The following is a 57,671-nucleotide window of genomic DNA, read 5'->3' as shown; positions in this document are numbered from 1 at the left end:
GACCTGCGTGACGAGAAGGTAGGTCGCAAGATCAGGGATGCAGAATTAAAAAAAATCCCATACATGCTCATTGTTGGTGAAAAAGAAGCTGAAAACGGCACGGTTTCTGTTCGTAAACACGGCCAAGGCGACCTTGGAACGATGAGCGTAAATGAATTTAGCGAACAGTTAATAAAAGAGATAACCGTTTAATTATTTTAGACATTTGGCATTAAATAGACCAGGATTCAGAGGCCCGAGACCTCCGTTTAAGAAAAAGGAGCCAGAACATCGTATTAATGAAAACATCCGAGTACCGGAAGTGCGATTGGTGGGCGAAAATGTAGAACAAGGGATATTCCCAACGCGTAAGGCATTGGAGTTGGCCGACGAATTGGAACTGGATTTAGTAGAGATTTCGCCAAATGCTACCCCCCCGGTTTGCCGGATCATCGACTACAGCAAGTTCATCTACGAACAGAAGAAAAAGCAGAAGGAGATCAAGGCGAACGCCAAACAAACGGTGATCAAGGAAATTCGCTTTGGACCCAATACGAATGATCACGACTTCGAGTTTAAGCTCAAGCATGCGATCAAATTTCTGGAAGCAGGCGAAAAAGTACGCGCTTATGTACATTTTAAAGGTCGGGCAATTGTATATAAAGAGCAGGGGGAGATTCTATTGCTGCGTTTTGCTCAAGCGCTGGAAGAATATGGTAAAGTGGAACTGCTTCCAAAATTGGAAGGAAAGCGGATGTTTCTAACAGTAGCACCCAAAGTGAGTGCTAAGAAATAAGAACTTAATAAATCGATATATAATTTTAATAAATCATGCCAAAAGTAAAAACCAATTCCAGTGCAAAAAAGCGTTTCAAGCTTACTGGAACAGGTAAGATTGCGCGCAAACATGCCTTCAAAAGTCACATCCTGACCAAGAAAAGCACTAAGCGGAAACGCAATCTAACGCAGACCGGTTTAGTGTCTGAAGCGGATATGGGCAACGTGAAACGTATGCTCGCTATCGGCAAATAACTGAAAAGTTAAAAGTAAAAAGTTAAAAATTAGTAACCGGGTACTGGGTTGTAAGACCGTTGCAAAACACGGCGCCTGCTACCAAAAAACAAAAAAATATGCCACGTTCGGTTAATGCAGTAGCGTCCAGAAGAAGACGCAAAAAGATCCTCAAATTGGCCAAGGGCTATTATGGGGCACGCAGCAAAGTATATACCGTTGCAAAAAATACAGTAGAAAAAGGATTGCAGTACGCTTACCGCGACCGCAAAACCAAAAAGAGGGAATTCAGGGCTTTATGGATACAGCGTATCAACGCCGGCGCCCGTGAACACGGAATTTCGTATTCACAACTGATCGGTAAGCTGAATGCCAAAAACATTGGGTTGAACCGCAAGGTATTGGCAGACTTGGCCATGAACAACCCCGAGGCATTCAAAGCCGTAGTTGATGCAGTGAAATAAAGTTTTAACCCGATATCGATTTTGTTAAGAAAAAGGGAAGCCATCGGCTTCCTTTTTTATTTTTCGATTTTAGCTAATAAATCGACCAAGCGATTCGAATAGCCGTATTCATTGTCGTACCATCCCACTACTTTTGCCAGTCCTCCAACGACGGATGTTAGCTGTGCATCAAAAATACACGAATAGGGACTGTTAATAATATCGACCGATACAATGGGATCTTCAGTGTATTGGAGAATGTTTTTCAAGGTTTGTTCCGCAGCTTTTTTAAAGGTGCTGTTGATCTCGTCGACTGTGGGTTGATTGCGCAAGATACAGGTGAAGTCGGTAAGCGATCCATTCAATACAGGCACCCGTATACCTGCACCTCCCAACTTTCCTTCAAGATGCGGAAACACGTTGGTTACCGCCTTGGCAGCACCGGTTGTTGTGGGAATGATTGATGCCGGGGCAGCTCGTGCCCTACGGAGATCGCGATGCGGAGCATCATGTAAATTCTGGTCGCCGGTCATGCTATGTACAGTGGTAATATAACCGTCAACAATCCCCCAATTATCATCAAGCACCTTTATTAGAGGAGCGACGTTGTTGGTGGTACAGGAAGCATTTGACAATAGGGAAGCGCGCAGGTCCAAGGAAGTATCGTTCACGCCCAAAACCACCGTTGGGATCTCTTTATCCGGCGAAGGGGCCGATAGGATCACTTGGCGGGCACCTGCAGCTAAGTGACCGGATGCCGCCTCCCGCGTGACGTGCTTTCCAGTCGATTCAACCACTGCATCGATGTCCATCACTTTCCATGGAAGCAGATGCGGTGCACGTTCGTTGAGTACGGTAATTGGCTGACCGTCGATGACCAATGCATTGTTAGCTACCTCTACTGTGCCCGGATAGCGGCCGTGCACGGAATCATATTTAAATAGATGTGCTAGTGTCTGGGAGTCTGCTAAATCATTGATGGCGGTGACGCGGATTCCCGTGTGTTTTCTCAATAGTAGGTTACGGAGCGTATTTCGGCCGATACGGCCAAATCCATTGATGGCAATAGTTAGCATATTAATTGGATTAACGTGGCTTAGCCACAGTCAAAGTTACACATTTAGATCCGATCGAATGAAACAAAATATCGGAGCTATGGGTTATACAGACATGAGCAAGAACGAAAAGTTTGAACCAAAGGATTCCGAACAACGGCGTCCAAAAGCCGATCGGACAGTTAAACATGCCAAGGATCGCGATTATCAGGAGGAAGAGCCGACGATAATAGCTCCGGCGCTGAAACGAAAATACAGTGAACAACCACCTACCAAGCACAATTCAAAAACATGAGTTGCCTGCAGGAATCAATTGAGCTTAGTTGCGAATGGCTGCCACCACGTCTTTGATGTTCCGCTCGCCATCCCAGTATTCTTTTAATTGGCCATTGTTGCCATAGATATATACTGCGGGATATTGGGACGGGATATGGAATTTATTGATGAAGTCAGCATTTTTATCATACAATAGTTCAACATTATCTTTTCCGACTAGTGGTTTTGCATGGGTCTCCAAAAAAGTACTCATCAATGCGGGATCGTTCATTGATACAAAATAAAAATTAGCGTCCTGCACTTCGCTATAGTGTTCGCCTAAGTGGCTAGCTTCGTGCTGACAGTGGCCACAGGTAGGGTCAAACAGGATAAAAACCAGGTTTCCTTTTTTGGCGAGATCTGCTTTGGTAAATTGTATGCCGCTTCGCAATATATAAAAAGTAAAATCTGGGATGACTGGTGTCGGCTGCGAAGACGGTGCCGGCTGCTGGGCAGTAGCAGTTTGTGGTCTTGTTGCCGACTGTTCTTCTCCGACATCGGCCGATTGGGCTTCTGCAGCCGAATTAGTGGATTTTACGTTGTTATCGCAGGAAATTGCCGCTACCGATAAGAAAATGCCGGCTGCCGTCAATATAGATGTTGTACGTACTGTCATGGACACAAAGATAGGAGATTATGTGGAGAGTTTGCGAACTAAAAGTTGGCAGGTGTAGCTATCCTTCAACTCCAAGATGATTGCCTTTCCAACCAAAACCCGATCTATCGTCTGCTGGTTATAATGACGGATGGTTATGAGTTCCAGTCCTTTCTGATGTTGCACTTCGTACCGCGTAGCCAGATCATTGAGTAATGCCGTTACATTTTCGCCAGTATCATCTATGCTGACGGAGAAATTTACCGCACTGTTATGCATCATATTTACTTTAATATGATGTCGGTGGAATTTGGCAAAAATATCACTCAAATTGTCTTCCACAATAAATGAAAAATCTTTGGGGAGTACAGAAATTAAAATCTGATTGATTTTAAAGATAAAGGAAGGCACCGGTAACGACTCATTTGATTTCCGTATCTGGGTGCCTTTGCCATCGGTATCCACAAATGATTTAACGTAGAGTGTAATATTTTGGTTTTGTAAAGGCTTAATGGTTTTGGGGTGGATGACTGTGGCCCCATAGTAGGTGAGTTCAATCGCCTCCAGGTAAGACAATTCAGGGATCAGTTCCGTTTGGTCAAACCATTTGGGGTCGGCATTCAATACACCGGGCACATCCTTCCAAATGGTCACGCTTTCGGCATGGAGGCTGGCGGCAAAGATTGCCGCGGAATAATCCGATCCTTCCCGACCCAATGTCGTTGTAAAGTTTTCGGAGGTGGAGCCGATGAACCCTTGCGTAATTACCCGTTGATTTTTCAGTAGGGGGGGCAATCCCCGCTGAATGCGTTCGGTGGTGGTTTTCCAGTCGACATGTCCTTCTCGGTGGGTGTTGTCCGTAAGAATATAATCCCTAGCATCCACCCATTTGCTTTTCAGTCCGACGTCATTTAAATAGTGGCATACAATGGTGGTGGAGATGAGTTCGCCTACGGCGACAATTTGGTCGTAAAGGTAATCGTAAGGATCTGCCGGGAGCTCTTCCAGTATCCATTCGATTTCGACAAAGCGGTTGGCAACTTCATGGTATACCGGATGGTTACTGTCGGGAAACAGGCTTCGCATGATGGTATCGTGATATTGCTTGACCTGTTGCAGGAGTTCAAAAACATCGCCCTGCTGCCTGAAATAGCTCGACGTAAGTTCTTCCAATAGATTTGTGGTTTTACCCATGGCGGAAACTACGACAAGCAGTTGATCTTGTTGATGAGCCGATACAATACGGCTTAGGTTAATTACCCCTTCGGCGTCTTTGACAGACGCGCCTCCGAATTTGAATACTTGCATTAAATAAAGATGAACTATTTGTTAGTTAATTCAGCGACGATGTGTTTTGCCCGATCTGTGAGTAACCGATCGATTTCGGTATAAGGTACACGCAGCTCGGTTTGTCCGTCTACATACGGTTTGATTTCATAAATGTTATACAGAAAAAGCAAGCTGTCTTGTTCGAGTGCAAAATTTTCGGGAATATGGAAATGTCCCTGATCGAAAAAATAGCGATCATCCAGGGGTTGATCAACAGCCAGGTTTTCCTGTTTCCGGAAATAACGTTCAGCGACGGCAGTCAGCTCATTTTGGAAGGGTTTCATAACGATGTCATTGAGTGTTAACGGTGTATGGTTTGTCAGGTCATAGTGCGTAAAGACGGTAGCATAATTACCATGTGCGCCGCCAGTATACGTATAAACATCAATAACCAATCCAAGGTAGCTGGGGGTAATCCGGTGCACTTTTAGGTGCGATTCGGAAGTCCAGACGCGCGGAAATGCGTCGGACAGGAAGAATTCGTCAAACTCACCGATAAATGTTTGAGCGGTTCCCTTTACAGAGGCTGTATCACTGCCTAATAATGTTGTTAAGACAAATTGATTTACGGTAGAATCCGTGAACGAAGGATACGAAACTGTATAAAAGGCTGTATCAGTGGTTTCACTGGTTTTTACCAGATGATCGCTATAGAGGGTATAATGCTGGTATTTGTAAGTCAATGTGTCTACTGAGGTGGTCTGTTTATCCGTTTCCTTTGTTTCTTGATTGAACTGGCAGGCCGCAAAAACACACGCTATGCTTACGTACGCCCAACTCATATTAGTCATCTTTTTCCGCATAAATCTAAATTCTTATAGCTAGTGAAACGTTCACCCATTCATTATCAAAAGTTGCACCATATTTCTGATAGAAATTGATGGCAGGTTCATTCCATTCCAGTACTTGCCAAACCATGCCGCTATATTTCCGATCCTTGCATAGTTTCAGGGTTTCGTCAAACAGTAACCTGCCAATACCCTGCCCGCGCATGTTTTCTGTAACGATAATGTCTTCCAGATACAGCCTGCGGCCCTTCCAAGTCGAATACCGGATATAAAACAATGAAATACCCACGATGCGGCCATCCCACTCGGCGACGAAAGCCTCCCACACCGGCGAAGGGCCAAATCCAGCTCCGACAAATTCTTCTATACTGACGGTCACTTCATCCGGCGCACGTTCGTATGCAGCCAGTTCTTTAACCAGCTCCAGCATTTGTGGGCAATCTGTCGCTTCCGCCTTTCGTATTGCAATGCTCATCGGCTCCCAAAAATTGTGCTCCCTAGGCGTACCATCGTGCTACCTTGTTCGATAGCGATTTTATAATCCGAAGACATACCCATGGACAGCGTGTCGAAATATACTGCGTCTTTGAAGAAACTCACTTTGATACCGTCAAATAACGACTTAAGTTCACGAAATTCTTCCCTGATTTCCTTTGGATTGGAAGTATTTGTGGCGATTCCCATGAGGCCCCGGATCCGTACATTGCTTATGTGAGCAAATTCTTCCGAACGCAGTAGTTCAATGAGTTCGATGTGATCAAGTCCGAATTTTGTGTCTTCCACTGCAATATGTATCTGCAATAAACAGTCGACTATGCGATTGTTTTTTTTTGCTTGTTTGTCGATCTCCTTCAATAATTTCAGGCTATCCACCGAATGGATCAACGCAACGAACGGTGCGATGTATTTGACCTTGTTGCTTTGGAGGTGGCCAACAAGATGCCATTCGATGTCTTTGGGAAGCGCTTCCTGCTTTTCGACGAGTTCCTGAACCATATTTTCGCCGAACGCCCGTTGCCCGGCATGATAAGCTTCTAGTATTTCTTCGTTCGATTTGGTTTTTGAAACGGCAATAAGTGTTACATTCAAACGGGTAAGTTCTTCTTCAATGGTTTTAATCTGATCGGCTATATCCATAAATCCAGCGCTATTTTTGTAAGTTTCATCTATACATAACTTTTTCTCTCAGCGGCAGATGAGAGATCGACAAACTGCGAAGCATTCGTGAACGCCGCTTACTGTTGATGCGACGGTGAACAATTGCTTTTCATGTGCAATTTGTCTAAGTTTGCACAAAACTACAAAACCAGTAGGTATCCGCCAAAAGGGAGGCGGCTTATCAGGCGAATATTATTGACAACGATTGGAATTAAATTGGGCAACGTATAGCATGCAACGGGCAGTAATCGTATGGGTGGTGTTAATTTTCTGCGTTTCCTGTGGTGGCGAGAAGATACCCAAGGGAGTAATTCCACTTAAACAAATGCCTGCTGTATTGACGGATATGCACTTGGCCGACGGGCAGCTGGCTTCGTTGCCGATCGACTCGGCTCGTATGCGTCGGGATGCTTATTACAATGCTGTTTTTCAGCGGTATGGTATTGATTCTACTACATTCAGGCGAAGTGTCGAATTTTATTCCAGCAGGCCTTACCTGATGAATGAGTTTTACGGCGATATCGAAAAAAAGCTTGAAGCATTGAATCTTGCCGAGCAGCAGCGCGTTCAAAAGAAATACGAAGTGCAGCGGCGTATGGATTCCATCCGCAATGCACGGGTAACAGACAGCCTTCGACATATTGCACAAGATTCGCTTGATTTTAAGCGTAAACGTTACTTACTTTTTCTGAACGCACCAGATAGCTTGTATGGAAAGCCTGACCCTGTCACCTATAAGCTGTTACGAGAACGCATGCTGGAGAGTGTTGGATTGAAACGTGTGATTGCCAATAGTGAGCAGGGACATCCTATGCCACCACGTAATCCGTCCGTAGCTCCCAAGCCGTCTTCGACTGTGCCCCAAAAGCCACGATTGCGGCCATTTGAAAAGATAAAATAGCGATGATTTACCCGGATAACGCAGCGGAAAAGTTAGGTTTTGCGGATATTAAGGCACTGATAAAAGCAAAGTGCTTAAGTGATGCCGGAAAGGAGTTGGTGGAAAAGATACAACCGCAGACGCGGTTTGAGCAGCTAGACAAATTCCTGCGGCAGGCGCATGAATTCAAAGAGCTGCTTACCAACGATGCGCCGTTGCCGGTAGACCACCTGTATCCCATCAAACCATTGGCGGATAAGGTCAGGGTGGAAGGGGCCTTTCTTGCTGAAGCCGACTTTTTCAACATCCTGCTTTCATTGAAGACCGTCTTTGCCATTATCAGGTATTTTAATGAACGCAGTGGCACGTATCCTAGCTTGGAGATCCTTTTTGAGCACCTGCCCATCGAAAGGAACATCGTGCTTGCTATCGAGCGGGTTATTGACGAGAAAGGAAAAGTGCGTGCGAATGCATCTCCTGCATTGGCAGATATTCTGTCGGGCATTGCGAAGGCTGAACAACAGGCGCATAAGCGCATTGATCAGGTATTCCGAATGGCACAACAAAACGGGTGGACTGCCGATGGTAATTTGACGATCCGCGATGGGCGGCTGTGCATCCCAGTGCTTGCTGAGAACAAGCGTAAAATTAAGGGATGGATACACGACGAGTCGGCCACCGGGCAGACGGCTTACATCGAGCCGGAAGAAGTGTTTCATCTCAATAACCAGGTACGCAACCTCGAGTTTGAAAAAAGACGCGAAATCGTACGCATATTAACCGTACTAACGGATCAATTACGTCCACATGTACCGCTGTTGATAGATTATCACAACCTCTTAACCAAGGTTGATTTCGTGCGCGCCAAGGCACTGTTTGCGCTCGATATTGAAGGGCACATGCCTGAGCTTTCCAAGGAAGCATCGGTTTCTCTGGTCAATGCCCGCCATCCGCTTTTGTTGCTCAATTTCAAAGGAAGTGGGCAGACGGTCGTGCCGCTGAACGTAAACATTGATCAGGCGCAGCGGATCATCGTAGTGTCCGGACCCAATGCCGGGGGGAAATCCGTTTGTATGAAAACGATCGGACTGTTGCAGCTTATGGTACAGGCGGGGCTGTTGATTCCGGCGGACCCTACCTCGAAGTTGGGCGTATTCGATCGGATCTTTGCCGATATCGGTGATGATCAATCCATTGAAAGCGATCTCAGTACCTATAGTGCACATCTCTCAAAAATGAAATATTTTTCGGATCATGCCAATGCGAAAACGCTGGTGCTTATCGATGAGTTTGGCACCGGTACCGATCCGATGTTCGGCGGCCCGATCGCAGAGGCTGTACTGGAGGTGCTTAACCGCAAATCGGCACGGGGAGTGGTGACGACTCATTACTCCAATTTAAAGGTATTTGCCAGCAATACGGAGGGGGTTGAAAATGCATCCATGTTGTTCGATAATGTCGCGATGCGTCCGCTGTATATCTTGCAAACGGGTAAGCCGGGCAGTTCGTATGCGTTCGAAATTGCACAGAAAATCGGTCTTAATACAGCTATTCTGCAAGCAGCGAAACAAAAGATCGGGGCACAGCAGAAACGGGTGGATACCCTTTTAGTAGACCTCGAACGGGATAAAAAGGAAGTGTACGATACAAAGGTTGCCATTGCCCAAAAGGAGCGGCAACTGGCGCGGTTAAAAGCCGACAATGAACAGTTGCAGGCCTATCTGGAGGAGAATAAGAAAACGATTCTTAATAAGGCGAAGGAAGAGGCACGCGAAATTATCCGGAATGCAAACAAGCTTGTCGAAAATACGATTTCGGGAATCAAAGCGAGCCAGGCAGATAAGCAGAAGACTAAAATGCTACGTCAGCAGCTCAATGTGGAATTAGACAAACATACCGATCGTCCTGCGGCACTCCCTTCATCCAAGGATGCCAAACAAATTGCCGCTCAAGAGGTTTCTATACGGGTGGGTGACTGGGTGAAGATCCCAGGTACGGGAAATGAAGCCGAGGTAATTGGCGTGTCGAAGAATAATTTAGTGCTGGCTATGGGCGAATTGCGCATGGTCAAGAAGCGAAGCGAAGTGGAACCCATTGCAAAAAAGAGTGGCTCTCGGGCGTCGCGAAAGACATATCACGCCAGCATATCGGAGAATGCCGCCAATTTCAGCCCCGAAGTGGATGTACGTGGTATGCGCACGGAAGCGGCGTTGTATGAAATTGAGAAACATCTTGATAAAGCGGTGATGATGGGGTTTCCAAGTTTGAAAATCATTCACGGAAAAGGAGACGGAATTTTGCGTAAGTTCATCCGAGATTACTTGCGCAAATACGGAGAAGTTACGCGGATGGAAGACGAACATGCGGACCGGGGAGGGGAGGGGATCACGTATGCATATCTTGATTAATTGTCAATAAATATGGATTTTTTTCCCGAAAACGAAGACTTAATTTCCATCGCCGTCTCGATCATCGCAGGCAGTCTGGTAGGATTGGAACGTGAGTATAAAAACAAATCTGCCGGTTTTCGTACCATTGTGCTGATCTGTTTGGGCGCTACAGCTTTCACGATTGTTTCCCGTTATGGCGTGGGCAGTGATGACCGGATTGCCGCGAATATCATCACCGGTATCGGTTTTATCGGGGCTGGTGTTATATTTAAGGATAAGTTTTCGGTGATGGGGTTGACGACGGCCGCGGTCATCTGGATTGTAGCGGGAATCGGTATGGCTGCCGGAATCGGATACTATGGATTGTCGTTATCGCTTTCAGTGATTACCGTGGTGATTTTATCCGTCTTCAATAAGGTTGAAAGCGCTATGGAACGGGTTTTTCTGACCCGAACGATTTTTGTTGTCTTCCAGGATATGGATATCACGAATATGGAGTCGTTGAAGCATGTGATGGACAAGCACCGGATTAACCATCGCCGTAAAACTGTCAGTAAACGCAACAGAAGGTTGTCAGTGGTCTTTGAGATGTCAGCTGACCGAAAAAATCTCCAGGCATTCAATAATGAAATGATCAGTCTTACCTATGTAGAGGAATTTTATTATAATTCGTGAAAAGAAAAAAGCGGCCATCCCAAGAAAAATTCAGCCGCTTTGTTCTCGAATATTTGTGGATTAAAAGCTATAGGTCAATCCTGCGTTCCAAGTTGTACCCAGCCCGTAATAGTATCCAAAGCCATCCTTTCTGCCGAAGTATTTCGTGTTGAATAAATTCAAGACATTTCCACGGAACTTTATCGGCTGATTGCCTATCCGGAATGTATAGGTGAGACCTGCATCGAAGACACCGAATGAATCCAGTCGTTCCGGTGCATAGATTTCGCCTTCTAAAGCCGCCCCGACTACGTCCTCAGCTTCCACCTGAGCATACAGGCGATCGTAGAAGTTGTAGTTTGCATCGACGGATAGGTTTTCCAGGATGTCATATTCCGTCCCGAATCCAAAAGACGTTTGTGCAGCGTTACCTACTTTAACACCTGAAAGACCCAAATTACCACTATCAATGATTTGCGAGTCTTCGTCGTTTCTCAATCTGTAAGGTGAATCTCCATCGTATTGCCAGTCACCGAGAGAACCGTATCCGCGCAACATCCATTGTGGGGTGATCTGCGCTTGGAAGTCGAGTTCCAAACCTTTATGCAATTGGGTCACTCCCGTCAGCAGGTAGGTAACATTTGTATAAACCGTACCATTGACTTCACGGTTACCGGCGTCATAAGCCAAGAACCTATTTTTCCACGCGGTATAATAACCATTGAGATTTATGGTGAAGTTTGGGATAACAAAACGATACCCGGCTTCCAATCCAAATATTTCTTCGTTATCCACCACTGGATCGGTGAAATCAATGGTGCCCTGTTGAAATACATTGTCTAAAAATGGTTGCCGCGAGTATTGGCCGATATTGACAAATAACGTGTTTTCTTCGTTGATAGTATAGGAAGCACCTCCTTTGATGTTATAACCGAATTTGGTTTCCATGTCAGACTTCGCTTCTCCTCCTTCATAATTCCAACGGTTAAGTTTGACATAAGATTGGTTGGACACAGAGCCTTGCACAAATATAGAAAAATCCTCGCTGCTGTATTCCACCTGTCCGAAAAGGCCTTGGTAGTTGATATCTTCTGAATCGTCGTAGCCCACACGCTGGTCTACCGGAGCATAGTTAAATAAAGATGCCCAAGGGTCCGCTTTAAAGGTCTCCGTAATTTCAAATTCACCGCCATGTGCAGGACTGTTTTCGATACGACTATCCAATCCCAATTTATTGATTATTTGACGGAAGTGGTCACCATGGTAAAAGCGAAGGTCTGCACCCACATTGAATGTGAGGCCAACGTCGGTTTCATGATTAAAGTTGGACACCAGACCATACCAAAAGTGGTTATTCATCGACGCACGCAACATGGTGCCGTTGAAGCCGGAACTTATACCGTCTGCAATGTCCGCATTGTATTCCGCGATGTTATCCCATAGCAATTGTCCTTGTGGGCCATAAGCTGACCCGTACATGCTCGGCAAGCGGTTTTGACCATTGCCTAGGGAACCTGTACTACCACCCCGACCTAAGGAAGCATATAATACAGTAGAGAGTGACGATTTTTCGTCAATGTCAAAATCCCAGTTAAGGTTGGCAACAGGTTTGTGGTAAAAGTTGGTTACCAACGAGAGCCCTTCGCCATTGTAGTGGCCATAGTTATGATTACCCTTAATTCCCGTCAAATCATAACCGGGGGTGTTAATCTGACCTGCAATTCCACCACTGGCATCATCGGGCCAATATGTCGTCTCTAACGCTTTGGAATAATTTTGACCGTGTTTCTGAGGAGCACCAAATACCATGAAGTTGAAATTATGACGGTCATTTGGTTTATATCCAACGGAGAAGAAATAGCTTTGACCTTCTCCCTGCGTCCCCACTGCATATTTACGGTCGGCTCTCCAATAGTCTATCATCATTGAAAAGCCCCACTTGTTTTGAAGTCCAGTGTTGTAACCTACAGTTCCTTTCAAGTAACCGTCATTACCAGTCATAAAACGTACGGATCCTCCCTTTTTCAAGTCTGTGGCTTTTGTGACGATATTTACGGTGCCGCCAACCGAGGAAATGGCCAATTTGGAAGAACCCAGCCCCCTTTGAACTTGGATGGCATTAGCAACGTCGGCGATTGAACTCCAGTTTGACCAATACATATTTCCGTCCTCCATGCCATTGATGGGTTGGCCATTCAACAAGTAAGCGGTATTCGATTGATCAAACCCACGAAGGAAATTCTGACCATCCCCGAAGCCGCTGGCTTGATTGGCTACAAACACCGACGGCGTGTTTTTCATGATTTCTGGAAATTCAACGTTTCCGACACCCTTGTTTTGTATTTCAGTACGGGATATGGTAGAAACCGCTATTGGTGTTTTCCGATCCTCGGCTATATCGATAATCCCTCGGCCTACAACAACCACCTCTTCAAGTGACTGTGAATCGGAGACTGTTAAAACGATGGTGCCTAAATTGGATTCAGCGGAAAAAGGCACTGTACGGGAAGAGAAACCAAGAATACGGATAACCAGTTCACCGGATGTAACATCCGTAGATAGACTGAAGTTACCTTCACTATCGGTAGATGTACCTCCCAAGGAGCCCCGTACCGTAACAGTTGCACCTACAATCGGGTCGATACCGTCTGTTACTTTACCTGTAAGTACGCGCTGTGCCCATGAATAGTTGCTAAGCACTACGAAAAGTGCAACTAATGTAACCCATTTGGTAGTTTTTGTTGCCATATTTGAAAATGATAAGTGAGGTGTGCCGAATGCAAATTTTCTCAGTAAACTTGAGGGAAGTTGTATTTCATGTGCTGTGAGAAACGTTACATTCATGGTGTGAATGAATTGTTAACAATGCAAAGGTAGGTATCTTGTGTAAAATTACCGTTAATAAATTGTTGTATAACAATATTGAAAACGCGGCATGTCGGTCGGGTATTTTTCGATTTGAAAACAACGGGTTTTTCTTTTTTTCTATTTTTGGGGGGTGAAGAGCGCGATATGCAGTCTACTTATAATCTTTGTCGTCATTACCTGCGACGATAAAAAAAACAATCCGAGTCCCCTTATCTACCAAGTAATGGAGGATTTTGAGGGTGCTCGGAAGGATGCTTACGCAATCGGTGATCTCCAGTTGCATACGGGAATCTGGACATTGGACGATGCCCTGATCTGGGGTGGAGCAGTACAGGGAGATGCATGTAACGGCGAACGCTCGTTACGTATTCGCAACAAAGGCCAGGTAACTACAACGTTCGAAATCAATAACGTTACCATGGTCTACCTCAAACATGCACTATTCGGCAAGGATGCCCCGGCGTACTGGAAAATCCAGATAGCTTCCAGCGAATCGGATTTTAAAGACCTGAGTGGCGAAATCACGACATCGACTTATTCGTTGAAGCTTGATTCGTTTGCGGTTTCGGACACCGGAAAAGTACGCATACGAATTGTCAAACTGGGCGGAGGACGGCTAAACATCGATGATGTGGTATTCAAAGGGAGCGGTGATCCCGGAATCGTCGTTGGAGCCCGCGGTACGCCGGAAAGCCACCCGGAACCTCAACAAGCGTCGCCCCGCAATGCCATGCGCGGCAATGATGCGCCTCCAATATCCGGTGACAACAGCAATTTGCTTCTCGGCAATCCATCCAACGCAACCATCGATGTGATCAATTACACCAATTACCTGATCGATCACCACTATTTCGTATTATCATATAATCGTGACCGTGGTACGCCGAACTGGGTAAGCTGGCACCTGGATGAAACGAATATCACCGGCGCAGTCGGCAGGCAAGATAACTTTGCACCTTACATTGGCATTCCGGACAGCTGGTATGCCGTATCCGATATTAGCTATGCCGGATCTGGCTTCGATCGCGGTCACAACTGCCCTTCAGGCGATCGCACAAGTTCCCACACTGCTAATTCAGCCACGTTCCTCATGACGAACATGATTCCTCAAGCTCCCCAACATAATGGAGGGCCCTGGGCAGATCTGGAAAACTATGTCCGTGATCTCGTCCGTTCGGGACGAGAAGCCTATATCGTCATGGGTTCATACGGCCGCGGTGGCATAGGGAATAAGGGGCGCATAGAAACAATTGACGATGGGAAGGTTACCGTGCCCGAGCGTGTTTGGAAAGTCGTTTTGCTACTGTCAAGCGGTGAAGATGACCTTGCCCGTATCGATAAAAATACGGACATCATTGCCGTTGACATGCCCAATAGTAATGACGTCAACAGCCATTGGAAAAGTTACCGCGTTAGTGTAGATTATATCGAACAGCAAACAGGATATGATCTACTCGCTAACCTTCCCAAAAAAGTTCAGCAGACGTTGGAAGAATCCATCGTTGTTCACTTTTGAAACTTGACAACTTTAGCCTTTTGGCAGCTTTGACGCATGTGCAGTTCGGATTTTACTATGTCTTTTTCCATAGGCAAAATAGATAACGATGCCCAAGATCATCCAAATGGCCAATCGCTCCCAGCTTTCGATGGGTAATGACGCCATCATGGCTACACAGACAACGATGCCAAGTATCGGTACTACCGGTACCAGCGGCGTACGGAATGGCCGTTGAATATCCGGATTGGTTTTACGCAGTACCATGATCCCTATGCACACCAGTACGAAGGCGAACAGCGTGCCAATACTGACCATGTGCCCCAGATCGGATACCGGAACAAAGCCTGCGAAAATACTGACGAAAAACATGAAGATTACATTGGTTTTCCAGGGAGTTTGGAATTTGGATAGGTCCGAAAAGAGTTTGGGAAGTAAACCATCTTTGCTCATTGTATAGAAGACGCGGCTTTGCCCGAGCAACATTACCAGCATTACCGAAGTATATCCGGTAAGGATGGCAATGATCATTGCAGTGTTGAGAAAGGTATAACCTGTTTGTGCAAATGCTGTGGCTACGGGTTTTGCATCACCGGCAAATTTGGTGTAGTTTTCCAGTCCGGTCATCACGTAAGAGAAGAGCACATATAAAAGGGTACAGACCAGTAGCGACCCGATGATGCCAATGGGCATTCCTTTCTGGGGATTTTTCGCTTCCTGTGCGGCAGTACTTACGGCATCAAAACCGATGAAGGCAAAAAATACGACACCGGCACCGCGCATGATTCCGCTGATGCCAAAATGCCCAAAATAGTCACTTTTGAAGAATTCAAAAAAACCTAGCTGCCCCGACTTAACCAGCTGCTCGCCTTCGTTTGCCGGAATAAAAGGCTCGTGGTTTAGCGGATTAATGAAACTCCAACCCAAAGCTATGAAAATCAATACAACGGCGACTTTAACGACTACCAGAATATTATTGACTATCGATGACTCGTGCGTACCCCTCATCAGGAGAAGCGAAAGCAGGCAGACAATAACGATTGCCGGAATATTGACGATACCACCTTCCCAAGGACCATGAAGCAGGCTTTCGGGGAGATTTATGCCGAATACAAGAAGCAACTCGTTGAAATATTGTGACCAACTGGATGCCACCGTCGCAGCGCCCAACGCATATTCCAATACAAGATCCCAACCGATAATCCAGGCAACAAACTCACCCAGCGTGGCGTATGAATAAGTGTACGCACTTCCGGCCACGGGAATCATTGCAGCAAATTCCGCATAACAGAGGCCCGCGAATGCGCATCCTATGGCAGCAACAATAAACGAAAGAGTTACCGCTGGTCCCGCATTTTCTGCAGCGGCTATCCCTGTTAGCGAGAACAATCCCGCTCCGATAATGGCTCCAACGCCCAACGCTACGAGGCCACTGCTTGTTAACGTCCGTTTAAGTGTGCCTTCTCCGCTCTCCGCAGCTTCAGCAATTAATGTAGGGATTGATTTTTTAAATAACATGCAATTTTTCTTTTCAATCTAGGCCCATTCATGCATGGCCGAGCCAAACCTACAAAATTTTATTTTTAAATAGATGATTTTTTTGCCATGGTTCGCTTAACAGGGAATGGTCGGCGAAGCTCAATCAATAAAACAAAACAGGGGTTTGTTACCGTAACAAACCCCCGTTTTGTTTGCTCAACCACATCGATGCTTTATTCCGATTGATTGGTTTGTACCATAACCGCTGTGTTTTCGGATTGTTTGGCCATCGAAATTTCTTTATTTATATCGTTTGTTTCAAGTTTTGCCTGGCTGTTGGTGTGGCCACCCAAAATTGGGGCAATGACCAACCCTACTAAGCAGGTTAATTTGATCAAGATGTTCATGGACGGACCAGAGGTATCCTTGAACGGGTCACCTACCGTATCTCCAGTAACGGCTGCTTTGTGCGCATCGGAACCTTTATAGGTCATTTCACCATTGATTTCCACGCCCGCTTCGAACGACTTTTTCGCATTATCCCACGCACCACCCGCATTGTTTTGGAAAATTGCCCAAAGTACACCTGAAACCGCAACACCTGCCATATAGGCGCCCAATGCCTCTGCACCCATCACAAAACCGACAATAATCGGGGTAACGATGGTGAGCGCACCGGGAAGCATCATTTCACGTAGTGCTGCTTTGGTAGAGATGTCAACACATTTACCATATTCGGGTTTGCCCGTTCCTTCCATGATCCCCGGTATTTCGCGAAACTGGCGACGTACTTCATTCACCATATCCATCGCGGCTTTCCCGACGGACTGCATAGCTAACGCCGAGAACACCACCGGAATCATTCCGCCAATAAACAGCGCGGCCAAAACGTCTGCTTTGAAAATATTGATGCCATCGATCCCGGTAAACGTTACGTAAGCTGCAAAGAGAGCCAAAGCGGTCAATGCCGCCGAAGCAATCGCAAATCCTTTTCCCACCGCTGCAGTTGTATTTCCTACGGAATCGAGGATGTCGGTACGTTGGCGCACTTCCTTGGGCAACTCGCTCATCTCTGCGATACCTCCGGCGTTGTCAGCAATCGGTCCGAATGCATCAATGGCCAGCTGCATGGCGGTGGTTGCCATCATGGCAGACGCGGCAATGGCCACGCCGTAAAACCCTGCCAATTCATATGAACCCCAAATAGCTAACGCAAAAAGCAGCACCGAAGAAAATGTCGATTTCATACCGGTTGCTAGCCCGGCGATGATATTAGTGGCCGCTCCGGTAGAAGAATTCCGGACAATATTCAATACAGGCTTTTTACCCAGTCCGGTATAAAATTCTGTGAATGACGAAATCAATCCGCCTACCGCCAAACCTACAATAGTCGCATAAAACACATTCATCCGGGACACATCCTTAAAGCCTTCGCCGAAAAACTTCATGTTAATTGTCTCGGGCAACATAAAGCGGATCAGAAAGAAACAAGCGATAACCGTCAAGATGATAGCAACCCAGTTTCCTAAATTCAGTGCGCCTTGTACTTGGTTTTCTTTCGCATCATTGGAAGAAATCTTGACGAAGAACGTACCAATAATGGAAGCAATAATACCCACACCGGCAATCACCATCGGTAGTAGAATGGGACCATATCCGTTGAATGCATCGGTATATGTTGTGCCCGAAACTTCGGTCATGTCTTTAATGATGTAATTTCCGAGCACCATCGAGGCAAGCACCGTGGCAACGTACGAACCAAAGAGGTCAGCGCCCATTCCGGCTACGTCCCCTACGTTATCACCCACGTTATCTGCAATAGTAGCCGGATTTCTCGGATCATCTTCTGGAATTCCGGCTTCTACTTTCCCAACGAGGTCAGCACCGACGTCAGCGGCCTTGGTGTAAATGCCGCCACCCACGCGAGCGAAAAGCGCAATGGACTCGGCTCCCAGGGAGAACCCTGCCAGTGCTTCTAGCACGACGGTCATCTCCCGATAGAGGTTGCCGCCATCGGTAACAAACATATTCAGAAAGATTAGAAAGAAAATGCTTAGACCAAGTACGGCCAGTCCGGCTACTCCCAATCCCATCACCGTACCGCCAGAGAACGAAACTTTCAATGCATTAGGTAAGCTCGTTCTTGCCGCCTGTGTGGTACGCACATTGGATTGGGTTGCGATGCGCATGCCGATATTTCCTGCTAAGGCCGAAAAGAAGGCGCCGAAAACAAATGCAACGACAATAATCCAATGGGTGGTTTCGACCACGGTAGATACGGCAAAAAGCGCGATGGATGCGATGATCACAAAAATAAGAAGAATCCGGTATTCCGCTCTCAGGAATGCCAAGGCCCCCTCCTGGATATTTTTTGCAATACCTTTCATCCGCTCGTCACCAGCGTCCTGTTTCCTTACCCACGCTGATTTTACAATCATCACCACGATGCCGATTAGGGCAAGCACAGGTACTAAATAAATCAAATTTTCTTGTAAAAATCCCATTATTACCGATTCAATTGTTTACAAAATGCTACATTGTCAAAATAGGTCTCAACAAAGAGTCGCCAAAAATAAGATGCTTATTGCAATAAACAAATTAATTTGTATTAATTCAATAATATTTACCTACTTTCAACGGTACGAATCTTAATCTAAAGTTCATAATGCATACAGATCCTAAACAAAACGAAGACATGAAACGAGAGTTGGGGTTACTTGACGCGACCATGCTGGTGGCAGGATCCATGATCGGCTCCGGAATTTTTATCGTCAGCTCCGACATTGTTCGCAATGTAGGCAGTGCCGGTTGGCTTATCTTTATCTGGCTGGTCACCGGTTTGATTACCATCATCGCCGCGACGAGTTATGGAGAACTGTCGGCCATGTTTCCGAAAGCCGGCGGGCAATATGTGTACCTGAGGGAAGCTTATAATCGTATGGTTGCTTTTCTCTATGGCTGGTCACTGTTTATGGTTATCCAGGCGGGGACAATAGCCGCCGTTGGCGTCGCGTTTGCGAAATTTACTGCCTACATCTTTCCAACGCTGGGTGATGATCATATCCTTTGGGACCTGGGCCTCGTGGAAATCAATGCAGCTCAATTGGTGGCCATTGTTACCATTGTTATCCTGACTTGGGTGAATTCCCGCGGTGTGAAAAATGGGAAGATTATTCAAACAGTATTTACAGTTGTTAAAATCCTTTCCCTGGGCGGGCTGATCGTGATGGGCCTTTTTGGTGCATTTAACGCCGAAATATGGAGTGCCAATTGGTCTACGGCATGGGATACCGTCCGTTGGGATACCAGCGGCGTAGTTGTGTCAATAGGAGGGGCGGCCGTATTTGCAGGAATTGTATCCGCGATGGTAGGCTCCATTTTCTCCAGCGATGCCTGGAATAACGTGACATTTATTGCCGGGGAGATCCGCAATCCAAAACGGAATATCGGCATGAGCCTTTTTTTAGGAACACTCATCGTGACCATCATCTATGTGTCGGCCAACCTGATGTATTTAGCTACCCTGTCGATGGAACAGATCGCGCATGCCCCGGCAGATCGCGTCGCGGTAGCGGCAGCACAAGCTATTTTCGGTCAGGTAGGAACATTGGTTATCGCCGTTATGATTATGATTTCTACGTTCGGCTGCAATAACGGATTGATATTAGCCGGTGCGCGGGTATACTATACCATGGCACAAGACGGACTATTTTTCAAAAAGGCAGGCGAGCTCAATAAATTCGAAGTGCCCGGCTGGGGGTTGTGGGCGCAATGCATCTGGACATCGGTACTATGCCTTACCGGCCGCTATGGTGATTTACTCAATTACGTTGTTTTCGTAGTGCTGATTTTCTATGCGTTGACAATTATTGGGGTGTTTACCCTACGTCGGAAAAGACCCGATATCGAACGGCCGTATAAAGCATTTGGTTATCCGGTACTACCTATCGTATATGTATTGGCGGCATTTACTATTTGTATTGGCTTGTTGATTTATCAACCGACATTTACCTGGCCGGGGCTGGTTATAGTATTATTGGGCATTCCGGTATTTTTTATGTGGAATAAGCGATATGAAACTGCGTAATTTAATTTTTTGAGTCTCAAGTCAATATAACCAAAAAGATCAGGCGGATTCTTAGGGACTCGCCTGATCTTTGTTCTGTTATCTTCTGCGAATGGATCAATCGATCGTCCACAAATAAATCGTATCATTACCTACCTCAACGGTTTTCTTGGCTTCCCAGTCACCCATATCGAAATCATGGGATACGATACGGCTTCCAGGTTTTAGTTCCTTCTGCAGCTTCGGGCGCAGCTTCAAGTTAACCGATGGCAGCAGGTACATGGTTACTACATTTGCTTCACTGAAATCAAAGTCAAATAGATCGCCTTTTACGAACTTTACTTTGTCTGTTACTCCAGCAGCCTGTGCATTTTCATTGGCCTCTTTCAGCCGTTGTGGGTTGAGATCTACGCCCACTCCCGTTGCGCCGAACTTCTTTGCTGCCGTGATGACGATACGTCCATCTCCACATCCTAGATCATAAACGACATCACCGGGTTTCACACCGGCGAGTTTCAGCATTTCCTCGACCGTTTCCTGATTAGTGGGCACGTATGGAACATCCAAAGCGAGGTTCTCCTGGGCATACGCACCCGTGCATATGCCGACAAATAAGGCGATCAGCCAATTTTTAACATTGCTCATCATTTTCATTTTTAATGGTTGTACATTCTATTAATTATAACCGATGGTATATGTTTATTTTAATCAATACTATTCCCCAAAGTCACCGCACGGCAAAGAAAAATAGGGTTCCCAAGGCCAGAACCGCTACGCCCACGAACGCGCCGATACCCGTATACGCTAGACTGGAATACAGTAGATAAGCACAGGATCCACAAAAGATAATCGGCGTAACAGGATATAGCGGTACCCTGAATGGCCGTGCGGCCCCCGGTTCTTTTTTACGCAAAACAAACAAAGAGATTCCCGTAGCAAGGAAAAAGAACCAGAATACGGGTGCTGTAAAGTCGACCATAGATTGGAAACCGTCGCGTGTAATCGCGCCCAGGCCAATCAACACTAAAGCGATGATGCCCTGTACCATCAATGCGTTGATGGGAGCAGAAACTTTTGTGTTCCATTTGCCCAGTCCGGCAAATACCTTGAAATCGCGGCCTAAGGCATAATTAGTACGAGCACCCGTGAAAATGGTCGCATTGATTGACGTCAGGGTAGCCATCACAACCAATATGCCGATCAGGTATACACCCGGTTCGCCAAGTGTGGCCTGCATTAAGTCGATGCCTACTGCTTCAGATGTAGCCATCCGCTCTATACCCAACGCACGTAAAAACGCCCAATTGACGAGCAGGTAAAGCACCGTGGTAACCAGAATACTAACCACCAATACCCACACCATCTTCCGGCTGCCTGCTTTCAGTTCGGCCGAAATGTAACCCGCTTCGTTCCAACCGCCGAATGTGAGCAATACAAACACCAAGGCAAGTCCGATCGAAGTGGAATTTTCGGATGCCACTGGAAGGGCCGACAGATGTTCGGGCGATGGATGAATGAAGAGACCAACTACTACCACACACAAGGTCCCCAAAAATTCAACGGCGAACAGCAGATTCTGTGTGCCCGTGCCAAAATGTACGCCTAATATATTAATCACCGTAAGCGTAACTACCACCAGCGCGGCAAATAATGCAGAAGAATGGAGGCCTATTGGGTACAATTGTGAAACATAGTCGCCAACAATGTAAGCCAGCAGGGCGATGGATCCCGTTTGAATAATGCTCAATCTGGCCCATGCAAAGAGAAAAGCGAAGCGGTTGCCAAAAGCCCGCATCAGGAAATGATAGTCACCTCCCGTATTCGGAAATGAGGTACTTAGTTCCGCATAGCACAATGCACCAACCAGCGAAATTGCACCGCCCAGGAGCCATACTAAAAGAAATAATTCTGAACTGCCGGTGTTAGCTGCGACAATAGAAGGTGTGCGGAAAATCCCTGCGCCTACAATGATCCCAATGACAAGAGCTACTGCGTCGGTGGTCCGGATCAGGGGTCGCGGAGATATTCCTTGCTTTCCTCTTTCCATGCCTTACGGTTTTTAATGTGGGTGTACGGATAATAATACAATCTGTGAGAGGCTTTGTTTCTGTCGGTGTGTAATAATTTTATTGATAGTCCGAAAGACTGAAAGTCGAGGCTATAAAAAAAAATTGTCGCTGAAGTTTACCAGAAATAATTCTTTGGTTGCCCGGGTGCAGGCGGTGTATAACCAGCGTAAGAATTCGACGTCGAGCATCTCATCGGTGAGATACCCTTGGTCTACAAATACGGATTGCCATTGGCCGCCCTGTGCTTTGTGACAGGTAATAGCCATGGCAAACTTTAGCTGCAGGGCGTTATAATAGGGGTCGGCTTTGAGTGCCGCTAAGCGTGCCCGTCTGTCTGGAATGTCAGCATAATCGATCATGATAGCATCAAAAAGACGCTGCTGGTCGGCCTGAGAAAGACTGGGGGAATCGCTGTGGAGCGTGTCCAGCATGACGCGACAATCGATCGGTTCGATTTCGTCGGAATCCATGAATTCCAAGCTGACATCCGCAAAACGGAATCCGTGTTGTTCGTGCACATTGCGCACCCGGCGTACCCGCGCCATATCGCCATTGGCGATGAAACCTGTACGGTTGGAATCGGCAGAAAGCCAATAATAATTGTTGCGCACAACCATAATGTAATCGCCACCGGTTAACTCTTCCTCCCGAAATAAAATGCGGTTACGTATGTGCTGGTTATACAAATTGGCATTTTTATTCGAACGGCATATCACCAACGTGTTTTCCATGCCGTATTTGTCATAGGCATAGTGCAATCCCTCCATGAGTCGTTCACCTGTCATCCGATAGATATCCGGGAATCCCTTGGTCTGGAACTGCGGAAATGGTACCGATTCGTCCCGTTCGGAGTACGAATGTATCTGCTCTCGTATTACGGTAGCATTATAAAGGATACCGGAGTGCTTTTCCTGGCGTACAACTTCCGTGAGTTCTTGTACGAATACACACATTCCGAATATTCGTTCAAGCCATTGAGGGTCCAGTGCCGGACTTTGCAGGAGCCCGATGGGGGGCAGCTGTGCAACGTCACCAACAAACATCAACCGACAATTTTTGCCGTTCGCTACGTATTCAACCAGGTCTTCTAATAGGCTTTTTCCGTTAAACGAAAACCGTTCATTCGAGATCATGGAAGCTTCATCGACAATGAAGAGGGTGTCAGTATGCAGATTTTCAGCCAGGCCAAATGCCATGTCTGGAGAAACAGCGACCTTTTTACGATATATCTTTTTGTGCAGCGTCATGGCCTGTTTGCCGGAATAGCTGGCCATCACCTTGGCGGCCCTGCCAGTAGGGGCGAGTAGCACTGAGCGCATATGCAATGCAGGCAGCACCTGTACCAATGTGCTGATCAGGGTGGTCTTACCTGTACCTGCAAAGCCTTTGAGCACGAAGCAGGTTTTGTCGTCTGCATAGCTTAGAAAATCGGCGAGTCGCAGAAATGCTTCCTGCTGTTGACGGGTGGGCGGCAATGGAAAACGACTGGAAAGTAATTCTGCAATCTGCACGGTCAAAGGTACCCAAAAGTTTGGTACAAATGATTTATCTAAGTAAGTTTGTTGCCGGTAAACGGATGGTGATGATATATATTTCAACAGATTTCAATAGGGAACAGTCGGCTATTTACACCTTGCTCGTCCGGGTGGGATCCCACGAAAACGCATTGGCCATCGTGGGGGATGATGGGCAGTTGAAGCTGATTACCACGTACGATCCGATGACCATAGAGCAGGAAGTGGCGGATTTATTGGATCTCGATTTTGCCGCTGTGAAACTTTCCCTTTCAGGCAGCCGTTATGTGTTTATTCCCGAGGAGGTGTTCGATGAGACAGTCGTTCAACTATACCTACGCCACCTGCCAGATGACGGTCTTGCAAGTACAGTCGTATCGGATATTGCACCCCTCGGCTTGAAGATACTTCACCAAACCGATCGTTTACAGGCGGAACCTTTTGCAAAACGGTTTCCAGGTGTCCTCACCTATGCCAGCACTCAGGTATTGTTGCAGAGTATTGCCGGTCATGGCTTGAAAACAAATGCTCCTGCGCTGGTCATTGACAAACAAGCATCAACGCTTACCATCTGTTTCTTTGAGGGGAATCGGTTCGTGTATGCCAACGATTTTGATGTGACGGGTTCGGAAGATTGTGCCTATTACCTGGTTTCTGTTTCGAAACATCTAGGGCTGGAGGATAAACGCCCGGGAATTTGCCTATCGGGAAACATCTTGGCAGATGATGAAATTCACCAATGGTCTATGGCGAATGGCGATGGGGTAGTCTTTGCAGACAGCAGTGCGCTGGTGCATATGGCTATACCGGAACAGTTGACGTCGCAGCAGCATCGATTCCTGACACTTTTAGGACTTCATTTATGCGGATAATAGGAGGGAGCCGCGCTGGATTGCGTTTGCATCCGCCTTCCGTATTGCCGGTGCGGCCCACGACAGATATGGCTAAGGAGGCCCTGTTTAATGTACTGCAACACCGGATGGACTTCGCGCAAATACGAGCACTTGATTTGTTTTCCGGTACCGGGGGGATTGCTTTCGAGCTGGCATCCCGCGGTGCGTCGTCGGTTGTGGCGGTGGATATTCATTTTAAGTGCGTACAATATATTAATGCCACTGCAAAGAAGCTTGATTTGACAGCAATCAAGGCCGTCAAAGCAGATGTGCTTAAATTTATTACGACCTGTAAAGAGGAATTTGATTTTATATTTATCGATCCCCCGTATGAATTGCCACAGCTTCCGCAGCTTCCCGAACAAGTGATTACCAAGAAGATGCTGAAGCCGGGTGCAATATTGGTTTTGGAACATTCTTCTACCCGGGGTATTGGGACACATCCCAATCTCATCGAAACCCGTAAATACGGATATTCGTCGTTTTCATTTTATCAGGTTTAAAGGTTCGTTAATAACAACCACATCAACTTGCCATTCCCACGGCAATCTCTTATTTTTGAAAAAACGCGCTATGAGAACTGCAGTATTTCCCGGCTCATTCGATCCCATTACCAGGGCCCACATTGATATCGTGGAAAGGGCGAAGGAACTTTTCGATAAAATCTATATTGCCGTTGGAACCAATACCACAAAAAAGGGCTTTTTTAGTCACGATGAAAGGCTAGCGATCATCAAAGAGACATTTGCATTACAGACAGATAGCATAGAAGCCGTTCTTTTTGAGGGACTCACCGTCGATTTCTGCAAAAAAGTGAAGGCCCGTTACATTCTCCGGGGTATGCGCAATGCTGCAGATTTTGAGTTTGAAAAAGCCATTGCCTTAAATAATGCGGTTTTGGCGTCCGATATTGAGACGGTATTTTTGGTGAGCAGCAGTGGGTTATCCCATATTTCGTCCACGATTGTCCGCGAGATCATCAGCAACAACGGCGATGTAAGCCAACTTGTACCGGATGCAGTCGTGAACATGGTTCGCCGTAAGTGAGAGGCCGGTAGCCTGCGTGTTCATTTTGGCGCGATCGTATCCAGGATGTCTGCAATTAATGGATACGTGTTTTTGCGAATGCTGTCAAATTTATCTTCGCCCAACCAAACGGCTTCCGTGATATCTTCTTCAAGCTGAGGCTTCAATTTCGGAACCTTGTTGACCCCCATCTCATACCAGTTGGTTTTCTTTAAAACCAATTCACCCTTCATAAAATACATGTGGTATGTGGTGGCAATTTTCTGGCCGAGATAGTCAACCCTGATCCCGCATTCCTCCTGTACTTCGCGCACGGCCGTCTTCCGCATAGACTCCCCTTCATCTACTTTGCCTTTCGGTAGATCCCACTTTTCAAGCCGATGAATAAAGAGAAATTTTCCTTTTCCATTTTTTACTAAACCGCCTGCTGCTTTAATTAGTTTGATTCTTTTTTTAATGACATTAAAAAAATCGCCCGGTTTTTTTATTAGTATGAAATATGTGACGGGAATTTTATTTTCCTTCGATTGCCCGAAAAGTTTTTCCAAGTCAAGATATTGATGGTCAATTGGTTGAATATTGGTGAAGCTTTCGGGTATAAAATCTGCCACAACGAGGGCAGATTGGTTCATATAAATTTTATAGATTTGCGCCATGAATAATATGAATGAGGTTGCACAAAAAGTTGCCGAATCATTGTTGCAAATTAAAGCAATTAAATTACAACCCAAAAAACCTTTTACATGGGCGTCGGGATGGAAGTCTCCCATTTACTGCGATAACCGTGTAGCTTTGTCTCATCCCCCCATCCGAACGTACATTCGCCAAAAGCTTTCGGAGTTGATACAGGAAGAGTTCGGGTCGGTTGAAATGATTTCGGGGGTAGCTACTGCGGGCATCCCCCAAGGTGTACTGGTCGCCCAGGATTTGGGTCTTCCTTTTACCTACGTGCGTGGTAACTCCAAGGATCACGGGCGGGAAAACCAAATTGAGGGTGAAGTTGTCAGCGGCCAACGTGCTGTCGTAGTTGAAGATTTGATTTCGACAGGAAAAAGCAGCTTAAAAGCCGTTCATGCACTACGTGCAGCTGATTGCAATGTCGTGGGGCTTGTATCCATTTTTACATATGGGTTTGCTGAAGCAGAAGCGAATTTTACAGAAGCTAAATGCAGGCACCTCAGTCTGTGTAACTACGATGACCTGTTGGAAGTGGCGGCCAAACACAATTACATACTGAACAGCGATATCGAAGTGCTTGAGCAATGGCGTGCCAACCCTTCGGAATGGTCGCCCGAATAGGTTTCGGGATTCTCTATCTATTTTTATGACCGTTATTCAAAATCAAGCGATTATTGACAAATCTGTCGGCCACGTGTATGGGTTTTTAGCCGATTGTAACAACCATGAGCAATTGATGCCCGATACCATCTATAATTGGTCATCTACACGAGATGAAGCACGTTTCACGGTTCAAAACATGGCGAAACTTGCACTCAGAATAGACCGTCGGATCGAAAATAGTGAAGTGAGACTTATACCATTGGAAAAGGCGCCTTTTGACGTGATCCTTCGGTGGGAGTTGTCTACACAGGGCGATAATCAAACCGTTGCTCGATTGATCATCGAGGCAGATCTCAATATGATGATGAAAATGGTGGCTGTCAAACCCTTGCAGCAGCTGGTGGATCATCAGGTAGATCGTTTGAGATTATTAATGGCTTAAGAGCGTATAAAAGAACAAACCCCCGGCAACCAATTAAGTGCCGGGGGTTTGTTCTTTTATCTGCCAATCGGGTTACGCATTCAACTGTTCCGCTACGAAATCCCAATTGACCACATTCCACCAATTAGCAATATATTCCGGTCTGCGGTTTTGGTAATGCAGGTAATATGCATGCTCCCACACATCGATCCCTAAAAGGGGGGTCCCTTTCAGCTCCGCATCATCCATCAACGGATTATCCTGATTGGGCGTAGAACCGATCTTCAATGTGCCGTTGTCGCTCACCAACCAAGCCCAGCCCGAACCAAACCTTCCTGCACCGGCTGCGGCAAATTGTTCCTTAAATTGATCAAAAGAACCAAACGCACCGTTAATGGCGTCCATCAATGCGCCGGATGGCGCGTTGCCGTCAACGGGTGCACGTAGTGATTTCCAAAAAAATGAATGGTTCCAGGCACCGCCGCCGTTGTTTCGTACGGTAGCCGATAGCTTGGATATATTGGCAAATAATTCTTCCGGTGTGGAATACGTTATTTCTTCCGCTTTGATCGCATCATTTACTTTTGAAATGTAGCCGGTATGGTGCTTGGTATAATGGATTTCCATGGTCCGTGCATCAATATTCGGTTCCAATGCGTTGTATTCGAAACCCAACGGTTCCTGTGAAAATTCGAGCGGGGCACCGCTTGATTCACCGGATGAGTCGCCAGAGGAAGTCGGAGAACTGCATCCAACCAACGTGTTCAATGGATTGACACCCAAGGCTGTAGTAGCAACAGTTGCTGCAGAAAAGCCTAGGGTTGTACGTAAAAAATTCCTTCTATTGGTCGTTGCCATAATGGTTAAAGATTTGATTTTACAGCTTTAAATACAACCAAAGTTAGTGTTTTGTTTTAAAAACCCATGGATTAATCCGGATTTATATGGATAATGTGACAAATTTCATTTACATTTCAATCACAGGTTCCATCGGGGCTGCAGGAGGGTCCTTCCGTCACGTTAATCAATGTATCCGGATTCGTGGCACGCCATTCGGCAACCGCTTTTTGCAGGGTTTGCAAAAAAACTTCGGGGGGTTGGGCTCCCGACACCGCGTATTTGCGGTTAAACACAAAAAAGGGAACTCCCCGAATTCCGATATTCCGGGCTTCCTGGATGTCTTGTGCTACCTCGTGCGCGTAGGCGTCGCTGCTAAGCATTGCAATAACCGGCGTTTCTTCCAGGCCCGCTTTCTTGCCCAGTTCTACTAGTGTATCGCGGTTGCTGATATCTTTTCCATCCGTGAAATGGGCGTTGAACAGTGCTTCTTTCACACGGGTGCCGGCTCCTTTCGATTGTGCAAGGTGAATCAGCCGATGGGCATCCCATGTGTTTGCGATTACCGCTTTTTCAAAATTCAGTGTTACACCGGCGTTTTTACCAGTTGCAGCTACACTCGATGTCATCTCCTTGGCTTGTGCAATACTCAGTCCTTTTCGCTCAGCGAGGTATTGATAGGTATCGGCATAGGTGGTGCCCTTTGGCAATTCGGGATCAAGCTGGAAGCTTTTCCATTCCAGTTCGACGAATTCCGCTTCATCAAATTGCGCCAATGCTGTTTCGAAATTGCGTTTGCCGATGTAGCAAAATGGACAGACGATATCAGACCAGATTTCAATTTTCATCACAGTACAATGTTAATTAGAGGGGTGCCAAGCGGTAATTTGACCCTTGGCATCCCAGATTTGTCCAATAATTGTTTAAGCAAATTTCAGAACTAATTCATCCTTCGGGGTACGCACCTTTTTCTGAGTTACCAACCAATCGTTTTCCTGATCCCGGTATCCCAAAGGCAGTAGGGTGACGCTCTTCAATCCTTGTTCGGGCAATCCGAGCAACGCATCGAGTGCAGCATTGTCAAACCCTTCCATGGGTGTTGCATCAACCTGAAGTTCGGCCGCCGCCGCAATAGCAAGTCCAAAAGCAATATATGCCTGACGGGCAGCATGCTCAAAATTGACTTGCGCGGGTTGACTGAGGTACATGTTCTTCAGACGCGTGGTGTAATCGTCAAATGAATTGACAGGGATACCACGCTCGGCAGCCGTGTGGGCAAATACGCTGTCGATCCGTTCTTCAGTATACTTATCCCAGGCAGCAAATATCAGCAGGTGGGAGCTATCCACAATCTGTGTTTGTCCGAACGCAACTGGCTGAATTTTTGCCTTCAACTCCGGATTGGTAATCACAAGGATCTTAAAGGGTTGCAACCCTGAGGAGGTGGGAGCCAACCGGGCAGCCTCCAGTATACTATCGATTTTCTCTTGGGGAACGGCTTGTCCGTTCATCTTTTTTGTGGCATAGCGCCACTTCAATGTTTCTAGTAATTGCATATTGAGCTATTAGATATTAGACGTTGGATTTTAGTTATTAGACATCATTTTTTTATTTTCCATTTCTCCACTTTCCATTTCTCTCTCATTCCACCAGTGCCTTGATAAATCCGGCAGTGGCATCTTCTAGGATACGCTTGGCGGTTTGCGGATCCCCCGGACCGGCGATCATCCCCATGGCTACCAGCCCATGAAGAATTGACCAAAACGTCATTGCTTTGAGATGTACATCGGCATTCGGCTGTTTGCTTTCTTGTATGGCCGCTTCGATGGTTCCGTGAAAAACAGTGCTGACCTCCATGATCTCCTGTGTCTCGCGGACCATCTCGCAGGTGGGGATGCCCAGCCCATACATAATCTGATAATGTTTGGGGTGTTCCTCCGCAAAAGCCCAATAGGCCTGAGAGAGAGCCATTAATTGATCAGTAGGCCGGTCATGTGTTCTTTTTGCTTGATGGAGTCGACTAGCCAGCAGCGCATACCCTTCCTGTGAAAAGGCGCTCCGGATGGCTTCTTTGCTTTCAAAGTGTTTATAAACAACCGGTGTGCTGTATTCGATGGCATCGGCAATCCGGCGGATCGAAAGCGCATCCCAACCTTCTTCTTCTACAATTTGCCAGGATTGTGCTAATATCGCTGAGCGAACTTGTTCCAATTGCCGTTGCTTACGTTCGGATATTCCCATTTGGTAACGCTGTATATAAAAGTTAACACTGTCAGCAAAAGTAACAACCAAAACTTATTTTACGAAAGGAATTGTAGAAAACGACAGTGGGATGACGGAAGCAGCCTATTAAGCCTTCGGACGGAACAAGAGGTGGCCGACCAGCATCAAGACCGAGAAACCGATTCCTACAGCAGATACGCCTGTCCAGCCCTTATACTGCCACGCTAAAGCCGCAATGAAAGTACCTGAAGAGCCACCGATAAAGTAGCTGGTCATATAAATGGTATTCACACGGTTCGTAGCTTCCGGATGCCGCGCAAAAATGACAGCTTGATTGGTTAGGTGAATGGCCTGCAATGCCATGTCGATAAACAATACGCCGATAATCAACGCCAGGTAGCTGCCGGCTCCAGGACCGCCCAGCAGGAGCCACGAGGCCAGTGAAACGGCGCACATAATGACAATAACCCGGTTTTTATCAAGTTGGTCAATCCGTTTGCCAAGGATGGCCGGAGCAACCGCACCGGTAACCCCTAAAATCCCAAATGCACCTGCTATTCCGCTTCCTGCGTGGAAAGGTGGCCCTTCCAGATGAAACACCAGCGTAGTCCAGAATGCAGCAAACGTAGCAAAACTGCATGCACCTCGCCAGGAAGCCAACCGCAGCTCAGGGTCCGAGCGGAAGTAGTGGACAAGCGATCGCATAAGTGCGGCGTAACCGCCATAGAAAGCGGGAGCAACCTCAGGCAATTGTCGGATAAGGATAATCCAATAAATGACCATCACGACTGCACCGCCAAAAAACATGTGGCGCCAACCCAGGTATTCGCCAACTATTCCGCTGATAATGCGTGAAGCGAGTACCCCAATTAACAGGCCGCTCATGACCAAACCGATGGAATAGCTTTTTTTATCGGGCGTAGCCAAGGTCGCAGCCATTGGAACGAACAGCTGTGGTATCACGCAACTCAGTCCGATCAAGAAACTTGCTGTTGCCAACCAGGTCAATGAGTAACTAAAAGTTGCCAGCAGCAGGGAAAGCGGGATAAACGGGAAAATAGTCAATACCACCCGCCTGCGGAAAAACATATCGGCCAGGGGGACAATAAAAAACAATCCAGCTGCATAACCGATTTGTGTTAACATAGCCACAATACCAACTTCGCTTTCTGAGACGTTAAAGTCGCGGGCAATCAAGCCCAACAATGGCTGATTATAATAATTGTTGGCCACAACGAGTCCGGCGCCGATCGTCATCAGTCCTAATGTTTGCTTACTTAAGCCACTGCCGGTCGGGGCGGGTTGCCGGTCGAAAAGCATTAAACGCGGGCCTCCTGTGTGATTTCACGCATGTTATAATAGGCCAGTAGGCCAGCAAGATAAATGCTGTGAATCAATTGTACGGACACCGCATTCCAGCTTTCAATCAGCGAACTTCCGAATATGAGGGCGGTCATGGTGGCTAATCCGGCCATCAGTGCGTAGTTAAACCAGCGCCCACTGATGAGCCATACACCGATCAGAAATTCGGCAATGACCAACAAATAACCGAATCCAAGCACCAGGCCCTGGGGAAACGGGGTTGAGGCAAATTGTTCAGCCATGCCCGAGGCAAAAGCTTCAAGTTTCGGAAGCCGGACCAAACCGTGGCCCAAAAACGACATCGCAATGGGAAGCCGAAGAAAGAACTCGGTAACATGTTTCTTTTTCATGTGGGTATTTTATTGGACGGATCAAAGATATTTAAATTTTCGTTTTTTACCTGTGCGCTTGCCCATCTACAACAACAGCTTGTGCACCTGCTGTCTGACTGCTATTAGACTGCTACCAGACTGCTACGGGTGGCTTAGGAGTGTGCGCGTTGTGCGCTCCGGCGCTCCGGATGGTGATATTTCTGTTACCGATTCGTTCATTTGTCCAAAATGCCTGAGCAGGATAAAGTTGGATTATATCGTGACATAGGGTTGTCACCGGCTGCTTCTTTCTTTGCATAAACAACAAATCATAAAAAGATGGATATCATTAAAGAACTTTCGACCGAAATGGAAAATGAAGCAGTAACTACCCGTAAAATGTTGGCACTTGTACCGGAAAGCCGGTTTGATTGGTCTCCACATCCCAAAAGCATGACGTTGAAGCAGCTGGCTACACACGTTGCAGAAATTCCTTCTTGGGTCGTCATTGCTGTTGATCAAGATGAATTGGACTTTAACGCGGGAAGTTATCAGCCGGCTCCTGTGAACAACCATGTCGATTTATTGGCGTTGTTTGATCAATCTTTCATAGCAGGACGGACCGCGCTGGACCGGCTATCAGCCTCTATGTTGGATACACCCTGGATCATGCGCGGCGGCGAAGTCGTTTACCTGGATACTACGAAATATGGCATGGTCCGCCACGCCTTTGCCCAAACCATACACCATCGGGCACAACTCGGAGTATTCCTGCGTCTGCTGGATATCGCAATCCCTGGAAGTTACGGGCCAAGTGCCGACGAAATGGGGGGATAGTTTAACAAAGCAAATATCCTACAGAACCTTGCAAAAATAGCACAGTATTGGACGCAAGAGGGGGCTAACTTTGGGACATGTACCAAATAATCAAAGTTAAGATCAAGCTTGTTCTGAAGATTAACCTCCTCTTTGTGTTATTGGGAGTTCGTATCGCCTCCGGGCAAACGGTAGCGGAAATGGATTTTTCGAATGCTAAAATTGTTAATTATACAGCCAATAGCCGACAGGATAAGGCTGCCATACAGTTATTGACCGAAGAGATAGCGAAACGGAGCGGGACGGAATTCATCGTGGAAGACCGGATGCCGCCGGATCATTCCTCCCCGCTAATCATCGTCGGGACTTCTGAATCCCTGCAACGTAATCATCCACAGGGGAATCCCATTGCTGCCAACGATGTGGGAAAACCGGATGGCTTTCAGATTCAATATCTCGCCGAGTCCCGCGCGCTATATATCATCGGCAACGATTCCCGGGGCTTGCTATTCGGCGTCGGATATTTCCTCCGGAAAGCGGAGTTACGTAAGGGTGTCATCCAGTTGCCTGCCAATATGGAGGCCTCTACCGCTCCTGTGGTAGAAATGCGTGGCCACCAGCTGGGCTACCGACCCAAAGTAAATTCGTACGATGGGTTTACGGTGGAGATGTTTGAACAATATATCCGCGACCTGATCGTATTTGGTACCAATGCCATCGAATTGATGCCTCCGAAGACCGACGATGCCTCGGACAGCCCGATGTTTCCTTTACCGCAGTTTACGATGATGGTGAAGGTCGGCGAGCTGCTAGCGAAATACGGATTGGATACCTGGATATGGTATCCCCAGATAGCAGGCGACTATGGCGAGGAGGCAAATGTCAGGGCAGCATTGGCAGAAAGTGAAGAGATTTTTAGCAAAGTCCCGAAAATCAACGCGGTGTTTGTGCCCGGAGGCGATCCTGGAGACCAAAAGCCTTCCGCCTTGTTCTCATACCTGGCGCGGATGGCCACCATTCTGCACAAATACCATCCCGATGCGGAAATTTGGGTATCCCCGCAGGGCTTCAGCGGTGAACAGATGACCGAATTCCTTGAGCTGGTTAAGCAAGAGCCTGCGTGGTTGTCAGGGATCGCCCACGGTCCCTGGATTAATGTGGATATTAACGGTTTTCGTGAACGAATCCCCCCGCGTTATCCGATACGGCGATATCCGGATATTACCCATACGCTGGATGCCCAGTATTTTATGCCCGACTGGGATTACGCCTTCGCCGCCACGCACCACCGGGAACCCATTAACCCGCGCCCGGTTGACCAAGCAGCTGTTTTCCATTCCGCAGAATTGGCCAATTACGAAGGGTTTATTACCTATAGCGAGGGCGTCAACGACGATGTAAATAAAATCATTTGGAGCAGTTTGGGCTGGAATCCCAACGCTGATATTTTGGATGTTCTCCGGGATTACAGCCGCTATTTTATCGGCGCCGATTACGCGGATGAGTTTGCACATGGACTCCTGAACTTAGAGGAGAATTGGCGGGGTCCCTTGCTTACAAACACAACGGTGCATAGTCATCATCTGATGTTTCAGCAGATGGAGTCATCGGCTTCTCCTGAGATGTTGTTGAATTGGCGTTTCCAGCAGGCACTCTATCGGTCTTACTACGATGCCTATACACGGAGCAGGCTCATCTATGAAACCCAATTGGAAGAGTCTGCCATGCAGGCGTTGCGGCGCGCACGTGAGCGAGGTGCTTTGGCCTCCATGAATCTAGCTCGATCGATCTTAGATCGTTCGAAGGAGCAACACATTTCGCCCGATTGGCGGTTGCGGATTTTCGAGTTGGCATCGGCACTATTTCAGAGTACGCGGGCGCAGCTGAGCGTTCGCAAATATTTTGCAATCGACACGATCCGGGGAGCAAATTTGGATCTGGTAGATTACCCGTTAAATGATCGTCTGTGGTTGGAGGCACAGTTTGACCGGATATCGAAGATCGACTCGGAAGAGGGAAGACTACAGGAAATCGCGGGCATCGTCAATTGGCAAAACCCCGGTCCGGGCGGATTTTATGACGATTTGGGGAATATAGCCAACCAGCCCCATCTGGTTCGCAATCTCGATTATGAGAAAGACCCTAACGGTTATTTTACGCCGTTTATTGGCCACGCGGGTGCTTATAGCATCGAATTTCCCCGCAGTTCTGATTGGCGCGTGTCGTCAAAGACCTATATGCAAACCCTTTATGGCTTTCCGCTGGAAATGCGTTATACCGGGCTTGATCCAACGGCTCGGTACCGGGTAAAAGTAACGTATGTTGAAGAGGAAAGAATCAACCTTACTGCAGACGACAACTACCCTGTCCATAATTATCTGACACCTCCGAATCGGATCGAGCCTCTGGAGTTTGATATTCCATGGGAGGCCACCCAAGATGGTACGCTTTCGTTGAAATGGCATGTTGAGTCGAAAGGGAGCGGACCGGGGAGAGGATGTTCCGTGGCTGAAGTCTGGCTGATGAAAATTTAATCCCCATTTCACTGATCTGTTCCCATAAAGAGTGTTATCTTTGAAAGATATCAATTAGCAAGGAGTAGCTTTTGAAATCGCAGCAATTCATTGAACGGGAATTAACATACAGCGCCCACAACTATCATCCGCTGCCAGTCGTGTTGGAACGCGGTGAAGGTGTTTACCTTTGGGATGTAGACGGCAAGCGTTACTACGACTTTCTTTCCGGTTATTCGGCCGTCAACCAGGGTCACTGCCACCCGGAAATCGTTCAGGCGTTGATGTCTCAAGTCCAAAAACTTACGTTAACGTCGCGTGCATTTCATAGTAATGTATTGGGCGAATATGCGGAATACATTACAACGTATTTCGGCTATGACAAGGTGTTACCGATGAACAGTGGGGTAGAGGCGGTTGAGACCGCGTTGAAACTCGCCCGCCGTTGGGGATATGACAAAAAGGGAATTCCGAATAACCAAGCCAAAATCATTACGGTAGAAGGCAACTTCCACGGCCGCACGCTGAATGTCGTGTCATTCAGTACGGATCCCTCATCGCGCGATGGATTCGGACCGTTTATGCCGGGATATCAGGTGATTCCATACAATGACCTAGAGGCGTTGGCAACCGCATTGGAAGACCCCTACGTTGCCGGTTTCCTAGTGGAGCCTATTCAGGGGGAAGCCGGGGTTAACGTGCCGGAAGAGGGTTATCTGGCTGCAGCTTATGAATTATGCCGGAAAGCCAACGTGTTATTCATTGGTGATGAAATCCAAACCGGACTGGCCCGTACGGGCAAGATGCTGGCATGCGACCATGAGGGAGTACGCCCCGATGTCCTGATCTTGGGCAAAGCGCTAAGCGGTGGTATGCTGCCTATATCGGCAGTATTGGCCGATGATGAAGTGATGCTGTGCATCAAACCGGGAGAGCATGGGTCTACCTACGGGGGGAATCCACTGGCGTGTAAAGTAGCCATCGCCGCGTTGAAAGTTATCAAAGAAGAGAAGCTCGCGGATCGTGCCGCCGACTTGGGTACCTATTTCCGTAAACGGTTACAGCAATTGAACCACCCTAGTATCAAGCAGGTAAGGGGAAAAGGATTGCTCAATGCACTCGTCATCCATCACGTAAACCCGGAGGCCGCTTGGGAACTTTGTCTCGTACTGAAAGAGAATGGATTGCTAGCGAAGCCAACACATGGCGATAAGATCCGGTTTGCTCCGCCGTTGGTGATCACCCAAGAACAGTTGGACGAGAGTATTGAAATCATTGGGCAAAGCTTAGTGCATTTATAATGTGAATTTCGTATGTTCGCGTAATTAATTTTAAACATGTGCTATCGCTTAGACCAACCACGGAAGACTTGGCCGCCATGCTGCAAGTGCTTCATTCCTTCCATCCAATAAAAAAGGTGCCGGCGATTTTTGTTGAAGAATATACTTTCCTGTTTCGCTGCAAAAGGGCGACTTCTGCTGAAAAGCGGGGAAATATGCGATCATATCTATTTCATAAAAAAGGGCGCACTGCGCGGCTTCATTGCAGCATATGAAGCACACCCTTACTATGCCCCCTTGCGATCAAGGAGGCATAGTAAGGGTATATCCAAGTCTCATCCGGTGGTGACGTACCCCTATAAAGGTACATAACGGGTACGGAACGGGTGCGTATACCGTGCAGATACAGCGGAGGAAAGGGGGCCTATCCCAACCTTAATTCGATTGTAACGCCAGTTGTAACGCATAAAAAGAGTTTTTTTACGCATACGTAACCATATTTGCTGCGCAATTCTATCTATGCGCATCAGATTTAAATATCCCGGCTTTTTGCTGCTGTTGGCGATACTGCTACTGGTTTTAGCGGTGTGGGTGTACCTGCATTACCAGCATAATTTGGACCGCATCGAACAGGAAATGCAAAAAATGGAAATGCATTAGTCTTAACCAGATTTTTGGACCATAAGGGAAATTATAAACAGGAATCCATTCGAACCGATGAACTTAATATCTGCCACTTTTGAACGATTGCGTGCTTTTACATGGTCTGCCTTTGTTGATGCGTTGATTGCTTGCGCTAAGTTGATATTCTTTGTCATGGTTGTGTGCTCGATGCCCATACATGCACATGCACAACTGAAAAACAATGCCTTGCACTTCGATGCCGATGCCCGTATAACCGGGTTGTCGGGTATCTCTCCAACAAGTTTTACGATCGAATTCTGGATGAAGTCTCAGCACCCAACCGGTGCGATTCCAAAATACCAGGGAATTTACTGGCAACAAGACGGGCTAATGGAGCCGGGGGCATATGTGGATAATTTTGACACAGATGATGGTACGCAGACCCTTGCTATTTTTCCGTCTTCGTCGGCAAATACAGCATATCAAGCTTGGTCCGCATCAACCCCGGATGGAAAGATTGCTGTCGAACAGCAAGGTACATGGAGGCATTATGCCATTACATCCGACGGTAGTACGATCAGTTTTTATTACGATGGTGTTTTGATTCGAACGGCAACCCATTCGGGAGCCGTTTTGCCGATAACCAATGTAACGATAGGAGGGGGCCTTGACGGCTACACCTTGGATGAACTTCGTATTTGGAATACTGCGAGAACACTAGTGGAAATTGAAGAATGGAAAAACTCACGGGTATCCCGAGGATCTGTTGGCGCTATCGGTTTGGTGCGGTATTATAACTTTGACCAGGGGACGGCCAACGGTGACAACACAGGAGTTACGGAATTATTTGAAGTGGTTGATAATAAAATGGGTGGTGTGTTAAACGGTTTTACATTAAATGGCACGACCTCCAATTGGGTAAACGGCGCTCCCGCATTTGACCCGCCTCCTGTCGTTAGTACACATCCAGGCAACGAACCAGTATGCAATGGGGGGAATGCCAGTTTTACGATAGTCGCTGCTCGGGCCACATCCTACAAATGGTACGTAAACACGGGAGCGGGTTTTTTACCGATCCCGGAGAACGGAGTGTATAGCGGTACAACCACCGCAACGCTGACCATTACCGGGGCAACAGCTGCGATGAATGGCTATCAATACCGTTGTGTGGCCATCAATGGGGCGGGAACAGCGACTTCCAATCCCGCGACGTTGACGGTAAGCACCCTTTCCTTATCGGGTTCGCAAACAAACGTGACCTTTGCTGGAGGCAGCAATGGAACGGCTACGATAACACCTTCGGGAGGGATAGGATCTTATTCGTATTCCTACTCCTGGAGCCCTTCGGGAGGTACGGGGGCAACGGCTACGGGCCTTTCGGCAGGGGATTATACCGTAACCGTGACGGACCTTATTGGTTGCTCGGCAACCTATACGGTTACCATTTCAGAACCGCCGGCCATCACCTCCGCCTCTTACAACGCGACAACCGGCGTGCTTGTGGTAACGGGTACGAATCTGCTGCCGGTCGCGGGATCCAACAACGATATCATCGCGAATAAATTTGCCTTTACGGGTGAGGGCGGAGAAACCATTCCACTAACCGATACGGAAAATGTGGAGATTACGAACGAGACATCGTTTACGCTAACGTTGAGCGAGGCCGACCGGCTGGCCGTCAACCCAATAATGAACAAGAATAGTACGTCTTCAACCGGCGGTACGACGTACAACCTGGCGGCTGCCGAGGGATGGGCTGAGGCTCCCGATCCGGCGATGACGGTAGCCGACCTGACCGGCAATGGGATTACGGTGACTAATGTGCCCGAGCCCAAGATCACCAGCGCAACCTACGATGCTAACACGGGTACCGTTGTCGTTACGGGTACGGGCTTTCTTTCCCTCACCGGTTCCAACAACGATATTGTTGCCGGTAAATTTACGTTCACCGGCGAAGGTGGCGAGACCATTACGCTGACTGACACGGAGAATGTCGAGATTACTTCGGGTACCAGCTTTACCCTCATCTTGAGTGCCACGGACCGGATGCGGGTTAATACGATGATGAATAAAAACGGCACCTCTTCCACCGGTGGCACCACGTATAACCTCGCCGCAGCGGAAGACTGGGCCGCCGGTGCTGACGCAGCGGTGGCGGTGGCGGATACGACCGGCAATGGTATCACGGTGAGCAATGTGCCTGTGCCAACGATTACCAGTGCGACCTACGACGCCGGCACCGGCATCCTGGTGGTTACCGGTACGGGGTTCCTATCAGCCGCGGGGTCCAACAACGATATTATTGCCAATAAATTCACGCTAACCGGTGAAGGCGGCGAGATCCATACGCTGACCGATACGGAGAATGCCGAAATTACTTCGGGCACCAGCTTTACACTAGCGCTGAGCGCCGCGGATCGGTCCAGGGTTAATGTCTTCATGAACAAAAGCGGCACCTCGTCCACCGGTGGAACCACCTATAATCTTGCGGCGGCAGAGGGCTGGGGCGCGGGTGCTGATGCGGCAACGGACATTGCCGACCTGACCGGCAATGGGATTACGGTGACTAATGTGCCCGAGCCCGAGATCACCAGCGCAACCTACGATGCTAACACGGGTACCGTTGTCGTTACGGGTATGGGCTTTCTTTCCCTCGCCGGTTCCAACAACGATATTGTTGCCGGTAAATTTACGTTCACCGGCGAAGGTGGCGAGACGATTACGCTGACTGATACGGAGAATGTCGAGATTACTTCGGGTACCAGCTTTACCCTCGTCTTGAGTGCAGCGGACCGGATGCGGGTTAATACGATGATGAATAAGAACGGCACGTCTTCCACCGGTGGCACCACGTATAACCTCGCCGCAGCGGAAGACTGGGCCGCCGGTGCCGATGCAGCGGTGGCGGTGGCGGATACGACCGGCAACGGCATCACCGTGAGCAATGTGCCGGTGCCGGAAATTACCAGCACCACATTTGACGGAACAACGGGTGTGCTGACGGTTACCGGTACCGGATTTCTGTCGGCGGCGGGATCAAGTAACGATATTAAAGCGGATAAATTCACCTTTAGGGGGCAGGGCGGAAATATCACGACACTAAGCATCGGTACGGCCGATGTAGATATAACCGACGGCACTTCCTTTACCATGGTGCTGGGTGAAACGGATCGGCTGGCCGTGGTTGAACTATTAAATGAAAATGGAGTGTCTGCGTTGGACGGTACGTTGTATAACCTGGCGGCAGCGGAAGACTGGGCACAAGGCGCGGATGCAGCGGTAGTTGTCGCGAGTACCACCGGTAACGGCATTACCGTAACCAACGCGCCCAAACCGCCGATGGCAACGAACATGACGCAATCGAAGGCAATGATAGAAGATGAGCCTTCGATAGCATTAGGCGACATTGTGGTGACCGACGTGAACGTGCCGGAAACCATCACGGCTACATTGACCTTGAACCCGGCGGTCGGCACGCTGACCACAGGCACCTATGGCTCGGCGACGTCGACCTTTAACGCGGGCGTGTGGACGGTCGCCGGCTCTGTGGCCGATGTAAACGCGGCATTGGCCGCGGTGGCCTTCAGGCCGGCGGCCAATTGGGATCAGGATTTTTCAATCATAACGCGCATTCGTGATGCGGCGGGCACGGGGCCCGATGATGGATCGATTTTGGTCATCGTGACACGGGTGAACGATGCACCCACGCTCGTGACTACGGCGACCAACCCCACCTTCGTCGAGGGAAGCGCGGCGGTCAGCCTGTTCAGTGGCACCAGTGTCAGTACCATCGAGTCGGATCAGGGTGTTTCCGAGCTGAAGCTGATGGTGTTGTATCTCAACGACGGGGCCAGCGAAATCCTGACCATCGACGGTACAGAGATTGCCCTGATAGACGGCACGGCAGGAACAACCACCGGGGGGGATGCACTCGTCTATGCCGTGAGCCTGAGCGGTTACACAGCCACGGTAACGCTGTCTTCCGGCAGCGGTATTACCGCTACTGCTATGGCCGGTCTTATCAATGGGATGACGTACCACAACACCAGCGTTGCACCTACCACTGGCGGTCGGACTATTTCGCTGACAAGCATCGAGGACAACGGGGGAACGGCAAATGGAGGGGTAAATGCCACCTTGCTGGCTATCAATTCTACGGTAACCGTACAGGCGGTAAATTCGCCACCGGCTCTCGTGAACCTTAACGGGGATCATGTGGCATGGGCAGGCGCAGGCAATGAAGTAATCCTAGATGCAGAAACGAATGTTACGCTGAATGATGATGAATTGGAAGCGGCGAACGGCGGCAACGGCAATTGGGCCGGTGCCAATCTTACGGTACAACGTGCCGGGTTTGTGGTGCCAGCGGATGTACTTGATTTCAGCACGTCCGGAGCGCTTTTCACGGTGAGCGGCAATAACCTGCAATCCGGAGGCCAGACATTTGCCAGCTATACCAATACCGGTGGGGTATTGGCTATCACATTCACCAGTAGTGGAACGATTGCAACCACCGCAATAGTGAATGATGTGGTGAGGCGTATTACCTACCGGAATGATACCCCTGCCGGCGATGCCATCATGCGCTTCGCACTCAGCGATGGCAACGATGACGCGATACCGGCGAATATCGTGGTGGACAGTGATATCATTTATGTGACCAATTCCACCGACACTTATACCATTGATGTAAACAACGGTGTGAGCTTAAGCGAAGCAGTGGCTATTGCCGCAGCTGACGGAACGGGCATGCAGACGCTTGTTTTTTTAAATACGCTCGCTGACCAGACCATTACGTTGGCCGGCAACCTATCCATCGGGGAGAACCTGGTATTCAATGTCGACGCGGCCAGTGGACTGACGTTAGCGGGCAGTACCATCACGCTGGGTGGAGGCACGACCCTCGGTATAACCAATGGCGCAGGCAACCAACTCACGATTACGTCAACGATGGCAGGTACAGGCGGGCTGACTAAGTCCGGTCAGGGTAGCTTGGTATTGACATCGGCCAGTAATCGTACGGGCTGGTCTGGAGCAATGACTGTGACAGACGGTAATCTGGTGGCCACTACGGGTTCACAGGTATCGAGCGGCACACTGACATTTGACGGCGGGACGCTGTCCATGGACCTAACGGGTACGTCCGGTACGACGTCTGTTCCCAACCCAGTGATATTGGACGGTGGCGGTGGTACCTTTGCCGTCGATGGCGATAATGGCAATACCGTTACCTTATCCGGTGTGGTTTCCGGAAGCGGCCAACTGGTCAAAACCGGCGCGGCTAAATTGTACTTGACGAATAATGCCAATACGTACACCGGAACCATGACGGTTGCCACGGGTACGTTGGAGTTCACCAACGTGACGAGCCTAGGTTCGGGTGCCATTACCATCGATGACAATGCGACCCTTTCCGTATTATGGGGTGGGTTAGCGGCGAATGCCATTACCCTGGCAGGGAATGCAACGGTGAATACGAAGGCGGTTGTGACACTGTCGGGTGTAATCAGCGGTGCGAATAACCTGACCAAATCGGGTACCGGGTCGTTGACACTCGCGGGTACCAATACCTATACCGGGACTACCACCGTTGCCGAAGGCACCGTGGTGGTGAGCAATGATCATCACCTGGGCACCGGGGCGGTAATCCTCAGCGACGGTGCTACGTTGCTGGTATCGGCAGGAGCGGTGATTGATAACCCCGTGGTATTGGCAGGGAATGCAACGGTCAATACGTCGTTGAACCTGACCTTATCCGGCATAATCAGTGGTTCCGGTAGCCTGACTAAAATCAGCCCGGGTAAGCTGCTGCTAAGTGGTAATAATACTTATTCGGGTAGCACAATTGTTAACGAAGGTACGTTAAGCGTTGCAAGTGACGCGAACCTCGGTGCCGACGGGCTGTTTCTTGGGAATTCGACGACATTGGACGTGACGGGGTCGACTACCCTTGATAACTCCATCAGTTTGGGAGGCAATGCGACCTTGATAAATTCGGCGGATGTAACCCTTTCCGGGGTAATAAGCGGAGGTAATAATCTTTCGATACAAAGTACATCGGCTGTCCTTACGTTGGCTGGCAACAATACGTATCCGGGTATGACCAACCTGGTTAGCGGTTCACTTCGTGTAGGCAACGATAGCAACCTGGGTGCGGGAAGTATCAACTTGGCAGATGGCACAACCCTGGAGGTGACCGATGCCACCGATATAGAGAATGCCGTGACGCTCGCCGGTATCGCTACGGTGAACACGAGTAACACCGGCGGGGCAGCGACCTTATCAGGTGTAATCACTGGCGCCGGAGGCTTGACGAAAACAGGCGTTGGGACATTGGCGTTAGCTGCCAGCAATGGGTACACGGGAGCAACCACCGTGTCGACTGGAACATTGTTGGTTAATGGGGCTACGGCCGGGAGTACCACGGTTTCTGCAGGCGCTACGCTTGCAGGCACCGGCACATTGGGTGGCGATGTTGCCGTAAATAGCGGCGGAACACTATCGCCGGGTGGTAGTCCCGGTGTACTGACCATCAACGGCGGCCTGACCATGCAGTCCGGCAGTACGCTTGCCGTCGAAATTGACGGCACTACGGCCGGTACGGACCACGACCAGGTCGTTGTTAACGGTACGGTGGATGTGTCGAGTACGACGTTGGTCGTGACCCACGGCTACGCCGCCAGCCAGGATGAAACCTATGTGATTATCGTGAATGATGCGACCGATGCCATTTCAGGCACCTTCAGCGGCCTTGCTGAGGATGCGCGAATGACAGCATCGGGCAATAGTACGGTATTGACGGGCAGCTACATCGGTGGCACGGGAAATGATTTTATGCTCACGGTATCCGATGTGACACCACCCACGGTGACGGAGATCGAGGTGAGCGGTACACCGGGGGCAGCAGCAGAATCGGTAGACTATACGGTCACTTTTAATGAGGCACCGGATCATGTTTCGATCACAGATTTTGCGCTTACAGGGACGGCAACGGCAACGATTGCAAGGGTTTCTTCGGTATCCGGCAATTCAGTTACGGTAACCCTAAACGAGATTGCTGGCACGGGAACGTTGCGGCTGGATGTAATCGGAGGAAACGGTATTACCGATGTCGACGGTAACGGTGGCGGGAACAACGGTTATGTAGCGGCGTTTACGGCGGGTGCGGTACATACGGTGGACCGCGATGCGCCGGATGCGCCATCGCAGCCCGATTTGGCTGCGGGTTCGGACAGCGGCAGCAGCGATTCAGACGACATCACCAGCGATGCCACGCCGACCATCACAGGTACAGCCGAGGCCAATGCCACGGTAGAAATTACGTCGCATGTGGATGGTGTGCTGGGCACCGAGACCGCAGATGGCGGCGGAAATTGGAGTTTTATCCCCAGTACGGCGCTCACTGAGGGCATGCACAGCCTGACGGCTACCGCAACCGACGCGGCGGGGAATGTCTCCTTAGCATCCCCGGCACTGGAAATTACCATTGACGTTACCGCGCCCGTGAAACCTGCCGCGCCAAAGCTGGCACCGGTATCAGACAGCGGCGAAAGCAATACGGATAACATGACTAACCTGACCGACCTGAGCTTGCAGGGGGCTGCCGGTTCGGTGGAGGCCGGTGCCCGGATCCATGTGCGCTCCGATGTGGACGGCGGTCTGGCCAATGGCACCGCCAATGCCGACGGTAGTTGGAGTCTCAATGTCATGGGGTTGGCTGCAACCACGCATCAGCTGCAATTCAATGCGACCGATGCGGCAGGCAATACCGGCGTGTATTCGGATCCGCTGACGGTCGTGATTGATGATACTCCGCCAACCGTAAGCGGCGTGACCTTCGATCAGGCAAGCGTGACGGCGGTTAACCAGGTAGCTATCAGCCTAAGCCTGTCTGACGCGGAAACGGGTACGAGTGCGTCATTCACCATTACCAGCAGCGATGGAGGTACGCCAGTCACCGTTTCGGGATTGGTGGTTGGCTCGGCAATGCAGCAATTCGCGGGGATTGATGTGGGTGGTCTGAAGGACGGAACACTCACCGTAAGCCTGACAGTGGTTGATGTTGCCGGGAATACATCTCCTGCGGTCACCGGAACCATCGGTAAGGATGCCCGGGTGCCCACAGTGACCAACGTGGCTATTACGGATGGCGACTACGCCGAAGGCGGCGCGATTAGCCTGAGTGTCACACTGGACGAAGATGTAACCGTGAGCGGGCGGGCCTCGACGCTGGCCATCGAAGTTGGTGGAACAACCCGTCAAGCCAGTTTTGTCAGTGAAAATACGGGTGTGCTGCTTTACCAATATACCGTACAGGCGGGTGACAATACGGATGGTGCAGGTGTGATGGCCCTTGCCAATGGCATTTCCCTGAATGGCGACTTCATCCGCGATGCGGTGGGCAACGATGCGGCGCTGGTCTATGTGCAAACCGGCAATGCCGATGCGCGGGTGGATACGAAGGCGCCTGTGGAGCCAACGGTGATATCTCCGGCAGCATCCATTTCAGTGAATGCGGATGATTACACAATCAGCGGTGTCCACGCTGAAAATGGTGTAACCGTCAAGCTCTACCTCGATGCGGATAATAATGGTGTGCCGGATAATGCGTTGGTGCTGGACGCATACGTCGTTACCGGCGGAGGTTGGAGCTTAAATGTACCCTTGGTTGAAAACACAACGAATAATGTCGTGATCATCGCCGAGGACGCGGCAGGTAATGTTTCTGGTGCCGCGGATGTGCCAACGATCACCGAAGATTCGCTACCGCCAGCCGTGCCTTTTGTCCCCACCTTGCTGCCCACCAGCGATAGTGGTGCGAGCGACAGCGACAACCTGACCAACCACAGGTCCGTCACCCTGACGGGTACGGCCGAACCGAATAGCACCGTAGCGCTGACCAGCGATCGAGATGGGGTTGTGGGCTCAGCCCGGGCCGATGGCTTGGGCAATTGGCGTATAATCACCGGCAACCTGAGCATCGGTGTACACGGCCTGATGGCCACCGCAACCGATGCCGCGGGAAATACGAGTGCTTCGTCAGCGGCGCTGCTCGTAAGGGTAGATACTCAAGCGCCCAGCCTAACAGCCGTGATCGACCAATACCTACAGCCCGGTGCGAGCAGCGGTTCATTGGCCATGACGCTGGACGATGAGACGACCCCGGCGGCAAACCTCGCCTTTATCGCTACCAGTTCCGATCCGGCGGTTATTTCGCTTGGAGGCATTGTCTTGGGAGGCAGTGGCAGAGACCGTACGGTTGCGGTAACGGCGACAGGATCTGGAATGACGACGATTACGTTAAGTGCGGAAGATGAGGCAGGCAATATCGGAACGACGACATTTACCGTAACGGTAAACAGTGTACCGACAATCGGCGGCACGCCGGCGACGCATGTGGACCAGGACGCTGCTTACCGTTTCATCCCGACAGCAGAAGACATTGATGCGGGGGATGTGTTGAGTTTCAGCATAACGAATAAACCGGAGTGGGCGGACTTCGACGCGGTTACGGGTGAGTTATCCGGCATGCCGGGTAACGGTGATGTGGGTGTAACCACAGGTGTCGTGATCACCGTGAGCGACGGTGCATTGAGCACATCCCTTCCCGCCTTCGACCTGGAGGTGGTGAACGTGAACGACCCACCGACAATTACGGGTACACCGGATACGAGCGTGGCGCAGGATGCAGCCTATAGCTTTATGCCAACGGGCAGGGATATCGACGGCGACTTACTGAGTTATAGCATTATAAATAAACCGGAGTGGGCAGACTTCGACCCGGTGACGGGTGAACTGAGCGGTACGCCGAGCAACGCTGACGTGGGTACCACCACGGGCATCGTCATCACAGGGAGTGATGGTAAGGAGTCGGCGAGTCTTGCAGCGTTCGACCTAGAGGTGACTAGCATGATCATTTTAGGGGTGACGTTACCGGATATCAGTTTCGTTTATGACGGTATGGCAAAATCGTTGGCTGTCGAAGGCGCCTTGCCCAATGGCACATTGTTGACGTACACGAACAACAGCCGCATGGATGTGGGTAGCCAAACAGTTACGGCAACGATTACGGGTGCCGGCTACACACCACTGATATTGACCGCTGACCTGACCGTTACCCCGGCCACTATCACCGGCATCACGCTGGCGAGCGATCACTTCGTTTACGACGGCACGACGAAATCACTCCGCATCACCGGAATGCTTCCCGCAGGCACCGCGGTGAGCTACACCCACAACAGCCGCATCGACGTGGGTACGCAAGAAGTGACGGCCATGGTCAGCGGCAGCAACCACGAAACACTGACACTGACGGCTGAACTCATCGTTACCCCGACCACCATCACTGGCGTTACGCTGGCGGGCGATCGCTTCGTTTACGACGGTACAGCAAAATCCTTGGCCATTACGGGTACTTTGCCCACGGGGACGGTGGTTAGCTACACCCACAACAACCGCATCGACGTGGGTACACAGGAAGTGACGGCCACCGTAAGCGGCAGCAACTACGAAACGCTCGTACTGACCGCTGACCTAACTGTTACACCGACCACGCATGTAATGGTTTTTCCCGTTCTGCCGGAGAAGGTCTACGGCGATGCCGATTTCGACGCCGGGGCAACTGTCAGCAGCGGCGAACCGATTATTTATACCAGCAGCGATGCCTCGGTAGTTGAGATAACGAGAGACGGGCTGCTCCGTATAACAGGTGCGGGCGAGGCCACTATTACGGCCACCGTGCCAGAAAACGGAAACTACGCCAACCGGCCCTCGGGGAGCCATACCTTGACGATACGGAAAGCCTCCCAAACCATCGCGTTCAATGCCCCTGCGGAGGTACACCGCAATGCGGGAAGTATACCATTGGAAGTATCTGCGACAAGTGGCCAGTCCATCAGCTTAACGGTAGACGACGAACAGGTGGCAACAGTGGTGGGTACAGTACTTCATATCCATCGGTTGGGCACCGTACGAATCGCGGCGACGCAGGCGGGTAATGCCAACTATGAGGCTGCTGAGCCGGTGACGGTAACCGTTCACGTTACAGACCCCAAGTCGGACTTCCCCATCCGGGTACACCACGCGGTATCACCGAACGGCGATGGTATCAACGAATACCTGATCATCGAGGCGATAAAAGACTACCCGGACAATCGGGTGCGCATCTTCAACCGCAACGGCACGGAGGTGTACCAAGCCTCGGGATACAACAACGGCACGGTGGCGTTCCGGGGTATTGGAACAGGGCAGCAGCGGGTGCCGGAAGGGACTTACTTTTACACCGCCGAGGTGAGGGTAAACGGGGAGTGGGAGTATCGGAAGGGATATTTCGTGCTGAGATATTGAAAAGTAAAAAGCAGACGACAATCAGCAAAAAAACAATATATATGAAACGAAGCCTATTGATAGGAATAACGGGTTTGCTGTTTGCCACGGGCTTACAGGCCCAACAGCCGCTTACCTATACACAGCACGGGCAGCTGCATTCAGCAATAAATCCAGCAGCATCGCTGATGCACTTGGACGGTGAGATTTCGCTCATCGGCAGGCGGCAGTGGGTGGGCATGGAGGGCGCTCCCACGGTGTACTGGGGCAGTGGCCATGTGGGGTTCGAAAACCTCGGTGCCACAGCAGGGTTGAACATCCGCCATGAAGGCCTTGCCGTGGAGAAGCTGACGGAGGTTTCAGCATTCTTTGCCAAGGGGGTGCGGATATCGGAAACGGAGTATGTGGGGCTGTCGCTCAATGCGGGCTTTAGCTATCTAGATGGCCGTTTCTCGCAGTTGGACCCGCAGGACCCCGCCTTCCGTGACGACGTGCGCGAGACGGATGCGCTGGTAGGCTTCGGCATCATGCTGTACCGGCCGGATCGGTACTATGCGGGGCTGTCGCTTCCGCGGCTGATGCTGGGCAACCTAGGTGTGGGTGCTGGCAGCCGCTACAATTTCCGCAACGTCTACCACCTGTCGGCGGGAGCACTGTTCGAAATGGGTACGGACTTCCAGTTCCGGCCGTCGCTGCTGGTGACTTACTCAGAAAGCCTGCGCCCGCAGGCCGAGGCCACGGCGATGGTATTCATAAAGCGGACATTGGGAATAGGGGGAAACGTGCGGAGCTATGGCGAAGTGGCCGGTATGGTGCAGATCAATACGGGTAGGTTCGGCATCGGTTATAGCTACCAGTTCGGTACGCGCAACGAGACGCTCAACCGCAGCATCAGCAATAATACACACGAGATCGGGCTGAGCTACCGCTTTGGGCGGATAATAGGACTATTGTGAGTTTTGGAAAACTAGGTTTTTTACTGCCACGATTTTGATGAATATACGGACGATTACCCCAGAGCCCCCGTATCATCGATTTCCCACCGTTGCAGGCAGAGACCTATGGTGACGGGGGGGTCACTCCAGAGACAACCGTCAGCAGTGGGGGGCTTGGTCATCTACGAGCAGCAATCCGGCGGTAGCCGCGATAACAGTAACTGGAACCATCGGGCAATGCAGATTTGTGGATAAACAGCGAATAAGCAATAAGATGGCCGTATCTGAAAATTTTAGCTGTCGATACTTTTCTCAAAACTATTGTTAATTTTGTCCAGAGATGAAGCCATCTACCACCTCACTTTTTTTTCTTTTGGTATGCGTTGCGATCGGTCATGCGCAATACAGGGAACTGATTGGTAAGCCTTATAACCAGCGCTTGGATGCGATTGATCGCTTATATCGAAATGTCGTTGAAAAAAAAATATCCGAGTCTCAGGTAGCCGATACACTCACTGGCATGCGCACGTTGGCCGATCGGTTGGGCGATAAGGAACTGCTTCTCGAAGCAGACCTGTTGGAGGCTGTTTTCGATTATAAGGTTGCTTCAGGCCGTTTGGACAAGTTACTGCATACACTGGAAAAATCGGAACGTGAAGGCGTAACCCACGTGGCCTGCCGAGCAGCTTGGAACATCGGCCAGCATTATTGGGCAGCTGCCATGTATGAACAGGGATTCCGCTGGTACCTCCGTTTGGACCAGATGATCGGTCCGTTGGATGTCACAGATTTTCCCGATAAAGCCAATTACCTCGAAGAGATCGGAAGGGCGTATTACCGTTTTGGAGATTACGAAAAAGCCATTCCTTATTTTAAGGAAGTTGCTGCCTTGCCAATCCGTGATTTCTACCTCAACCGATGGCGCCATGCCATCAATACCATGGGACTGGCCTATCGGGAACTTGGCCGATGGAATGAATCCGATGCCTGTTTCCGCCGGTTGATTGGGCATGCATCGGGTGAGTCCGAGCAATGGGTTGGCATCGCATCGGGTAATTTGGCGCAGAACCTTTACCGGCGTCGCAATTATGGCGAAGCTGTTCCCTTACTTGAAAAAGACATCCGCATTGCCGAACAGTATGAAGATTTCGGGCTAGCGGCCGGATCTACCATCCCCATGGCCGATATCCTTACACAATGGGGTCGGTTGGCTCCCGCCAAAGCGTATATCGACAAGTCCTTGGCGTATATCCGGCAGTCAGCGCAGCTCGACAGGTTGCGCTTGCTGTATCCAGTGATGAGCAAGTGGTATGCCGCCATGGGACAAGGGAATGAAGCGGCTGCTTATCTTGATTCTGCATTGGCTGCAAATAAGCGCTTTACCGATAAATTTAACGCGCTGAAACTCATGCGGGCCAATCAGGAAATAGCAGCGGGCCAACAGGCAGCCGTACTGCATAAGTTAGCGGCCGAAGCTGCCCGTCAGCGCATGGTACGCAACACCGTTATCGGTGGATTGCTTGCGGCTTTGGTGGCAACCCTTGCGATATACCGTGTGGTGATACACCGCAATCGAGCCCAACACAGAATCCAGCGCATGGAACTTGAACAAGCCCAACGCGAATTGGACCATGCCCATAAACTGCTGGAAGGGTACACCAACAAAATTCTGCATAATTCGCGCATCCTCCGGTCTATAGAAGGTAACCCGCATGGGGAGATAGAAGAATCTAGCCTTCAGCAACTCCGCGCCAGCACGATCCTCACAGAAAGCGATTGGGAAGATTTCAAGGAGCAATTCCACAAGGTATATCCCGGCTTTACCGACAGACTGGTGTCGCGCCATTCCGACCTGACCCCGGCAGAAATCCGGTACCTGCTGCTGCTCCGCTTAGAGTTGTCGCACCCGGAGATTGCCCATGCGCTGGGTATCTCACCCGCTTCGCTGCGTGTCACATGGCATCGCCTGCGCAAAAAGATCGGCCTCCCGGCCGACCTAACACCAGCTACGGTTTACGCCGATCATTTTGCCGACATGTAAGCGTTTTCGACCTGATTTGCAATTGTAACGCCTGCTGTAACGCCTAAAAATCACTGTTTTTAGTGCGTACTGCTATGTTTGTGCAGTTCTATCTATGTGTATCAAATCGATATAGAACGGCTGATCCAAAGGCGGGCCTGCACATGGCGGATCGCAACGTGGTATTCCATGCAGCAGGAGGTGTCACAGCCTCGGATGGTTCGTATTATAACAACCTCAGCCACCACAACGGGTGTCATCATAGCCAAGCCGCTGACGGTGATGCTGGATGACTACCCGTTGATTACCAAAATATATAAAGGCAGTGCCGCGGCTACATTGCATGTCGATAATTACAGCCTTGGCAGTATTGTCGATGAGGATGATGTGTAAAGGAACAGCTACCTATGAAGATGGCAATGCGGGCACGGAGAAGGAAATTACGGTTTCCGACTTCGTGCTCAGCGGCGCCGATTCCGACAATTCACTCCTGCCACACGCAGCATTAACGTTCCGGTATTGCCGACATCTCGGCCAATAGCGGGCTACCTCAGCATGAAGTGCCTGTATCCTGCAAGTAGTATAGCTGCATTTGTGGTATAAATTGCAACTGGGCCTAACATTGTTTAACTTCGTGCCCAAAATTGTACAGTATGCAACAGCAGCAATGGCGCGGAGGTCATGAAAAACGGGAGACTAATCAGCAGGTATATGGTATCCGTGCGGTCATTGAAGCCATAGACAGCGGGAAGGAAATTGAATCTATTTTCGTTCAGCGCGGACTCAGTGGCCAATTGTTTATCGAACTGAAACAGGTGCTCAAGCAACACGGTATCAGTTACCAGCAGGTACCTGTCGAAAAGCTCAATCGCATGACCCGCAAAAACCATCAAGGGGTCATCGCAGTTATCTCGCCGATCACCTATCAGCGGACGGAAGACTTGGTGCCGGCTATCTACGAAAGGGGAGAAGTGCCTCTGTTGCTCATCCTCGACGGCGTTACGGATGTACGCAACCTGGGCGCCATTGCACGCACCGCCGAGTGCGTAGGTGTACATGCACTGATTGTGCCGAAAAAAGGGTCAGCCGAAATCAATCCTGACGCCATAAAAACATCAGCCGGGGCATTGTTTAAAATCAACGTCTGCCGCGAAGACAGTCTAGCTAAGACCGCTCGATTGTTGCAAGACTCCGGAATTCAATTAATAGCCTGTACGGAAAAGACAGCCGACAACATCTATCAGTTGGATTACACGGCGCCAACAGCGTTTGTGCTGGGTTCTGAGGAACACGGCATTTCAGACGAGCTGATCCGTATCGCTGATCACTTGGCAAAAATACCTATGGCTGGATCGATCGCCTCGCTCAACGTTTCCGTATCCGCAGGAGTCGTATTGTATGAAGCCATACGGCAACGGTTAGTTATTTAGCAATTATTCCGAAGTACGCTCACGAGCCGCCGCCGATTTCTTTTTCCGTTTCTTAGCGGTTTGTCTTCTTTTGCCGTAAGAACCCTTTACAATTTTTCCTCGTTTGGTTTTTTTATCTCCTTTTCCCATATTGAATAAATTTTGACGTTAACAATACGAATGAACCTTCTGCATTAGCTCGATCGCAAAAAGCGAATGGGCGCAGGTATTTGGAAATGAGTTTCTGAAAAACTGTATACGAAGTTAATAATTGTAATGAATATTTTAAAATTAGTGTGCTGACATTTTTTCAGTTCTTTAAAAGAGTTTATATTTGTGTTAATTATAAGTTAAATTAAATTTATAATTACCTTGTAATCAGATTAAAATATATATTATATAAACTGTAAATTCATTATTTGATGAAGCAGAGATACGAGGTTGAAGGCTACTGGTTGACCGTGGATTTGAATAAAGGATTGGTACATATCGAGAATGATAATGCTTTCAAACATGCGGTTGCTATTCACCCCATACAGACGGTAACTTCATTAATTGACTCCATACAGGCAGATTATTCAACATTGTATGGAACCGGATTGGTTATCGGGAGGGATTCGTTTGCAGTGGAGATATGGGGGCATCTATATTTTGAATATTTCTTACTGAAATATAGGAAGTTGCTTCGTATTGTCTTTCTTTTTGGTTTATATAATCGTTTTCTTAATTCCTGCCAGGTGTTTGATTGCGGAGAGCAAGGCAAGGACCCAAATAGATGGTTATGGGATTGGTTGGCCCGTTACCGCCGTAAAATTGAAACCTGGCTACCGAAAATCAATTCATGGTTGACAGACCGATAAGGGTGTGAGGCGTGAAAACGACAAACTAACAGGTTGATTCCGACAATGCTTTGGGTTACTTTTGTTAGATGAAGAAAGTAAGTATACTCGTTCCGGAAACTGCGGTGCCAGCGGCGGTTGTAGATCCACGTTATATGTTCACTGCCGTAAACGGATTTTTCAAAAGTGCGGGACATCGGCCTTTTTTTGACATCCAAACGATAGGGCTCACCCAAGAGGTGCGGCTAAATGAGGGATTGGTTTCCATCCATACCGATCGGGTATTGGCAGAAGCGGAAAAGACCGACCTGATTATCATTCCCGCGATCAGCGGGGACATCGGCGAAGCGATCAGCCGCAATGAGGCCTTTTATCCCTGGATCGTCGAACAATACCAACGCGGAGCTGAAGTAGCGAGTTTATGCGTTGGTGCTTTTTTGCTGGCCTCTACCGGATTATTGGATGGGAAATCGTGTTCAACCCATTGGTTGTTTGCCAATGAATTCAGGGCACGCTTTCCGGAGGTGCAGCTGGCAGATGACCGGGTCATCACGCATCAGAAAGGTTTGTATTCGAGCGGCGGAGCCAGTACGTATTGGAATCTGCTCCTATATCTGGTTGAGAAATACACCACACGCGAGATGGCGATCATCGCCTCCAAGTTCTTCCTGTTGGACATCGAGAAAAACAGTCAGCTGCCATTCAGCGTGTTCAGGGGTCAGAAAGATCATGGTGATGATTTGATATTGGCGATTCAGGAATACATCGAACAAAACTACGCCAATCGGCTTACGGTTGATATGCTGGCCGATAAATTCGGTATCGGGCGGCGTACCTTCGAACGGCGGTTTAAGAAGGTAACGGCCAATACCGTTATCGAATACATCCAGCGTGTCAAAATAGAAGCAGCCAAAAAGCAATTGGAAACCGGACGGAAGACGGTTTCCGAAGTCATGTATGATGTCGGTTATACCGATCCGAAGGCATTCAGAGATATTTTCAAACGGATTGCCGGATTATCACCGATTGATTACGCTAACCGGTATAATTGATAGACAGCCTACATGCCTGTGGTAAACTATGCAACTTCCCGCATATCTACGGCTACCACACGTGATACGCCCTGCTCAACCATGGTAACGCCGTAGATAATGTCTGTACTGGCAATGGTGCGCTTATTATGCGATACGATGATGAATTGGGATTGATTCGAGAATTTCCGGATAATGTTATTGAATTTATCGATGTTGGTATCGTCCAGCGGTGCATCCACTTCGTCAAAAATACAGAAGGGTGCCGGCTTGAGCAGGTATAGTGAAAAGAGGAGCGCAGTAGATGTCAGCGTTTTTTCGCCCCCCGAAAGCTGATTAATGGAAAGCGGTCGTTTGCCCTTGGGGCGGGCCATGATGTCGATGTCGGATTCCAGCGGGCTTTCGGGAATGGTGAGGATCAGATCACATGTGTCTTCTTCATTGAACAACGAGCGGAATACATTGATGAAATTTTCGCGTACCTTGGTAAATGCCTCCATGAACTTTTCCCGTGCGGTATCATCGATTTCCTGTATGGTTTCCAATAATGAATTTTTGGCATCCAATAGATCCTGTTTTTCCTTGATAATAAAGGCATAACGTTCGTTCATCTCTTGGTAAGCTTCCATTGCCATCGGATTGATGGTGCCGAATTCATCCAGTTGTTTTCGGAGTTTTTCAGTTTTAAACCGAAGCGTTTCCTCATCATCTTCGGCCTCTGGTAGATCGGCACCGCTTTCGTCCGCATGATTGGCCATCAATTCAGTAATGTCAATGGAAAATTCGACCGACAGTCGTTCCTTCAATGCATTTAAATCGAGTTTCAGGTTAGTCTTTTTATCCCGCAGTTCATCGAATAAAAAGCCAACCTGTTCTTTCTGGCGTCGTAACCGGGTAACCTGCTCCTCGGTTTCATTGATTTTGCCCCGGGAAGCATAGTAGTCTTCTTCGACGTCCTGCAGACCTTTTTCATAAGCCTCTTTCTGTGCGTACATGGCAATCAGATCCTCATCCGAATCATCGACATGCTGAAGCGTATCTTTGATACCTGCCTGCACCTGTTCGTATTCTGCTGTATTTTTTTTTATCCGGGTTTCGTACGTATCCCGCAAGCTTTCCCGGTATTCAAGGTCCTTGTCGATACCCGATACCTTGTTCTGTTGCTGATGAAAACGGATGTTCTCCTGGTTGTAGGCAGATGACTTTTCGGTAAGGACTTCGGAAAGGTCCTGAAATGCACGTTGCATCTCCTGCAATACGGTACTTTGCTTTTCCTTGTCGGCTTGCAATGTCTCTAACCGCGGTTCGGCCTCTTTCAACTCGTGCTGGATGTTGGCCATTTTCTGCTCGATATCCTGCTTGCGGTTCTGGCTGTTTGCAATGAATGCCTGGTATTGTTCCTGCTTGGTTTTTACCGATACCAGCTCGTTGTTGAGGCGGTTGAGTTGCTGACCCAGTTCTTCCATACGGGCCTTTTGTGAGCTTCCTTTCAGGTTTCCCAATCGTTGGATATCATTATCCAGCTTTTGCTGGCGGCTGGCAATCTGATTGCCCAGCGATTTGATTTCCTTGGCCAGGTTTTCTAGGTTTTTCGCACGTCCGATACGTTTTCCTTCAAACAGACCCACGGATCCACCAGCCATGCCCACCTTGCTTTTATTGAATTTGCCGCTTTTGTGCAAGATGACGACGTCTTCGGCAGGTAAATTGCTTTCCAGCGCTTTCTCGTCATCCGTTTGGAGTAGGAACACATTGTGCAGCAGCCTGCGGCATAAGGGGAGGTATTGTTCTTCTACGCTGATGATATCCAATGCAGGAATCAGCTGGTTTTCGGGCGCAGCGGCCGTGTTTGGGGCCGGTATATCGCCAAGGGCATCAAGCACGAAGAAATTGGCCCGTCCGCGGGCTGCGTCACTCAGCAGCCGGATGGCCTGTACCGCTTCTTCCTGACGTTGCACCACATAATGGTTCATGTAAGGCTCGAGGTAGTTTTCGATGGCGATACGGTATGCCTCCTGGCAAAAGAGGATGTCCGAAAACAACGGATATTGCTTTTTCCATCCTGCGTTTTTGCGGAGGAAGCGGATGGATTCCGGGAAGCCCTCGAGGTTGTCAACCAGCGATTTCGTCAGGTTGTATTCGTTTTGCTTCGCATCGAGCTGCCGGTTATCCCGTACAAGCTCGTCTTTCAGGGAGTGGATGGCGTTTTCCGTATCCGCGATTTGCTGTTGGAGTTCGTTTTCCGATTGCATCGTTGCGTCGTATTCCGATTGCATCGCTTCCGTTTGCCCCTCTAATTGATCGACCAACACATTGAATTGGTCAAGTTCTGAAGCCTTTGATTCGGCATCCGTGATGTTTCGGACGCTCTCCTGCTCCAACGCATCGTGCTGTATGCGCAATACGGCAATTTCCTTTTCGAGCTTGTAAATCTCGT

At 49.0% G+C, this 57,671-nt stretch carries 48 protein-coding genes (2 of these 48 only partly in view); 27 read left to right on the top strand and 21 right to left on the bottom strand.

Translation table 11 applies throughout. The features are described 5' to 3' along the window. From thrS to rplT, 4 genes are all read left to right on the top strand, one after another. Positions 1-192: the final stretch of a threonine--tRNA ligase gene (gene thrS, locus BMZ56_RS18950; protein WP_090629330.1), read on the top strand. Its footprint begins 1,734 nt before the window's first position; only the last 192 of its 1,926 coding nucleotides appear in the window; its start codon lies beyond the left edge, outside the window; it ends in the stop codon at positions 190-192. 13 nt (positions 193-205) lie between these two features. Beyond that, complete coding sequence (infC, locus tag BMZ56_RS18945; protein ID WP_090629327.1) at positions 206-775, top strand: translation initiation factor IF-3; 570 nt, start codon at positions 206-208, stop codon at positions 773-775. Positions 776-810: 35 nt separating this feature from the next. Beyond that, positions 811-1,011, top strand: coding sequence for a 50S ribosomal protein L35 (gene rpmI, locus BMZ56_RS18940; protein ID WP_090629323.1), 201 nt, complete (start codon positions 811-813; stop codon positions 1,009-1,011). Between the two features lie 98 nt (positions 1,012-1,109). After that, positions 1,110-1,454 (top strand): 50S ribosomal protein L20, encoded by a 345-nt coding sequence (gene rplT / locus BMZ56_RS18935; RefSeq protein ID WP_090629378.1) that lies wholly within the window; start codon positions 1,110-1,112, stop codon positions 1,452-1,454. A gap of 56 nt (positions 1,455-1,510) precedes the next feature. Here the strand turns inward: rplT and gap are convergent, their stop codons facing one another. Then, complete coding sequence (gene gap / locus BMZ56_RS18930; RefSeq protein WP_090629320.1) at positions 1,511-2,509, bottom strand: type I glyceraldehyde-3-phosphate dehydrogenase; 999 nt, start codon at positions 2,507-2,509, stop codon at positions 1,511-1,513. 58 nt (positions 2,510-2,567) lie between these two features. On the opposite strand from gap, the gene BMZ56_RS18925 reads away from it, so the two are divergent. Beyond that, positions 2,568-2,783, top strand: a complete 216-nt coding sequence (locus tag BMZ56_RS18925) for a hypothetical protein (protein WP_090629317.1) — start codon at positions 2,568-2,570, stop codon at positions 2,781-2,783. Between the two features lie 24 nt (positions 2,784-2,807). Here BMZ56_RS18925 and BMZ56_RS18920 read toward each other — a convergent pair whose 3' ends face one another. Genes BMZ56_RS18920 through BMZ56_RS18900 form a run of 5 tightly spaced genes read right to left on the bottom strand, consistent with a single transcriptional unit; the run spans position 2,808 to position 6,652 of the window. Continuing rightward, complete coding sequence (locus tag BMZ56_RS18920) at positions 2,808-3,419, bottom strand: TlpA family protein disulfide reductase (RefSeq protein WP_090629314.1); 612 nt, start codon at positions 3,417-3,419, stop codon at positions 2,808-2,810. An 18-nt stretch (positions 3,420-3,437) separates the two neighbouring features. Then, entirely contained in the window at positions 3,438-4,706 is a 1,269-nt protein-coding gene (locus tag BMZ56_RS18915; protein WP_090629312.1) for an aspartate kinase, read from the bottom strand. A 14-nt stretch (positions 4,707-4,720) separates the two neighbouring features. Beyond that, complete coding sequence (locus BMZ56_RS18910) at positions 4,721-5,509, bottom strand: DUF3298 and DUF4163 domain-containing protein (RefSeq protein ID WP_177195215.1); 789 nt, start codon at positions 5,507-5,509, stop codon at positions 4,721-4,723. Between the two features lie 25 nt (positions 5,510-5,534). Continuing rightward, a complete protein-coding gene (locus BMZ56_RS18905) occupies positions 5,535-5,990 on the bottom strand; it encodes a GNAT family N-acetyltransferase (RefSeq protein WP_090629308.1) in 456 nt (151 codons plus the stop codon). Then, the gene (locus tag BMZ56_RS18900) at positions 5,987-6,652 is read right to left on the bottom strand and encodes a YggS family pyridoxal phosphate-dependent enzyme (protein ID WP_090629305.1); all 666 of its coding nucleotides are present in this window, start codon (positions 6,650-6,652) and stop codon (positions 5,987-5,989) included. The genes BMZ56_RS18905 and BMZ56_RS18900 overlap by 4 nt, the downstream gene beginning before the upstream one ends. Positions 6,653-6,905: 253 nt before the next feature. Between BMZ56_RS18900 and BMZ56_RS18895 the strand changes: the two genes are divergently transcribed. The 3 genes from BMZ56_RS18895 to BMZ56_RS18885 are packed head-to-tail and all read left to right on the top strand — an operon-like array spanning position 6,906 to position 10,618. Beyond that, positions 6,906-7,574 carry a DUF4296 domain-containing protein gene (locus BMZ56_RS18895; RefSeq protein WP_090629302.1) on the top strand — a complete coding sequence of 223 codons (669 nt, stop codon included), beginning with the start codon at positions 6,906-6,908 and terminating at the stop codon, positions 7,572-7,574. A gap of 2 nt (positions 7,575-7,576) precedes the next feature. Continuing rightward, complete coding sequence (locus BMZ56_RS18890) at positions 7,577-9,961, top strand: endonuclease MutS2 (protein WP_090629300.1); 2,385 nt, start codon at positions 7,577-7,579, stop codon at positions 9,959-9,961. Positions 9,962-9,973: 12 nt separating this feature from the next. After that, a complete protein-coding gene (locus BMZ56_RS18885) occupies positions 9,974-10,618 on the top strand; it encodes an MgtC/SapB family protein (RefSeq protein ID WP_090629297.1) in 645 nt (214 codons plus the stop codon). Between the two features lie 60 nt (positions 10,619-10,678). Here BMZ56_RS18885 and BMZ56_RS18880 read toward each other — a convergent pair whose 3' ends face one another. Continuing rightward, positions 10,679-13,345 (bottom strand): TonB-dependent receptor, encoded by a 2,667-nt coding sequence (locus BMZ56_RS18880; protein WP_090629295.1) that lies wholly within the window; start codon positions 13,343-13,345, stop codon positions 10,679-10,681. 343 nt (positions 13,346-13,688) lie between these two features. Between BMZ56_RS18880 and BMZ56_RS18875 the strand changes: the two genes are divergently transcribed. Beyond that, positions 13,689-14,981 carry a DNA/RNA non-specific endonuclease gene (locus BMZ56_RS18875; protein WP_090629292.1) on the top strand — a complete coding sequence of 431 codons (1,293 nt, stop codon included), beginning with the start codon at positions 13,689-13,691 and terminating at the stop codon, positions 14,979-14,981. A 12-nt stretch (positions 14,982-14,993) separates the two neighbouring features. Here BMZ56_RS18875 and BMZ56_RS18870 read toward each other — a convergent pair whose 3' ends face one another. Together BMZ56_RS18870 and BMZ56_RS18865 are read right to left on the bottom strand one after the other, a co-directional pair. Continuing rightward, a complete protein-coding gene (locus tag BMZ56_RS18870; protein ID WP_090629290.1) occupies positions 14,994-16,478 on the bottom strand; it encodes an amino acid permease in 1,485 nt (494 codons plus the stop codon). Between the two features lie 194 nt (positions 16,479-16,672). Next, on the bottom strand, positions 16,673-18,943 hold the full coding sequence (locus BMZ56_RS18865; protein WP_090629287.1) for a sodium-translocating pyrophosphatase: 2,271 nt from the start codon (positions 18,941-18,943) through the stop codon (positions 16,673-16,675). A 191-nt stretch (positions 18,944-19,134) separates the two neighbouring features. Here BMZ56_RS18865 and BMZ56_RS18860 point away from each other — a divergent pair, with 191 nt between their 5' ends. After that, the gene (locus BMZ56_RS18860) at positions 19,135-20,526 is read left to right on the top strand and encodes an APC family permease (RefSeq protein WP_218146615.1); all 1,392 of its coding nucleotides are present in this window, start codon (positions 19,135-19,137) and stop codon (positions 20,524-20,526) included. Between the two features lie 96 nt (positions 20,527-20,622). Here BMZ56_RS18860 and BMZ56_RS18855 read toward each other — a convergent pair whose 3' ends face one another. The 3 genes from BMZ56_RS18855 to BMZ56_RS18845 form a co-directional block, all read right to left on the bottom strand. After that, positions 20,623-21,153, bottom strand: a complete 531-nt coding sequence (locus BMZ56_RS18855; protein ID WP_245893302.1) for an SAM-dependent methyltransferase — start codon at positions 21,151-21,153, stop codon at positions 20,623-20,625. A gap of 79 nt (positions 21,154-21,232) precedes the next feature. After that, positions 21,233-22,552, bottom strand: coding sequence for an APC family permease (locus tag BMZ56_RS18850; protein WP_090629277.1), 1,320 nt, complete (start codon positions 22,550-22,552; stop codon positions 21,233-21,235). Positions 22,553-22,663: 111 nt separating this feature from the next. Further along, a complete protein-coding gene (locus tag BMZ56_RS18845) occupies positions 22,664-24,085 on the bottom strand; it encodes an ATP-dependent DNA helicase (protein WP_090629376.1) in 1,422 nt (473 codons plus the stop codon). A gap of 71 nt (positions 24,086-24,156) precedes the next feature. On the opposite strand from BMZ56_RS18845, the gene BMZ56_RS18840 reads away from it, so the two are divergent. From BMZ56_RS18840 to coaD, 3 genes are all read left to right on the top strand, one after another. Next, a complete protein-coding gene (locus BMZ56_RS18840) occupies positions 24,157-24,960 on the top strand; it encodes a DUF3822 family protein (protein ID WP_177195214.1) in 804 nt (267 codons plus the stop codon). Next, positions 24,951-25,484 carry an RsmD family RNA methyltransferase gene (locus BMZ56_RS18835; protein WP_090629271.1) on the top strand — a complete coding sequence of 178 codons (534 nt, stop codon included), beginning with the start codon at positions 24,951-24,953 and terminating at the stop codon, positions 25,482-25,484. Before BMZ56_RS18840 ends, BMZ56_RS18835 begins: the two co-directional genes overlap by 10 nt. Positions 25,485-25,554: 70 nt before the next feature. Then, positions 25,555-26,028, top strand: coding sequence for a pantetheine-phosphate adenylyltransferase (gene coaD, locus BMZ56_RS18830; RefSeq protein WP_090629270.1), 474 nt, complete (start codon positions 25,555-25,557; stop codon positions 26,026-26,028). 20 nt (positions 26,029-26,048) lie between these two features. Here the strand turns inward: coaD and BMZ56_RS18825 are convergent, their stop codons facing one another. Next, positions 26,049-26,777: an NUDIX hydrolase gene (locus tag BMZ56_RS18825; protein ID WP_245893301.1), complete on the bottom strand. Its 729-nt coding sequence runs from the start codon at positions 26,775-26,777 to the stop codon at positions 26,049-26,051. On the opposite strand from BMZ56_RS18825, the gene pyrE reads away from it, so the two are divergent. Then, entirely contained in the window at positions 26,662-27,306 is a 645-nt protein-coding gene (gene pyrE, locus BMZ56_RS18820) for an orotate phosphoribosyltransferase (protein ID WP_090629266.1), read from the top strand. The genes BMZ56_RS18825 and pyrE overlap by 116 nt on opposite strands. A gap of 25 nt (positions 27,307-27,331) precedes the next feature. Next, positions 27,332-27,730: an orotate phosphoribosyltransferase gene (locus tag BMZ56_RS18815; protein WP_090629264.1), complete on the top strand. Its 399-nt coding sequence runs from the start codon at positions 27,332-27,334 to the stop codon at positions 27,728-27,730. Positions 27,731-27,802: 72 nt separating this feature from the next. Here the strand turns inward: BMZ56_RS18815 and BMZ56_RS18810 are convergent, their stop codons facing one another. The 6 genes from BMZ56_RS18810 to BMZ56_RS18785 all read right to left on the bottom strand — a co-directional run bounded on the left by BMZ56_RS18810 (position 27,803) and on the right by BMZ56_RS18785 (position 32,481). Beyond that, a complete protein-coding gene (locus BMZ56_RS18810; protein WP_090629263.1) occupies positions 27,803-28,567 on the bottom strand; it encodes a superoxide dismutase in 765 nt (254 codons plus the stop codon). A gap of 116 nt (positions 28,568-28,683) precedes the next feature. Next, a complete protein-coding gene (locus BMZ56_RS18805) occupies positions 28,684-29,394 on the bottom strand; it encodes a DsbA family oxidoreductase (RefSeq protein ID WP_090629261.1) in 711 nt (236 codons plus the stop codon). 75 nt (positions 29,395-29,469) lie between these two features. Then, complete coding sequence (locus BMZ56_RS18800; protein WP_090629260.1) at positions 29,470-30,102, bottom strand: NAD(P)H-dependent oxidoreductase; 633 nt, start codon at positions 30,100-30,102, stop codon at positions 29,470-29,472. An 85-nt stretch (positions 30,103-30,187) separates the two neighbouring features. Further along, positions 30,188-30,787 carry a TetR/AcrR family transcriptional regulator gene (locus BMZ56_RS18795; RefSeq protein ID WP_090629259.1) on the bottom strand — a complete coding sequence of 200 codons (600 nt, stop codon included), beginning with the start codon at positions 30,785-30,787 and terminating at the stop codon, positions 30,188-30,190. A 108-nt stretch (positions 30,788-30,895) separates the two neighbouring features. Then, positions 30,896-32,026: an MFS transporter gene (locus tag BMZ56_RS18790; RefSeq protein ID WP_245893300.1), complete on the bottom strand. Its 1,131-nt coding sequence runs from the start codon at positions 32,024-32,026 to the stop codon at positions 30,896-30,898. Between the two features lie 62 nt (positions 32,027-32,088). After that, positions 32,089-32,481 carry a DoxX family protein gene (locus BMZ56_RS18785; protein WP_090629256.1) on the bottom strand — a complete coding sequence of 131 codons (393 nt, stop codon included), beginning with the start codon at positions 32,479-32,481 and terminating at the stop codon, positions 32,089-32,091. A gap of 300 nt (positions 32,482-32,781) precedes the next feature. Between BMZ56_RS18785 and BMZ56_RS18780 the strand changes: the two genes are divergently transcribed. The 10 genes from BMZ56_RS18780 (at position 32,782) to rlmB (ending at position 53,385) form a co-directional block, all read left to right on the top strand. Further along, a complete protein-coding gene (locus tag BMZ56_RS18780; protein WP_090629255.1) occupies positions 32,782-33,279 on the top strand; it encodes a DinB family protein in 498 nt (165 codons plus the stop codon). 77 nt (positions 33,280-33,356) lie between these two features. Further along, positions 33,357-35,792: a hypothetical protein gene (locus BMZ56_RS18775; protein WP_090629253.1), complete on the top strand. Its 2,436-nt coding sequence runs from the start codon at positions 33,357-33,359 to the stop codon at positions 35,790-35,792. Positions 35,793-35,863: 71 nt separating this feature from the next. Further along, a complete protein-coding gene (rocD, locus tag BMZ56_RS18770) occupies positions 35,864-37,072 on the top strand; it encodes an ornithine--oxo-acid transaminase (protein WP_090629251.1) in 1,209 nt (402 codons plus the stop codon). A 498-nt stretch (positions 37,073-37,570) separates the two neighbouring features. Further along, positions 37,571-37,711, top strand: coding sequence for a hypothetical protein (locus tag BMZ56_RS25670; RefSeq protein ID WP_177195213.1), 141 nt, complete (start codon positions 37,571-37,573; stop codon positions 37,709-37,711). Between the two features lie 57 nt (positions 37,712-37,768). Continuing rightward, complete coding sequence (locus tag BMZ56_RS18765) at positions 37,769-49,021, top strand: Ig-like domain-containing protein (RefSeq protein ID WP_090629250.1); 11,253 nt, start codon at positions 37,769-37,771, stop codon at positions 49,019-49,021. 41 nt (positions 49,022-49,062) lie between these two features. After that, positions 49,063-49,956, top strand: a complete 894-nt coding sequence (locus BMZ56_RS18760) for a PorP/SprF family type IX secretion system membrane protein (protein WP_143072968.1) — start codon at positions 49,063-49,065, stop codon at positions 49,954-49,956. Positions 49,957-50,275: 319 nt separating this feature from the next. Beyond that, positions 50,276-51,976 carry a tetratricopeptide repeat protein gene (locus tag BMZ56_RS18755; RefSeq protein ID WP_090629246.1) on the top strand — a complete coding sequence of 567 codons (1,701 nt, stop codon included), beginning with the start codon at positions 50,276-50,278 and terminating at the stop codon, positions 51,974-51,976. Between the two features lie 96 nt (positions 51,977-52,072). Then, complete coding sequence (locus tag BMZ56_RS18750; RefSeq protein WP_090629245.1) at positions 52,073-52,348, top strand: hypothetical protein; 276 nt, start codon at positions 52,073-52,075, stop codon at positions 52,346-52,348. After that, positions 52,338-52,496, top strand: coding sequence for a YDG domain-containing protein (locus BMZ56_RS25665; RefSeq protein ID WP_177195212.1), 159 nt, complete (start codon positions 52,338-52,340; stop codon positions 52,494-52,496). The genes BMZ56_RS18750 and BMZ56_RS25665 overlap by 11 nt, the downstream gene beginning before the upstream one ends. A 112-nt stretch (positions 52,497-52,608) precedes the next feature. After that, complete coding sequence (gene rlmB, locus BMZ56_RS18745; RefSeq protein ID WP_090629243.1) at positions 52,609-53,385, top strand: 23S rRNA (guanosine(2251)-2'-O)-methyltransferase RlmB; 777 nt, start codon at positions 52,609-52,611, stop codon at positions 53,383-53,385. Between the two features lie 3 nt (positions 53,386-53,388). Here rlmB and BMZ56_RS26200 read toward each other — a convergent pair whose 3' ends face one another. Further along, positions 53,389-53,514, bottom strand: coding sequence for a 30S ribosomal protein THX (locus tag BMZ56_RS26200; RefSeq protein ID WP_090629242.1), 126 nt, complete (start codon positions 53,512-53,514; stop codon positions 53,389-53,391). Between the two features lie 272 nt (positions 53,515-53,786). Between BMZ56_RS26200 and BMZ56_RS18735 the strand changes: the two genes are divergently transcribed. Together BMZ56_RS18735 and BMZ56_RS18730 are read left to right on the top strand one after the other, a co-directional pair. After that, positions 53,787-54,224 (top strand): hypothetical protein, encoded by a 438-nt coding sequence (locus BMZ56_RS18735; RefSeq protein WP_090629240.1) that lies wholly within the window; start codon positions 53,787-53,789, stop codon positions 54,222-54,224. A gap of 68 nt (positions 54,225-54,292) precedes the next feature. Continuing rightward, entirely contained in the window at positions 54,293-55,255 is a 963-nt protein-coding gene (locus BMZ56_RS18730) for a GlxA family transcriptional regulator (protein ID WP_090629238.1), read from the top strand. A gap of 26 nt (positions 55,256-55,281) precedes the next feature. Here the strand turns inward: BMZ56_RS18730 and smc are convergent, their stop codons facing one another. Further along, positions 55,282-57,671 carry the 3' portion of a chromosome segregation protein SMC gene (gene smc / locus BMZ56_RS18725; protein WP_090629237.1) on the bottom strand. Its footprint extends 1,177 nt past the window's final position, so only the last 2,390 of its 3,567 coding nucleotides appear in the window; its start codon lies beyond the right edge, outside the window; the stop codon is at positions 55,282-55,284.

It is taken from the genome of Parapedobacter indicus (assembly GCF_900113765.1).
GTDB classification, from domain to species: Bacteria; Bacteroidota; Bacteroidia; order Sphingobacteriales; family Sphingobacteriaceae; genus Parapedobacter; species Parapedobacter indicus.
Note: the sequence above shows the minus strand (reverse complement) of the source record. Positions and strands in the feature narration are given on the sequence as shown.

Coding starts and splice junctions, on each gene's coding strand:
- rpmI (WP_090629323.1), top strand. CDS start 811: ATGCCAAAAGTAAAAACCAATTCCAGTGCAAAAAAGCGTTTCAAGCTT.
- rplT (WP_090629378.1), top strand. CDS start 1,110: ATGCCACGTTCGGTTAATGCAGTAGCGTCCAGAAGAAGACGCAAAAAG.
- gap (WP_090629320.1), bottom strand. CDS start 2,509: ATGCTAACTATTGCCATCAATGGATTTGGCCGTATCGGCCGAAATACG.
- BMZ56_RS18925 (WP_090629317.1), top strand. CDS start 2,568: ATGAAACAAAATATCGGAGCTATGGGTTATACAGACATGAGCAAGAAC.
- BMZ56_RS18920 (WP_090629314.1), bottom strand. CDS start 3,419: ATGACAGTACGTACAACATCTATATTGACGGCAGCCGGCATTTTCTTA.
- BMZ56_RS18915 (WP_090629312.1), bottom strand. CDS start 4,706: ATGCAAGTATTCAAATTCGGAGGCGCGTCTGTCAAAGACGCCGAAGGG.
- BMZ56_RS18910 (WP_177195215.1), bottom strand. CDS start 5,509: ATGAGTTGGGCGTACGTAAGCATAGCGTGTGTTTTTGCGGCCTGCCAG.
- BMZ56_RS18905 (WP_090629308.1), bottom strand. CDS start 5,990: ATGAGCATTGCAATACGAAAGGCGGAAGCGACAGATTGCCCACAAATG.
- BMZ56_RS18900 (WP_090629305.1), bottom strand. CDS start 6,652: ATGGATATAGCCGATCAGATTAAAACCATTGAAGAAGAACTTACCCGT.
- BMZ56_RS18895 (WP_090629302.1), top strand. CDS start 6,906: ATGCAACGGGCAGTAATCGTATGGGTGGTGTTAATTTTCTGCGTTTCC.
- BMZ56_RS18890 (WP_090629300.1), top strand. CDS start 7,577: ATGATTTACCCGGATAACGCAGCGGAAAAGTTAGGTTTTGCGGATATT.
- BMZ56_RS18885 (WP_090629297.1), top strand. CDS start 9,974: ATGGATTTTTTTCCCGAAAACGAAGACTTAATTTCCATCGCCGTCTCG.
- BMZ56_RS18880 (WP_090629295.1), bottom strand. CDS start 13,345: ATGGCAACAAAAACTACCAAATGGGTTACATTAGTTGCACTTTTCGTA.
- BMZ56_RS18875 (WP_090629292.1), top strand. CDS start 13,689: ATGGAGGATTTTGAGGGTGCTCGGAAGGATGCTTACGCAATCGGTGAT.
- BMZ56_RS18870 (WP_090629290.1), bottom strand. CDS start 16,478: ATGTTATTTAAAAAATCAATCCCTACATTAATTGCTGAAGCTGCGGAG.
- BMZ56_RS18865 (WP_090629287.1), bottom strand. CDS start 18,943: ATGGGATTTTTACAAGAAAATTTGATTTATTTAGTACCTGTGCTTGCC.
- BMZ56_RS18860 (WP_218146615.1), top strand. CDS start 19,135: ATGAAACGAGAGTTGGGGTTACTTGACGCGACCATGCTGGTGGCAGGA.
- BMZ56_RS18855 (WP_245893302.1), bottom strand. CDS start 21,153: ATGATGAGCAATGTTAAAAATTGGCTGATCGCCTTATTTGTCGGCATA.
- BMZ56_RS18850 (WP_090629277.1), bottom strand. CDS start 22,552: ATGGAAAGAGGAAAGCAAGGAATATCTCCGCGACCCCTGATCCGGACC.
- BMZ56_RS18840 (WP_177195214.1), top strand. CDS start 24,157: ATGATATATATTTCAACAGATTTCAATAGGGAACAGTCGGCTATTTAC.
- BMZ56_RS18835 (WP_090629271.1), top strand. CDS start 24,951: ATGCGGATAATAGGAGGGAGCCGCGCTGGATTGCGTTTGCATCCGCCT.
- coaD (WP_090629270.1), top strand. CDS start 25,555: ATGAGAACTGCAGTATTTCCCGGCTCATTCGATCCCATTACCAGGGCC.
- pyrE (WP_090629266.1), top strand. CDS start 26,662: ATGAATAATATGAATGAGGTTGCACAAAAAGTTGCCGAATCATTGTTG.
- BMZ56_RS18825 (WP_245893301.1), bottom strand. CDS start 26,777: ATGGGAGACTTCCATCCCGACGCCCATGTAAAAGGTTTTTTGGGTTGT.
- BMZ56_RS18815 (WP_090629264.1), top strand. CDS start 27,332: ATGACCGTTATTCAAAATCAAGCGATTATTGACAAATCTGTCGGCCAC.
- BMZ56_RS18810 (WP_090629263.1), bottom strand. CDS start 28,567: ATGGCAACGACCAATAGAAGGAATTTTTTACGTACAACCCTAGGCTTT.
- BMZ56_RS18805 (WP_090629261.1), bottom strand. CDS start 29,394: ATGAAAATTGAAATCTGGTCTGATATCGTCTGTCCATTTTGCTACATC.
- BMZ56_RS18800 (WP_090629260.1), bottom strand. CDS start 30,102: ATGCAATTACTAGAAACATTGAAGTGGCGCTATGCCACAAAAAAGATG.
- BMZ56_RS18795 (WP_090629259.1), bottom strand. CDS start 30,787: ATGGGAATATCCGAACGTAAGCAACGGCAATTGGAACAAGTTCGCTCA.
- BMZ56_RS18790 (WP_245893300.1), bottom strand. CDS start 32,026: ATGACGATCGGCGCCGGACTCGTTGTGGCCAACAATTATTATAATCAG.
- BMZ56_RS18785 (WP_090629256.1), bottom strand. CDS start 32,481: ATGAAAAAGAAACATGTTACCGAGTTCTTTCTTCGGCTTCCCATTGCG.
- BMZ56_RS18780 (WP_090629255.1), top strand. CDS start 32,782: ATGGATATCATTAAAGAACTTTCGACCGAAATGGAAAATGAAGCAGTA.
- BMZ56_RS18775 (WP_090629253.1), top strand. CDS start 33,357: ATGTACCAAATAATCAAAGTTAAGATCAAGCTTGTTCTGAAGATTAAC.
- BMZ56_RS25670 (WP_177195213.1), top strand. CDS start 37,571: ATGCGCATCAGATTTAAATATCCCGGCTTTTTGCTGCTGTTGGCGATA.
- BMZ56_RS18765 (WP_090629250.1), top strand. CDS start 37,769: ATGAACTTAATATCTGCCACTTTTGAACGATTGCGTGCTTTTACATGG.
- BMZ56_RS18760 (WP_143072968.1), top strand. CDS start 49,063: ATGAAACGAAGCCTATTGATAGGAATAACGGGTTTGCTGTTTGCCACG.
- BMZ56_RS18755 (WP_090629246.1), top strand. CDS start 50,276: ATGAAGCCATCTACCACCTCACTTTTTTTTCTTTTGGTATGCGTTGCG.
- BMZ56_RS25665 (WP_177195212.1), top strand. CDS start 52,338: ATGATGTGTAAAGGAACAGCTACCTATGAAGATGGCAATGCGGGCACG.
- rlmB (WP_090629243.1), top strand. CDS start 52,609: ATGCAACAGCAGCAATGGCGCGGAGGTCATGAAAAACGGGAGACTAAT.
- BMZ56_RS26200 (WP_090629242.1), bottom strand. CDS start 53,514: ATGGGAAAAGGAGATAAAAAAACCAAACGAGGAAAAATTGTAAAGGGT.
- BMZ56_RS18735 (WP_090629240.1), top strand. CDS start 53,787: ATGAAGCAGAGATACGAGGTTGAAGGCTACTGGTTGACCGTGGATTTG.
- BMZ56_RS18730 (WP_090629238.1), top strand. CDS start 54,293: ATGAAGAAAGTAAGTATACTCGTTCCGGAAACTGCGGTGCCAGCGGCG.